Origin of the sequence: Burkholderia sp. 22313, from assembly GCF_052045245.1 — a bacterium.
Taxonomy (GTDB): Bacteria; Pseudomonadota; Gammaproteobacteria; order Burkholderiales; family Burkholderiaceae; genus Burkholderia.
The window spans coordinates 1-57,671 of the sequence record NZ_JBQEON010000022.1; the positions used below are offsets into that span (position 1 = coordinate 1).

At 66.3% G+C, this 57,671-nt stretch carries 44 protein-coding genes (1 of these 44 running past the window's edge); 17 read left to right on the forward strand and 27 right to left on the reverse strand.

Annotated features, from left to right (window positions below):
• Nucleotides 1-1,073: porin (locus ACTJKF_RS18800; protein ID WP_440623607.1), on the reverse strand; the 1,073-nt coding region annotated here is incomplete at its 3' end.
• 609 nt (nt 1,074-1,682) lie between these two features.
• Here ACTJKF_RS18800 and pqqA point away from each other — a divergent pair.
• Nucleotides 1,683-1,754, forward strand: a complete 72-nt coding sequence (pqqA, locus tag ACTJKF_RS18805; protein ID WP_080599499.1) for a pyrroloquinoline quinone precursor peptide PqqA — start codon at nt 1,683-1,685, stop codon at nt 1,752-1,754.
• A 77-nt stretch (nt 1,755-1,831) separates the two neighbouring features.
• Here the strand turns inward: pqqA and ACTJKF_RS18810 are convergent, their stop codons facing one another.
• Nucleotides 1,832-2,803 (reverse strand): LysR substrate-binding domain-containing protein, encoded by a 972-nt coding sequence (locus ACTJKF_RS18810; protein ID WP_440625058.1) that lies wholly within the window; start codon nt 2,801-2,803, stop codon nt 1,832-1,834.
• A 135-nt stretch (nt 2,804-2,938) separates the two neighbouring features.
• On the opposite strand from ACTJKF_RS18810, the gene ACTJKF_RS18815 reads away from it, so the two are divergent.
• A complete protein-coding gene (locus tag ACTJKF_RS18815) occupies nt 2,939-5,239 on the forward strand; it encodes an NADP-dependent malic enzyme (protein ID WP_440625060.1) in 2,301 nt (766 codons plus the stop codon).
• A 336-nt stretch (nt 5,240-5,575) separates the two neighbouring features.
• On the opposite strand, the gene ACTJKF_RS18820 is transcribed toward ACTJKF_RS18815, so the two are convergent.
• Complete coding sequence (locus ACTJKF_RS18820; RefSeq protein ID WP_440625061.1) at nt 5,576-5,881, reverse strand: hypothetical protein; 306 nt, start codon at nt 5,879-5,881, stop codon at nt 5,576-5,578.
• Nucleotides 5,882-6,332: 451 nt separating this feature from the next.
• Between ACTJKF_RS18820 and ACTJKF_RS18825 the strand changes: the two genes are divergently transcribed.
• From ACTJKF_RS18825 to ACTJKF_RS18835, 3 genes are all read left to right on the forward strand, one after another.
• Nucleotides 6,333-8,459: a hypothetical protein gene (locus tag ACTJKF_RS18825; RefSeq protein WP_440625063.1), complete on the forward strand. Its 2,127-nt coding sequence runs from the start codon at nt 6,333-6,335 to the stop codon at nt 8,457-8,459.
• A gap of 151 nt (nt 8,460-8,610) precedes the next feature.
• A complete protein-coding gene (locus tag ACTJKF_RS18830) occupies nt 8,611-10,392 on the forward strand; it encodes a c-type cytochrome (protein WP_440625065.1) in 1,782 nt (593 codons plus the stop codon).
• A gap of 85 nt (nt 10,393-10,477) precedes the next feature.
• Entirely contained in the window at nt 10,478-11,020 is a 543-nt protein-coding gene (locus ACTJKF_RS18835) for an SCO family protein (protein ID WP_440625222.1), read from the forward strand.
• 139 nt (nt 11,021-11,159) lie between these two features.
• On the opposite strand, the gene ACTJKF_RS18840 is transcribed toward ACTJKF_RS18835, so the two are convergent.
• Complete coding sequence (locus ACTJKF_RS18840) at nt 11,160-12,287, reverse strand: aminotransferase class V-fold PLP-dependent enzyme (RefSeq protein WP_440625066.1); 1,128 nt, start codon at nt 12,285-12,287, stop codon at nt 11,160-11,162.
• A 496-nt stretch (nt 12,288-12,783) separates the two neighbouring features.
• On the opposite strand from ACTJKF_RS18840, the gene ACTJKF_RS18845 reads away from it, so the two are divergent.
• Nucleotides 12,784-13,728, forward strand: coding sequence for a GlxA family transcriptional regulator (locus tag ACTJKF_RS18845; RefSeq protein WP_440625224.1), 945 nt, complete (start codon nt 12,784-12,786; stop codon nt 13,726-13,728).
• Between the two features lie 278 nt (nt 13,729-14,006).
• Nucleotides 14,007-14,390, forward strand: coding sequence for a YbjQ family protein (locus ACTJKF_RS18850; protein WP_440625067.1), 384 nt, complete (start codon nt 14,007-14,009; stop codon nt 14,388-14,390).
• Nucleotides 14,391-14,652: 262 nt separating this feature from the next.
• Here ACTJKF_RS18850 and ACTJKF_RS18855 read toward each other — a convergent pair whose 3' ends face one another.
• The 3 genes from ACTJKF_RS18855 to betC all read right to left on the reverse strand — a co-directional run bounded on the left by ACTJKF_RS18855 (nt 14,653) and on the right by betC (nt 18,597).
• The gene (locus ACTJKF_RS18855; RefSeq protein ID WP_440625068.1) at nt 14,653-15,792 is read right to left on the reverse strand and encodes a porin; all 1,140 of its coding nucleotides are present in this window, start codon (nt 15,790-15,792) and stop codon (nt 14,653-14,655) included.
• Between the two features lie 253 nt (nt 15,793-16,045).
• Complete coding sequence (choX, locus tag ACTJKF_RS18860; RefSeq protein WP_440625070.1) at nt 16,046-17,017, reverse strand: choline ABC transporter substrate-binding protein; 972 nt, start codon at nt 17,015-17,017, stop codon at nt 16,046-16,048.
• A 44-nt stretch (nt 17,018-17,061) separates the two neighbouring features.
• Nucleotides 17,062-18,597: a choline-sulfatase gene (gene betC, locus ACTJKF_RS18865; protein ID WP_440625072.1), complete on the reverse strand. Its 1,536-nt coding sequence runs from the start codon at nt 18,595-18,597 to the stop codon at nt 17,062-17,064.
• A 203-nt stretch (nt 18,598-18,800) separates the two neighbouring features.
• Here betC and ACTJKF_RS18870 point away from each other — a divergent pair, with 203 nt between their 5' ends.
• Nucleotides 18,801-19,727: a choline sulfate utilization transcriptional regulator gene (locus ACTJKF_RS18870; RefSeq protein WP_440625074.1), complete on the forward strand. Its 927-nt coding sequence runs from the start codon at nt 18,801-18,803 to the stop codon at nt 19,725-19,727.
• Between the two features lie 320 nt (nt 19,728-20,047).
• A complete protein-coding gene (gene purU, locus ACTJKF_RS18875; RefSeq protein WP_440625076.1) occupies nt 20,048-20,935 on the forward strand; it encodes a formyltetrahydrofolate deformylase in 888 nt (295 codons plus the stop codon).
• Between the two features lie 163 nt (nt 20,936-21,098).
• Here the strand turns inward: purU and ACTJKF_RS18880 are convergent, their stop codons facing one another.
• The 11 genes from ACTJKF_RS18880 to ACTJKF_RS18930 form a co-directional block, all read right to left on the reverse strand.
• A complete protein-coding gene (locus ACTJKF_RS18880) occupies nt 21,099-22,754 on the reverse strand; it encodes an APC family permease (RefSeq protein WP_440625078.1) in 1,656 nt (551 codons plus the stop codon).
• A 230-nt stretch (nt 22,755-22,984) separates the two neighbouring features.
• Nucleotides 22,985-23,848: a glycine betaine ABC transporter substrate-binding protein gene (locus tag ACTJKF_RS18885; RefSeq protein WP_440625079.1), complete on the reverse strand. Its 864-nt coding sequence runs from the start codon at nt 23,846-23,848 to the stop codon at nt 22,985-22,987.
• 135 nt (nt 23,849-23,983) lie between these two features.
• Complete coding sequence (locus tag ACTJKF_RS18890) at nt 23,984-25,132, reverse strand: FAD-binding oxidoreductase (RefSeq protein ID WP_440625082.1); 1,149 nt, start codon at nt 25,130-25,132, stop codon at nt 23,984-23,986.
• A gap of 29 nt (nt 25,133-25,161) precedes the next feature.
• A complete protein-coding gene (locus ACTJKF_RS18895) occupies nt 25,162-26,403 on the reverse strand; it encodes an aromatic ring-hydroxylating oxygenase subunit alpha (protein ID WP_440625084.1) in 1,242 nt (413 codons plus the stop codon).
• 41 nt (nt 26,404-26,444) lie between these two features.
• The gene (locus tag ACTJKF_RS18900; protein ID WP_440625086.1) at nt 26,445-27,230 is read right to left on the reverse strand and encodes an electron transfer flavoprotein subunit beta/FixA family protein; all 786 of its coding nucleotides are present in this window, start codon (nt 27,228-27,230) and stop codon (nt 26,445-26,447) included.
• Nucleotides 27,227-28,396, reverse strand: a complete 1,170-nt coding sequence (locus ACTJKF_RS18905; RefSeq protein ID WP_440625088.1) for an electron transfer flavoprotein subunit alpha/FixB family protein — start codon at nt 28,394-28,396, stop codon at nt 27,227-27,229. Before ACTJKF_RS18905 ends, ACTJKF_RS18900 begins: the two co-directional genes overlap by 4 nt.
• 4 nt (nt 28,397-28,400) lie before the next feature.
• Nucleotides 28,401-30,326 carry a (Fe-S)-binding protein gene (locus tag ACTJKF_RS18910; protein WP_440625090.1) on the reverse strand — a complete coding sequence of 642 codons (1,926 nt, stop codon included), beginning with the start codon at nt 30,324-30,326 and terminating at the stop codon, nt 28,401-28,403.
• 2 nt (nt 30,327-30,328) lie between these two features.
• Nucleotides 30,329-32,392 carry an oxidoreductase gene (locus ACTJKF_RS18915; RefSeq protein WP_440625091.1) on the reverse strand — a complete coding sequence of 688 codons (2,064 nt, stop codon included), beginning with the start codon at nt 32,390-32,392 and terminating at the stop codon, nt 30,329-30,331.
• Between the two features lie 74 nt (nt 32,393-32,466).
• Nucleotides 32,467-33,000, reverse strand: coding sequence for a DUF5943 domain-containing protein (locus ACTJKF_RS18920; RefSeq protein ID WP_006488993.1), 534 nt, complete (start codon nt 32,998-33,000; stop codon nt 32,467-32,469).
• Nucleotides 33,001-33,138: 138 nt separating this feature from the next.
• Nucleotides 33,139-34,110 carry a dipeptidase gene (locus ACTJKF_RS18925; protein WP_226278061.1) on the reverse strand — a complete coding sequence of 324 codons (972 nt, stop codon included), beginning with the start codon at nt 34,108-34,110 and terminating at the stop codon, nt 33,139-33,141.
• A 43-nt stretch (nt 34,111-34,153) separates the two neighbouring features.
• Complete coding sequence (locus tag ACTJKF_RS18930) at nt 34,154-35,428, reverse strand: serine hydroxymethyltransferase (protein ID WP_440625093.1); 1,275 nt, start codon at nt 35,426-35,428, stop codon at nt 34,154-34,156.
• Nucleotides 35,429-35,784: 356 nt separating this feature from the next.
• On the opposite strand from ACTJKF_RS18930, the gene ACTJKF_RS18935 reads away from it, so the two are divergent.
• Entirely contained in the window at nt 35,785-36,900 is a 1,116-nt protein-coding gene (locus tag ACTJKF_RS18935) for a GlxA family transcriptional regulator (protein WP_440625096.1), read from the forward strand.
• A gap of 43 nt (nt 36,901-36,943) precedes the next feature.
• Here the strand turns inward: ACTJKF_RS18935 and ACTJKF_RS18940 are convergent, their stop codons facing one another.
• Nucleotides 36,944-38,356: a discoidin domain-containing protein gene (locus ACTJKF_RS18940; RefSeq protein WP_440625098.1), complete on the reverse strand. Its 1,413-nt coding sequence runs from the start codon at nt 38,354-38,356 to the stop codon at nt 36,944-36,946.
• Nucleotides 38,357-38,653: 297 nt separating this feature from the next.
• Between ACTJKF_RS18940 and ACTJKF_RS18945 the strand changes: the two genes are divergently transcribed.
• A complete protein-coding gene (locus ACTJKF_RS18945; protein ID WP_440625099.1) occupies nt 38,654-40,075 on the forward strand; it encodes a PLP-dependent aminotransferase family protein in 1,422 nt (473 codons plus the stop codon).
• Between the two features lie 8 nt (nt 40,076-40,083).
• Entirely contained in the window at nt 40,084-40,908 is an 825-nt protein-coding gene (locus tag ACTJKF_RS18950) for an ATP-dependent serine protease (RefSeq protein WP_440625101.1), read from the forward strand.
• A 126-nt stretch (nt 40,909-41,034) separates the two neighbouring features.
• On the opposite strand, the gene fdhA is transcribed toward ACTJKF_RS18950, so the two are convergent.
• The 8 genes from fdhA to ACTJKF_RS18990 all read right to left on the reverse strand — a co-directional run bounded on the left by fdhA (nt 41,035) and on the right by ACTJKF_RS18990 (nt 50,943).
• On the reverse strand, nt 41,035-42,231 hold the full coding sequence (gene fdhA, locus ACTJKF_RS18955) for a formaldehyde dehydrogenase, glutathione-independent (RefSeq protein WP_098551258.1): 1,197 nt from the start codon (nt 42,229-42,231) through the stop codon (nt 41,035-41,037).
• Nucleotides 42,232-42,536: 305 nt separating this feature from the next.
• Nucleotides 42,537-43,727, reverse strand: a complete 1,191-nt coding sequence (locus tag ACTJKF_RS18960; protein ID WP_440625102.1) for an HlyD family secretion protein — start codon at nt 43,725-43,727, stop codon at nt 42,537-42,539.
• Nucleotides 43,727-45,547 (reverse strand): efflux transporter outer membrane subunit, encoded by a 1,821-nt coding sequence (locus tag ACTJKF_RS18965; RefSeq protein ID WP_440625226.1) that lies wholly within the window; start codon nt 45,545-45,547, stop codon nt 43,727-43,729. Before ACTJKF_RS18965 ends, ACTJKF_RS18960 begins: the two co-directional genes overlap by 1 nt.
• Before the next feature lie 8 nt (nt 45,548-45,555).
• The gene (locus tag ACTJKF_RS18970) at nt 45,556-46,506 is read right to left on the reverse strand and encodes a glycosyltransferase family 2 protein (protein WP_440625104.1); all 951 of its coding nucleotides are present in this window, start codon (nt 46,504-46,506) and stop codon (nt 45,556-45,558) included.
• A 10-nt stretch (nt 46,507-46,516) separates the two neighbouring features.
• Nucleotides 46,517-48,106 (reverse strand): DHA2 family efflux MFS transporter permease subunit, encoded by a 1,590-nt coding sequence (locus ACTJKF_RS18975; protein WP_440625106.1) that lies wholly within the window; start codon nt 48,104-48,106, stop codon nt 46,517-46,519.
• On the reverse strand, nt 48,103-49,386 hold the full coding sequence (locus ACTJKF_RS18980; protein WP_440625107.1) for a glycosyltransferase: 1,284 nt from the start codon (nt 49,384-49,386) through the stop codon (nt 48,103-48,105). Before ACTJKF_RS18980 ends, ACTJKF_RS18975 begins: the two co-directional genes overlap by 4 nt.
• 17 nt (nt 49,387-49,403) lie before the next feature.
• The gene (locus ACTJKF_RS18985) at nt 49,404-49,973 is read right to left on the reverse strand and encodes a methyltransferase family protein (protein ID WP_440625109.1); all 570 of its coding nucleotides are present in this window, start codon (nt 49,971-49,973) and stop codon (nt 49,404-49,406) included.
• Between the two features lie 67 nt (nt 49,974-50,040).
• Nucleotides 50,041-50,943 (reverse strand): alpha/beta fold hydrolase, encoded by a 903-nt coding sequence (locus tag ACTJKF_RS18990; protein ID WP_440625111.1) that lies wholly within the window; start codon nt 50,941-50,943, stop codon nt 50,041-50,043.
• Between the two features lie 719 nt (nt 50,944-51,662).
• Between ACTJKF_RS18990 and betI the strand changes: the two genes are divergently transcribed.
• From betI to ACTJKF_RS19015, 5 genes are all read left to right on the forward strand, one after another.
• Nucleotides 51,663-52,247 carry a transcriptional regulator BetI gene (gene betI / locus ACTJKF_RS18995; protein ID WP_440625113.1) on the forward strand — a complete coding sequence of 195 codons (585 nt, stop codon included), beginning with the start codon at nt 51,663-51,665 and terminating at the stop codon, nt 52,245-52,247.
• A 32-nt stretch (nt 52,248-52,279) separates the two neighbouring features.
• A complete protein-coding gene (gene betB, locus ACTJKF_RS19000; protein ID WP_440625115.1) occupies nt 52,280-53,749 on the forward strand; it encodes a betaine-aldehyde dehydrogenase in 1,470 nt (489 codons plus the stop codon).
• A gap of 22 nt (nt 53,750-53,771) precedes the next feature.
• On the forward strand, nt 53,772-55,472 hold the full coding sequence (gene betA / locus ACTJKF_RS19005) for a choline dehydrogenase (protein WP_440625116.1): 1,701 nt from the start codon (nt 53,772-53,774) through the stop codon (nt 55,470-55,472).
• Nucleotides 55,473-56,197: 725 nt separating this feature from the next.
• Nucleotides 56,198-57,142 carry an ABC transporter ATP-binding protein gene (locus ACTJKF_RS19010; protein ID WP_440625118.1) on the forward strand — a complete coding sequence of 315 codons (945 nt, stop codon included), beginning with the start codon at nt 56,198-56,200 and terminating at the stop codon, nt 57,140-57,142.
• Nucleotides 57,143-57,147: 5 nt separating this feature from the next.
• Nucleotides 57,148-57,671, forward strand: partial view of an ABC transporter permease gene (locus ACTJKF_RS19015; RefSeq protein ID WP_440625120.1) — the 5' portion only. Its footprint extends 247 nt past the window's final position; the window shows 524 of its 771 coding nt (coding positions 1-524); it begins with the start codon at nt 57,148-57,150; the stop codon falls past the right edge of the window.

Below are 57,671 nucleotides of genomic sequence, written 5' to 3' on the forward strand. Positions count from 1 at the left end.
CCCGTCTGCGACTCGCCCGTCATCGGGCTCGTGCCCGACGTCGCATCGCGCGGCGACGCGAGCAGCGAGAAGTTCGAATTTCCGCCGTTGCGCACATACGCGACCGTGCCGTACAGGAACGTGCGCTTCGACAGGTTGTACGTGGTACCGAGCACGTACATCATCGCGTGGCCCGACGGATCGTGCGATGCATCGCCGCCGCCGTCGCCGACCTTCACGTAGTACCCGCCGCCCGTCACCGCCCACTGCGGCGTGGCCGTATACGTCGCGCCGAGCCAGTAGTGATCGGCACGATCGGCGACACCGGCCGGGCTGTCCGGCGCCTGGTAGTGCGTATACGCGCCCTGGATCTTGAACTTCGACACCTTCACGTTCGCGCCGACGAAATACTCGCGCGACGCGGTGAAGATGTTGCTGAACTTGCCGTTGTTGTCGCGCAGTTCGTCGTACATGCCGCGCACGTCGAACAGCGGCGAGTGGTACGACAGCATGATCCCGTCCGAGCGGCCGAAGTCGTCGGCCGCGCCGTAGTTGAAGCCGCGCGATTGATTGCCGAACGCATATTGCGCCTGCACGTCGAAGCCGCCGATCACCGGGCTGTGATATTCGATGTTGTTGCTGGTCTGCTGCCAGTTGCGGCCGCGCACGAGCGATGCGGATGAAAACGCCTGCTGGACGAACGGATCGAATTCCCACACGCCGTCGCTGTCGATGAACAGGTTGCGGCCGGCCTGCAGCTGGCCCCACGTGTCGCTCTTCAGGCCGACATACGCGCGGCGCGACCACATGCGTCCGCCGCCCGTCGTGCCGTTCATCACCTGGAACGCGGTTTCCAGGTTGAAGACGGTCGACATCCCGCCGCCGAGATCCTCGACGCCTTTCAGGCCGAACATGCTGGTGCCCCAGTCGCCGCCCTCCGCGCTCCAGCGCGTCGAGCTGCCGTTCGGCGTCGCGATGTGGTTCAGGTATTCGACGCCGCCGTCGACACGGCCGTACAGCGTCACGCTGGTCTGTGCGAGCGCGGCGGCCGGTGCGGCGGCCACGATCAGCCATGCGAAATGTTTGAGTCGCAACGTCCCGCCTCCCTTGAATCTCGTTCGCCGGATATCGCCTGCAGGCGCAGTCTCGACCATCCGCGAGCGGTCAATGATCAGCCGGGGCCTGCCACGCCAAGCGCGAGGCATTCCCCGAAGTCCCCATGCCCTTCTCACGCTCTCGAAATGAAAGTACTTCTGGTTGGCCCGGTTATCCGTCACACCAAAGCGCGATTCGAATAACCCCCCTGACACTATTCACATCGAATGCCGACACACGAGAAACAGTACGGATGACATGCACGCATTGATATCAGCGACGACAGGATTCGCTTCCACACGCTCTCGGCATCATCCATGCGGGTGCAACCTTTTTCCGACCCTGAATGCCGAATATAGTAAGGAGAGGTAAAACGTTCAACAACAGCAATCCGGAAACGCTTCCATTCCGTTTTTTCAGGTTGACGATGAAACGGACTGATGTAACATTTTCCAGGCAGGCTCTCCGCGGTTGCTCCCTGCCACTCGCCGCGAACATTCAATGATGTCGCGACCACGCAACCGATGACGTATTGCTCGTCGTTCCACGAGCGCGCGGTTTGAACAAGTGCTTGCCCCTCTCTTCAACCTTGCAAAGGAACTCGTCTCATGTGGACCAAACCCGCCTACACCGATTTGCGCCTCGGTTTCGAAATCACGATGTACGTTTCGAATCGTTGATTCGAAACGGGGGGATCAAGCAAAAAGCCTCGGCATGCCGAGGCTTTTTGCTTGATGAGGCAGCGGCTCGCGAAGCCTCATCGCGGCACCTCGACGTAGGTTTCCCGGCAGATCTCGCGCAGTGCCTGGACGAGCAAGTCGCGGGTCGGCGCATGCGATTCGGCGGAGCGCGTAAACAGCGCGATCGGCGGCAGCGTCCAGACCAGCGAGTAAGGCACGATCGCCACCCCGGCGATGCGCACCATTTCTTCCGCGATATCGGCCGGCACGATCGATACCGCGTCGTCGCTCGATGCAATCATTTCGCCGATCAGCTTCGACGAGTAGCTTTCGACGATCGGCACGGGCGGCGGGATCCCCGCCGACAGGAACAGGTCGGTCACCTGCTCGCGCATCGGCGTATGCGGCGCGCCGAGAATCCAGTCCAGCGCGTGCAGCTTCTCCCAGTCGAGCTTCGTGCGAGCCAGCTTCGCGGCGAGGCGCCGGCTCGCGATCATCCGCGGCTGCTGCTGGTACAGCACCTCGAACGAGACCTGGCCGAGCTCGACGGTCGACGACGCGCGCCCGATCACGAGATCGACGCTGTGATCCTTGAGCTGCAACAGCAGCTGGTCGCTGGTGCCTTCGTGAATTGTCACGGTCAGGCGACGCTCCATCCGCGATTGCAGACGCTTGAGTGCCCCCGACAGCATCTGGCCCGAAATAAACGGAATCACGCCGATATGCAGGTGCGCCGCATGGCCGGCGGCGACCGCCTCCATCTCGCGAGCGAGATGGTCGAGATCCTTCAGCATCGCCTTGGCCCGCTCGAGCACGACCGACCCGAGCGCGGTCGGCCGCATCCCGCGCGACGAGCGCTCGAACAGCGGCGTGCCGAACATGCTTTCCAGCTCGGACAGCGCGTTCGTCACCGCGGGCTGGCTGCTGGCCATGTGCTCGGCGACGCGCGTCAGCGACCCGTGCTGCTGGATCTGCAGCAACAGCATCAGGTGCCGCATCTTCAGGCGCGCGCCCAGGCGCCTGACCACGTCGTTCGCGTCGAATGTCATTGCCGGACCACGTACCATCATGAAAAAGTGATGGACCGATATTAAAACAGAATCAACTCCTTATGGCCGTTCCCTAGAATCACCTCCTTGGATCGCGTCGGGACTGGCCTGGCGCGCACGCCCGGACCCAACCCCATGAAACAGACAGAGATCCAGCAGCAGGCCGCGTTCGACTATCACGAGTTTCCGACCCCGGGGAAAATCTCGGTCGTCGCCAGCAAGCCGCTCGTGACGCAGCGCGATCTCGCGCTCGCCTACACGCCGGGCGTCGCGAGCGTGTGCGAGTCGATCGCCGCCGAGCCGCTGAACGCGCATCGCTTCACGAGCCGCGGGAATCTGGTGGGCGTGATCACCAACGGCACCGCCGTGCTGGGTCTGGGCAACATCGGCGCGCTTGCGTCGAAGCCGGTCATGGAAGGCAAGGCCGTGCTGTTCAAGAAGTTCGCGGGGATCGACGTGTTCGACATCGAGATCAACGAGACCGATCCGGACAAGCTCGTCGACATCATCGCCGGCCTCGAACCCACCTTCGGCGGGATCAACCTCGAGGACATCAAGGCGCCGGAATGCTTCACCGTCGAGCGCAAGCTGCGCGAACGCATGAAGATTCCCGTCTTCCACGACGATCAGCACGGCACCGCCATCACCGTCGCCGCCGCGTTCATCAACGGCTTGAAGGTGGTCGGGAAGTCGATCAAGGAAGTGAAGGTCGTGACGTCGGGCGCCGGCGCGGCGGCACTCGCGTGCCTCGACTTGCTCGTCGACCTCGGGCTGCCGATCGAGAACGTCTGGGCGACCGATATCGAAGGCGTCGTTTATCGCGGCCGCACCACGCTGATGGATCCGGCCAAGGAACGCTTCGCGCAGGAAACCGATGCGCGCAAGCTCGCCGACGTGATCGGCGGCGCCGACGTGTTCCTCGGCCTGTCGGTCGGCAGCATCCTGAGCGCCGACATGCTGAAGACGATGGGCCCGCGTCCGCTGATTCTCGCGCTGGCCAACCCCACGCCGGAAATCTTCCCGGAACTGGCCCATGCGACGCGCGACGACGTCGTGATCGCGACGGGCCGCTCGGATTTCCCGAACCAGGTCAACAACGTCCTGTGCTTCCCGTACATTTTCCGCGGCGCACTGGATGTGGGCGCAACGACCATCACCCGCGAAATGGAAATTGCCGCGGTTCACGCGATTGCCGGCCTCGCGCAGGAAGAGCAGAACGATATCGTCGCGGCAGCGTATGGTGGCGACGAAGTGTCGTTCGGTCCGCAATACCTGATTCCGAAGCCGTTCGATCCGCGGCTGATCGTGCGTATCGCACCGGCCGTGGCCAAGGCGGCGATCGAAGGCGGCGTGGCGACCCGCCCGCTCGCGGATCTCGACGCGTATGTCGAGCAGCTGCAGCAGTTCGTCTACCACTCCGGCGCGTTCATGAAGCCGCTGTTCGCGACCGCGCGCCAGCTCGTGCGCGACGGCGGCAAGGCGCGCATCGTGTTCACCGAAGGCGAAGACGAGCGCGTGCTGCGCGCGGTGCAGGTGATCGTCGACGAGAAGCTCGCGCGCCCGATCCTGGTTGGCCGTCCGGAAGTGCTGCTGGCGCGCATCGAGCGCTTCGGCCTGCGCCTTCGTCTCGGCCAGGACGTCGAGGTGACCAATCCGGAATACGACGAGCGCTTCCCGCAGTACTGGACGACGTATTGGGAACTGCGCTGCCGCGACGGCATCTCGAAGGAAATGGCACGCGTCGAAATGCGACGTCGCCTGACGCTGATCGGCGCGATGATGGTGCGGCTCGGCGATGCGGACGGGATGATCTGCGGCACCGTCGGCGAGTATCACAATCACCTGCGTTTCGTCGACGAAGTGATCGGCAGGAAGCCCGGTGCGTCGACCTACGCGGCGATGAACATCCTGCTGCTCAATCAGCGGACCGTCGCGCTGGTGGATACGCACGTCAACGACAATCCGGATGCCGGGCAGATCGCGGAATTCACGATCGCGGCCGCGCGCCACATGGAATGGCTGAATCTGACGCCGAAGGCCGCGTTGCTGTCGCGATCGAACTTCGGGTCGGGCAGCGCGGCGTCGGGCGTGAAGATGCGCGAGGCGCTGGAGATCATTCGCGCGCAGGCGCCGGATATCGAGGCCGATGGCGAGATGCATGGCGACTGTGCGCTCGACGAGGCGCTGCGCTCGCGCCTGCTGCCGATGTCGCCGCTCAAGGGCGCGGCGAACCTGCTCGTATGCCCGAACGTCGATGCGGGGAATATCGCCTATAACCTGCTCAAGACCGAAGCCGGCAGCAACGTGGCGGTCGGGCCATTCCTGTTGGGCGTCAACGGGCCGGTGAACATTCTCACGTCCAGCGCGACCGTGCGGCGGATCGTGAACATGACGGCGCTGACGGTGATCGAGGCGAACCGGAACGTCGCGGGTTAAGTGCGGTTGTCGTCATCGTTCGATGCGGGTCGGCTGCGGCCGCCCCCGTCGATCGACCCGCGGTGGCCCGCTGAAAGGCGATCTACGCGAGTGCCGGCCTTGGCATCGTCGGCAGCCGGCTGACACCGACAACGCGCCGAACCTTGCCGGACATTTGCAGAGCGGGAATCGACGAAAGAAGATCGAAAGAAAAACGCGCGCGTCGTGGTCCGTGAATCAACGCGAGACGCCGCGTCTTCTTGCCTCTCGCGTCTCGCCGGCTGTTTCGGCGCTGCCGCTACCAAAAGGATCCAGCGTTGCATTCCACACCCTGCGTTGCGCGCTTGAAATCCTTCGTCATCCTTTTGAAATACGCATGTTCATCGATTCCTTCGAACCTGCTTTCAGCGCGCTGACGAATAGCGATGCGGACGGTAAGCCGGCGCCTCCGGCAAAGGCGAACGCGGCATCCGGCAGACACGGCGCGATCACGCATTCAACGTGAAGCGACGCGAACCGACGTTGCATTTCAGTATCATTTTCATCGCAGCCACGCTGTCTCGCGCCACGCATCGATAGCCAATCAACACGCCGCGTCGCGCGCCTGCCCGCGTCGCTCGATGCTCGCGACCGGCACCGTAGCGGCAACACGTCGGCAGCCATGTGCGTCGCCTCGTCATCGCAGCGCGTGGCGGTTGTATCGACACACTTCACGTCACTTCACCACGCCGCGCATCCACTCCGCGCAGTCTCACCGCTGTTACGTTTTCCATCGATTTCGCGGCACGACATAACCCGGTTGCGGCCGCCTCCCCGACACGGCCAATACGCAACCGCCATGGCACGTTGCTCGCTTCATTCAACACACTGCCAGCGGCGGGTTCGACGCGCATTCAGGCAGACGGATCGCCCGGCGTTTCCACACGACAGCGCCGGGCGCGTCTAGCCGATCCATCTCGATGCGGTGCCCGAGGCTGTCATTGCACCTGTAGTCCGAACGTCAGGATCGCGTCAGCTGCGACGCGCCGCACGCGTCGCAGACGTGCGCTTCAGGACACGGTGCTTACTCGGCATGTTGAAAATCACCAGCCGTTCACCCCGACGGGAGAGCACCATGTTGGTCAAGTCATTGCGGTTTTTCAAGGCGTGCCTGATCCTGCTTTCGCTATGTTTCGCGATCCTCCCCGGACGGGCAAACGCGGTCTCCAATCAGTTGCTGCTGCTACTGCCGGACAACATCACCCTGCCCGATCCACGCGTATCGGCGTGGCTCGACGCGGCATCCGAGGAAGGGCTGCAGATCACGATCATGCAGGACAGCCAGTTCGAGCAGGCGGGCACCACGCTCCAGCAGTATCAAGGCCTGATTCTTCCCGATCAGGTCCATACCAGCGCGGACGACGCACTCGTGACGGCGATCCAGAACTACGCGCTCAACGGCGGGCAGGTGATGCTGGTCTACGATTTCGGCGCCCTCACGTCGACCGGCTTCTATCCCGTGCCTCAGTCGCGATTCAGTTCGATGGCCGGCGTCAGCTATGTCCTGTACGACTCGCTCCGCGGCAACATGATCGGACTCGGCCCCGTGACCGGCATGGGCAGCACGCTGCGCGCGCTGCAGATTCCCCCCGGCAAGTCGATGACGTGGACGACCAGCGGCAGCACGTCACCCGCCACCGTGAACTCGGCGGCCGTGTCTGTATCCGCCTCGCCCAGCCAGGTTCTGTACCTGCCGGCGAGCCCCTCGAACCCCGGCGGCTTGTCCAACTATAACCACAGCGCGTACTTCAACTACAAGACGGAGAACGGGCTGGCGTCGAACATCAGCCTGGATCTCGGTCACCTGGCCAAGGGTGCGATGGTGAAGGCCGGGAAGTATACGGCCACATCGACCAACCACTCCGCGAAGAACCCGAAGGGCGCAACCACGCATGCGACGACCGCGATGACCGCGGCAGCCACGACGACCGATACGCTCGAAGGCATTTCGGGCTACGTGTACGGCTTCCTCACGTATCCGAGCTACGTCACGCAGGGCACGTACAGCGGCACGACGCTGCTGACCTCGCCCAACTTCGGCCTCGTCGCAGGTTACAACCCTTACGGCAGCGGCGGCGTGCTGTTCGTGAACATGCCGCTCAGCTACCTCGAAGGGCAAACCGACGGCATGCCGTTGCACGGCTTCCTGCACTACTTCACGACGAACATCCTGTCGATGCCGCATCTGTCGCTCGAACCGAGGGCACAAGCGGGCATGGTGCTCAACTGGCACTTCTGCGCGGAAGAGATGATCCAGCCGGCGCAGTACCTGAAGTCGATCGGCGTCTGGGACAACGGGCCGTTTTCCATCGTCGTGACGGCCGGCCCGGACGATGCCGCGATCGGTGACGGACTCGGCATCGACCTCAGCAACAACACGCAAGCGCAGCAAATGATGCGTTACCTGATGAGCAAGGGAGACAACATCGGCAGCCACGGCGGCTGGGACCACGACTACTGGGGCGCCAACGCCAGCGAGACCAACCAGAGCACGTTCCAGCAATACCTGTCGCTGAATCACCAGTCCGTGCAGTCGGTGACCGGCAAACCCGATGTCGAATGGGCCGCCCCCGAGGGCAATACGCCGACCTGGGCCGTCAACTGGCTCGAGAGCAACGGTTATTCGGGCTACTACTTCACCGGTCATACCGGCATGGCGCAAACGCGGGCCTATCGCAACGGTGCGCTGCTGAACCCGGGCATCTGGGCGTTCCCCGTGATGCCGTTCGGGAAGTACGCGACGTTCGAGGAGTTCCAGGAGTTCGGCGTGTCGACCACGGACGTCACGAACTGGTATGAAGCGCTGATGGACTTCGTCGTGGCCAACCGGACGACCCGGCTCATCTACATGCACCCGCTGGGCGCGTCGTGGTATCCGGGCGTGCTGTCGACCATCTTCAACTATGCCAACGGGTTGATTTCGTCGGGCCAGTACAAGTGGTACACGATGGATCAGCTGACGCAGTTCGACCGGAAGCGATTGCTCGTCACCTGGAGCGCGACGGACACGGGGAGCAGCTGGACGTTCTCCGCATCCCAGCCGACGAGCCTGCAGGACGTGACCTGGCTGCTGCCCAAGAACGCGTACCAGACGCCGGTCGTGACGGGCGGATCGGCCACCGTCGTGACGACCGATCCGACCAACTGGCTGGTCATCGCGGGCGCCGGAACGAGCCTGACGTTCACCAGCGCGAAGATGTAGCACGACAATCACGACACAACGCACGCGCGGAGGCACGCCGATCGGCACCGCCGCGCCGTGCGGATCACGTATTCGGGGAGAGGCAAGATGAAACGGCGCACGTTGCAACACGCGACATGCGTTGCTGCCGGCCGGGTTCAGGCGCACGTCGATGCGACGTAACGAGGATGCGCTCCAACGGGGCTCGGCAACGCACGGTGGCGATTCATCGCCACCGGCACGGGCGCGTGCGTGCCCGGGCAGCGCAACGCATGCGTCCGCAGCCGGTGCGCCGGCCGTCCTGACCTGCGGACTCGGGCGCCTCGCGTGGCTGCTGTGGCTCACGGTCGCGCTCACGGTCGTCGCGACGGCGCGCGCTGCCGCAGCGCCCGCCGCCGACCCCGGCGAAGCCATCTATCGCGATGGCATCCTCACGTCCGGCGCCCCGCTCCAGGCGTTGCGCGAAGGCGGACAGCGCATGGAAGGCGCGGCGACCGCCTGCGTCAATTGCCATCGGCCCAGCGGGCTCGGCTCGAGGTCGGGCCGCACGATCATCCCGCCGATCGCCGCCACGTATCTGTTCCAGAACAGCACGATCAGCGACAAGCATTCCGGCATGCCCTACGTCGAAAGCATGCGAAGCAATCGAGCCGCGTATTCCGATACAACCCTCGCGCGTGCCATCCGAAGCGGAATCGACGCGCAAGGCCGGCATCTCAGCTACCTGATGCCGCACTTCGTGATGTCCGACGACGACATGGCCGCCTTGATCCGCTATCTGAAGCGTCTCGATCCGCACCCCGCGCCCGGCGTCACCGACACCACCCTGCATTTCGCGACCATCGTCACGCCGGACGCCGATCCCGTGAAACGCCGCGCGATGCTCGACGTGCTGCGGCACTACTTCGCCGACAAGGACGCGCTTCCGGTCAACGCGACGCCGCAAGGATCGGCGCGCACGGAAGTCGCCACGACGTCGCGCCACTGGCAACTGCACGTGTGGACGTTGAGCGGCCCGCCATCGACATGGGAAGCGCAACTGGAGCGCCACGCTGCCGCCGAACCGGCGTTCGCGGTGATATCCGGAATGGGCAAGCGCGACTGGGCGCCCGTTCGGGCGTTCTGCGAGCACGACCGGATACCGTGTCTGTTTCCGAATGTCGAGGTACCGGACGTGCGCGCCGGCGACTTCTATTCGATCTACTTCTCGGGTGGCGTGCTGCTGGAAGCGGCGCTGATCGCCGAGGAAATCCTGCATGACGATCATGCCGCCGCCCCGCGCGTGATCCACGAACTGTATCGGGCGGGCGACAGCGGCGAGGCAGGCGCGCAGGCGCTCGCCACGGCGTTGCGCGCGCACGGGCTCGACGTCGCGCGCCGCGCGCTGCTGCCGGGCGAGCCAGCCGGGAATGCAGTGCGCGGCATCGCCCGCGACGACGTGCTCGTGTTGTGGCTGCGTCCCGCCGATATCGCGTCGCTCGGCCGCGACGCGCCCGCCGGGGCCGTTTACCTGTCCGGCTTGATGGGCGGCCTGGATCGCACGCCGCTGCCCGAGCACTGGCGCGCGGTCGCGCACATCGCCTATCCGTTCGATCTGCCCGATCGCGTGCGACGCCGCGTCGACTACATGCTCGACTGGGCCGCGGCGCGGCACGTCGAGATCGTCGACCAGCAGGTGCAGGCGGACACGTTCCTCGCGTGCGTGCTGCTCGAAGAGGCACTGGGACACGTCACGGGCACCTACGTGCGCGACTATCTGGTCGAGCGCATCGAAGACACGCTCGAGCAACGCGTGATCACCGGCTACTATCCGCGCCTGACGCTTGCGCCGGGGCAGCGCCTCGCATCGAAAGGCGGCTACATGGTTCACTTCGAGGATACGAGCGGCACGCGCATCGTGGCCGACGGTGCATGGACCATTCCCTGGACGCGGCTCACAGAACGAGGAGACTGAAATGCGTACGCTTCAGAAGGCTTTCACGTTGGCCCACCTGCTGATCGGGTGTGTGCTGCTCGCCGGGCCCGCCGCGCAGGCGCAGATGACGATGTCGATGCCGGGAATGTCGATGCCCGGAATGAAGATGCCGGCGATGAAGATGTCGACGGTTGCCTACACGGTGCCGGCCGTCATGCTCGTCCGCGACGACGGCAAGACCGTCGCACTGAAAGACGAGCTGGACGACGGCCGCCCGGTCGTATTGACCTTCATCTACACCACCTGCACGTCGATCTGCCCCGTCATCAGTCAGACACTGTCGCAGCTTCAACAAGCGCTCGGCGCCGATCGCGACAAGGTTCATATCGTGTCGATCTCCATCGATCCGGAAAACGACACGCCCGCACGACTGCGCGAATATGCGGCGAAGTTCAGCGCCGGACCGGAGTGGCAGCACTACACGGGCACGATGGCCGCGAGCGTCGCTGCGCAGAAGGCCTTCAACGTTTACCGGCAGGACAAGATGGACCACGCCCCGGTTGTGCTGCTGCGCGCCGCACCGGGAAAATCGTGGGTTCGCATCGACGGGTTCGCGACGGCCGACGAGCTGCTGCATACGTATCATTCTCTCGTGGCCGCCAATTGACGGCCACGTGATATCGGCTAGCGGTTGCCGTCGCCAGGCTGAATGGTTCGTGCCAACCGAGCCCCAGGCCCCTGTATCGGCATGCAGAGGCCTTGGGGGGAAATTCTCGCCATTCGCTCAAGATTCGCCAAAAAGCACGCTACAGAACCCGCTCCAGCGCGCTGGCAAACCGCGCAACCGCCGCATCGACATCATGCAGCTTGTCGAGACCGAACAAGCCAATCCGGAACGTCTTGAAATCCGCCGGCTCATCGCACTGCAGCGGAACCCCTGCCGCGATCTGCATGCCGACGTCGACGAATTTCTTGCCGGACCGGATGTCGTCGTCGTCCGTGTAACTCACCACGACGCCCGGTGCCTCGAACCCTTCGGCCGCCACGCTCCTGAACCCCTTCCCGGCCAGCAGCGCGCGAATCCGCGTGCCGAGCTCGAGCTGCTCGGCTCGCACCTTGTCGAAGCCGTACGCTTCCGTTTCCTTGATGACGTCGCGCAGCGTCGCGAGGCTGTCCGTGGGCATCGTCGCGTGGTACGCGAACCCGCCCTGCTCGTATGCCTCCATGATCTGCAGCCACTTGCGCAGATCGCACGCAAAACTGGTGCTGGTCGTCGCATCGATTCGTTCGCGGGCGAGCGGACCGAGCATCACCAGCGCGCAGCCGGGCGACGCGCTCCAGCCCTTTTGCGGCGCGCTGATCAGCACGTCGACGCCGCTCGCCGCCATGTCGACCCAGATCGTCCCGGACGCGATGCAATCGAGCACGAACATGCCGCCGACCGCATGCACGGCGTCGGCCACTGCACGCATGTAGCCATCGGGCAGCATCATCCCTGAAGCGGTTTCGACGTGCGGCGCGAAGACCAGATCCGGCTTGTGCTCGCGAATCGCCGCGACGACCTCGTCGATCGGTGCCGGCGCAAACGCGGCCTGGCGGCCCGATTCAACCGGACGCGCCTTCAACACGATCGACTCGGACGGAATGCCGCCCATGTCGAAAATCTGCGACCAGCGGAAGCTGAACCAGCCGTTGCGGATGACCAGGCATTTCTTGTTCGTCGCAAATTGGCGGGCCACGGCTTCCATGCCGAACGTCCCGCTGCCCGGGACGATCGCAACCGCCTTCGCGTTGTAGACCTTTTTCAGCGCAGCGGAAATATCGCGCATGACGCCCTGAAAGCGCCGCGACATGTGATTGATCGATCGGTCGGTGTACACCACCGAATATTCGAGGAGCCCGTCGCGGTCGACATCGGGAAGTAATCCTGGCACGTTCGCCTCCGGTAAAGGATGAACCATGGGATGGGAGCGAGCGGCATTCGCGAATCCGTACCGCCGCGCCAATGCAATTCTGGTTTTTTGCTTCGACGACAAGCGATTCTAACGAAAGGCAACTGAAGCTTGGGGATTTCGGTGTTTTGTGCAGTGCACGCACGACGTGACGCCGCGGCAGATGTTCGCCCGGCCGGCGACAACGAGCGTAGCGCGGAAAAGGCGCGCCGCCAATTCGGCGTTCACAGCCGAAGCGCCGCGACAAGCGATCCGCGCAATCGTCTTGCTCTTCTGCTTCGCGACCGGATGATCGGCCGGCACATCATCGCGGAGAAATACGGTGCATCGCGCAAAAACGCGCTGAGCGCCGCTAAAAACCGCGATAATCCCAGGTTGAACAGTCGGCTCGCGCGAGCCGGGCGCGGTGTACGCATACCCGCTCGCCGCGCCGCGCCGCGCGATGCGCGACGGCCACCCAATTCCACCCGACGCCCCGATGCCCGAGGATTTCCACTTTCTGTTGCTGCCCGGCTTTTCCGCGCTCGGCTTCATGTCCGCGGTGGAGCCGTTGCGCGTCGCGAACCGGTTCCGCACCGAGCTGTACCGCTGGCACGTGATCAGCGCGGACGGCGCGCCCGTCGCCGCGAGCAACGGCATCCCGGTCGCCGCCGAAGCCGCCTGCGCGGACGTCGCGCAGGTCGAGACGGTGTTCGTCGTCGCGGGCTTCGATCCGCTCGTGTGCTACGACCGCGCGCTCGCCGACTGGCTGCGCCGCCAGAACCGACACGGTGCGACGCTCGGCGGCATCGACACCGGCAGCTTCGTGCTCGCGGAAGCCGGGCTGTTCGACGCCTCGCAAACGCTCACGCTGCACTGGGAAGCGCTCGCCGCGTTCCGCGAACGCTACCCTGGCCTGAACGCGACGCAGGAACTGTTCGAGATCGACGACCGGCGCATCACGTGTGCGGGCGGCACCGCGTCGATCGACATGATGCTCGACCTGATCGGCCGGCGGCACGGCGCCGATCTCGCGGCCGCGATCTCCGAGCAGTTCGTCGTCAGCCGCATCCGGCAGCGTTCGGACAGCCAGCGGCTCGAGATCGCCGCGCGCTATGGCGTGCACAACCGCAAGCTGATCCAGGTGATCGACACGATGCAGCGTCACATGGAGACTCCGCTCGGCTCCGATGTACTCGCGCAAGAGGTATCGATCACGCGCCGCCAGCTCGAACGGCTGTTCAGCGCGACGCTGAACGACACGCCGACGCGCTTCTACCTGAACCTGCGCCTCGATCGAGCGCGCGAGCTGCTGCAGCAGACCGACATGAGCATCACGTCGGTGTGCGTCGCATGCGGCTTCGAATCGCCGTCGCATTTCTCGCGCACGTACCGTGCGCGTTTCGGCGTGAGTCCGCGCAGCGACAGGCGCGCGACGCGCTGAGCGTTGCCGCTTTTGCGTACAGTCCGGCGCGCTATTGCGCTTCGGCACCGTTTCCTGCCGTTCGCTTCCTCGCCTCCTTTCCCGTCGTTCTTCCGGCCCGATTCGTTTCGACCTGACATTTAGTCATCCTCAGTCATGTACCCATCGATGCCAACGCAACCGCACAGTACGGCACGACGACCGACACCGCACGCGCGGCTCATGCGCGCCCGTTCAAGCGCCGTTCCCGCTCCGGATAGAATCGTCGTTCGATCACTCCCGCACCACGGTGCACTGCCATGACCGACTTCTCCCGCTCCGCCGACGACCTCTCGCCCGAGCGCGTCACCACCGCGTTCGATCTTCCGGGCCACACGACCGTCCGTTCGCTCGGCGTCGCACAAGGCATCATCGTGCGTTCGCGCTCGATCGTCGGCTCGTTCGGCGCGGCGCTGCAAACGATCTTCGGCGGCAACATCACGCTCTATACGTCGCTGTGCGAGAAGGCGCGCCAGCAGGCGTTCGACAAGATGCTCGTCGACGCGCGCAAGCTCGGCGCGAATGCGATCGTCGCGATGCGCTACGACTCGACCGAAATCGGATCGGGCATCACGGAAGTGATCTGCTACGGCACGGCCGTGCGCGTGACGCCGGACGCCGGACGCCTGACGCCTGACGCCTGACGCGCATCACGCGTCACGCTCGAGCAACGTCATGCCGGTTAACTAAGGAAACAGCTTCATCCCCATCGGAGAGACGTCATCGGACGGAGGCTGGCGATCGGCGATACGCGCGATAGCTTCAACCGCCGAAGCCCTGCCGAAGCACGCCCGACGCACGCGAAGCCGGCGCGCGCGGCGCCGCCTCGCAAAAAAAAAAGCGCGAACCTCGGTTCGCGCCAAAGAGAGACCTCGCTGAAAACGTTGAAAAACCACCCCACCCCGCTCAGAACGAATGCCGCATCCCGATCCGCACGTCGGCCTGCGTCTGCGTCGTCGACGGCGTGAAGCTGTAGCCGATCACCGCATCGACACCCTGCGACGCGCGCAGGTAATCGCCGGAGATGTACACGTCGGTGCGCTTCGACAGCAGGTAGTGCAGGCCGGCCGTGCCCTGGTTCCAGTGATGGCCTTCGAAGCGCGTGTGCTGGTAGCCCGCGATCAGGCTCAGCGCCGGCGTGAACTGGTACATGCCGCCGCCTTCATACACCTGCATGTGCGACGACTGGCCGAAACCCTTGATCGTCGTGTACGAGAAGTTCGCGTCGAGCGACAGCTTGCCGATCGTGTAGCTCGTGCCGATGCCGAACGTGCCCTGGCTGTCGACGTCCATCGCGGTGTTCGCGAACAGGTCGGTGCGCGCGCCGGTCGCCGGATCGACGGTCACGGTCTGCTGGCCCAGGAACGTATGCGTACCGATCATCGCGTACGGATCGAACCCGTAGATGCCGTTCGGGTTGTTCAGGCGCGTGTACGCGGCGCCGATCGCGAAGTCGCCCTTCGTGAAGCTCGCGCCCGCGCTCCATGCGCTGTTGCGATGGAAGTTGCCGGCGACGTTGCCGAACGAGTACATCGCACCGAACTTGAAGCCGTTCAGGTCGTTCGACAGGAATTTGACCGAGTTCGGCAGGCGGTCGCCGTTGAAGCGGTCGAAGTCGCCCTGGTGGATCGCATAGCCGCTGCCCCATGCGGAGATGTTGTAGATCGACACGAGCTCGTTGGTGATGTCGAGCTGGTTGCCGAACGACAACGTGCCCCAGTCATTCTGAAGACCGACATAAGCCTGCCGCCCGAACTCCGATCCGCCGAAACCGAGTTGCCCGTTGCCGAGGTGGAAACCGCTCTCGAGCGTGAACACGGCCTTCAGGCCGCCGCCGAGATCTTCCGTGCCCTTCAGGCCGAAACGGTTCCCGTAAGCGATGCCGTCATCGAACTTGACCACGTGCGAACCGCCCGTGTTGTTCACGTACGTGATGCCCGCGTCGAGAATCCCGTACAGCGTCACGCTGCTCTGTGCATGCCCGATGGCGGGAATACAGGCCGCGCATGCAAGCGCGGCAGCTACGGCAACTTTCTTTTGCTTCATTGTCGACCACCCCTTGAACCGTTCGATGGAAAGAATCGTCACCTGCGCGCGCCGCAATACGCCGGCTGATTCGAATTCGGTACGTCCGCTGGCTCCGGCATTTCGTTTTCCGCAATAACGCAGCCATTGGCGAAAAATACAAACCCATATTTCGGGTCACCCGTCTGAAGGCGACACCAAATGGTCTCGATGCGACTGCTCGGGAAAACACGGAGACGGGCGGCCGGGTAAAAACCGGCCGCCCGGAGGCCGGTCAGCGGCCGTCGAGCGCCGCGCGCACGGCCGGCAGGGCCGGCGTGCCGGACGCGGTGGTCACGCCGTCCAGCCAGCCCTCGACCAGCGCCGGGTCGGCCTTCAGCACGTGCTGCGCGGCGAGCGCGGGCGAGGTCTTGTTGTCGAGCATGTCGGCGATCATCCGGTTCTCGACGTCGACGGAGAACGTCATCTGCTTGAACAGCCGCGCGAGATTCGCGCACTGGCCGGCAAAGCCCGTGCGCGTGACCGTGTTGACCGTCGCACCGCCGTAGTTCGGCCCGAAATACGCGTCGCCGCCCGACAGGTAGGTCAGGTGGAACTTGGTGTTCATCAGATGCGGCTCCCACGCGAGAAACACGATCCAGCGCTTGTCGCGCACCGCGCGCTCGACCTGCGTGAGCATCCCCGTCTCGCTCGATTCGACGAGCGACCAGTTCGCCTGGCCCAGCGCATGGTCGGACAGCATCCGCTTGATGTTCTGGTTCGCGGGCGCGCCGGGCTCGATCCCGTAGATCTTGTCGCCGAAGCGGTCCGCGTAGCGTGCGAGATCCGCGAACGTGTGCACGCCGGCCGCCGCGACGTAGTCGGGCACGGCGAGCGTGAACTTCGCGCCGCTCAGGTTCGCGTGCAGCACGTCGATCGATTTCTCGTCGACGAACGGCTTCACGAGCGGCGCCTGCGCGGGCATCCAGTTGCCGAGGAACACGTCGACCTGCCCTTTCTTCAAGCCCTGGTACGTGATCGGCACCGACAGGTTCGCCACGTCCTGCCGATAGCCGAGCGCCTTGAGCACCACACCCGCCATCGCGTTCGTCGCGTCGATGTCGGTCCAGCCGGGCGCCGCCATCTTCACGTCGCGACACGTCTGCGGATCGGCGGCGTGCGCGGGCGGCTGCGCCGCCAACACGCACGCGACTGCCGCGAGCACCGTGCCGAGTGTCTTGATTGCTGTCCTTGATTGCCGTTTCATGATCGCTTCCTCCGTCGTTCGTCAATGTCCGCGATGCGGATCGTTCAGCGCCCGACGCGCGGAAAGCGCGCCATCGCTTCGAGCGTGTCGAGTTCGATGTGATTGCGCATGTAGCGCTGGCTCGCATCGGTGAACGGCTGCCAGTCCCACGCCTGGATGCGGCCCTGCGTCGTCGCCGCGTAGTGGAAACGGCGCCGCCGCTGGCTTGCGCGCACCTGCGCGTCGAGTTCCGGCAGGTTCCACCGCTGCGCGGCCTCCGCGCGGAACGCGGCGAGCACGTCGGCGGCCTCAGGCAGGCCGGCCAGGTTGGTGCGCTCGCGCGGATCGTCGGCAAGGTTGTAGAGCTGGTCCGGATCGGCCGGGCAATGCACGTACTTCCAGTCGCCGCGGCGGATCATCACGACCGGCGCAACCGCGCCTTCCGCGAGATATTCGCCGAGCGCGACGTCGTGCGCGGGCGCGCCTTGCAGATGCGGCACGAGGCTCGCGCCATCGACCGCGTCGGGCCAGCCACCGGCCGGCGCCGCGCCGGCGAGATCGACGAGCGTCGGCAGCAGGTCGACGTGCGATACGGGTCCGCGCACGCGCGCGGCGCCGAAGCGGCCCGGCGCGTGGACGATCAGCGGCACGCGGCAGCCGCCTTCGAAGAACGTCATCTTGTACCAGAGCCCGCGCTCGCCGAGCATGTCGCCGTGGTCCGACGTGACGATCACGATCGTATCGTCGGCGAATCCGCACTGCTCGAGCGCGGCCAGCACGCTGCCGAACTGGGTGTCGACGTAGGACGTCGCGCCGTAGTACGCGCGGCGGGCGGCGCGGATCTGCGCGTCGGTCGGCGGCGTGCGGTCGTTTTCGCAAACGAAGCGCAACCGCTGCGAATGCGGATCGCTGTTGGCCGCGTCGAGCCGCACGGCCGGCATGTCGATCTCGTCGTCGCGGTACAGATCCCAGTATTCGCGCGTGATCGCGTACGGATCGTGCGGATGCGTGAGCGACACGACCATGCAGAACGGCCGCTCGTCGTGCCCGGCCGCCCGCTCGCGCGCGACGTCGTACAGCTTCTGCTTCGCCGCGAACGTGACCTCGTCGTCGAAGTCGAGCTGGTTCGTGCGCACGCACGGGCCGGCCTCGAGCACCGAGCTCATGTTGTGATACCAGCTCGGCCGCTCGGCCGGACGATCCCAGTCGGGCACCCAGCCGAAGTCGGCCGGATAGATGTCGGTCGTGAGCCGCTCCTCGAAACCGTGCAACTGGTCGGGACCGCAGAAGTGCATCTTGCCGGACAGCATCGTCCGGTAACCGCCCGCGCGCAGGTAATGCGCGAAAGTCAGCGTTTGCGCCGGCAATTCGGCCGCGTTATCGTAGGCACCGATACCCGACGGCAGCTTGCCGGTCAGCAGCGAGAAGCGCGACGGCGCACACAGCGGGCTCGCGCAATACGCGGCGTCGAACACCACGCCTTGTGCGGCGAGACGGTCGAGCGTCGGCGTGCGGGCGACACGGTTGCCGTACGCCGGCAACGCGAACGGCGTCAGCTGGTCGGCCATCAGGATCAGGATGTTGGGAGTCGGGTTCGTCATCGCGGTCGTGGGGAAATCGGTGTTCGAACGGAACGGCGCGCAGCTTGAGCAGCGACGCGGCCGGCATGACGGACGCAGCCTGAAGAAACTGCCGCGCACACCTTCCGCGACTGGCAGAATCGCGGAAGGCCTGGCGCGGCGCGGGCGCGCCGTCCGAAGCACTATCCCCCGCCCGAATTCGCGCGGGAAGGCGTCCGGCCCTTATGGGGCCATTAGAGAGACTTATGTCGAAATCCGAAGCGTTACCGTCGATGCAGGCGCTGCGCGCGTTCGAATCGGCCGCCCGTCTCCAGAGCTTCACGGCCGCCGCGCGCGAGCTCGGCTCGACGCAGCCGGCCGTGAGCCAGCAGGTGTTCCAGCTCGAGGCGGAACTCGGCGTGCCGCTGTTCGAGCGCAGCCCGCGCGGCGTCACGCTGACGAGCGACGGCCAGTGCCTGTACGAAGCCGTGCGGGTGAGCCTCGACACGCTGCGCGGCGCCACCGCGACGCTGCGCGCGCGCCGCGAGCACGGTGCGCTCACGATCGTCACGGATTTCGGCTTCGCGACCTACTGGCTGATGCCGCGCCTCGCGGGCCTGAAGCGCGTGATGCCGGACGTCGACGTGCGGGTCGTCACGTCGCAGGATTACGACGCGCAGCGCGACCATGCCGACATCGCGATCCTGTTCGGCGACGGCCACTGGCCGTCATGCACGGCGGCACGGCTCTTTCCCGAATCGGTCACGCCCGTCTGCTCGCCCGCGTTCCGCGCGCTGCATCCGCACGTCGCGCGGCCCGACCACCTGCATGCGCTGCCGCTGCTGCACGTGCAGCCGACGCGCCCCGAGCGCTGGCTGTCGTGGGCCGGGTGGTTCGACGCGCACGGCCTCGACGCGCCGGCCGCCGCGCGCGGCGTGACCTTCAACAGCTACGCGCTGGTGATCCATGCGGCGCTGCTCGGCGAGGGCGTCGCGCTCGGCTGGTCGCCGCTCGTCGACGAACTCGTCGCGTCGGGGCAGCTCGTGAAGCTCGTCGATGCGCCCGTCGTCACGTCGCGCGGCTACTTCCTGGTCCGGCCGCCGCAGCGGCCCGAGCCGGACGCGACCCACGTGTTCCGGCGCTGGCTGCTCGACGCGTGCGCATCGGCGTGAGCGGCGGGCTGGCCGGCCACCGGAGTCCCGCGTGATGTCCGCCGGATCGGCCGCATGACACCCACACGGCATCCGCCCGACATCCGTCGGACCGCCCACTGATCGCCCTCCCGATACCCGCAGGGTAGCCGCCAGACCAGCCGTCCGGCCTCCCCCCGCCCACCCCGGCGGCGCTGGCGCGCCGATACCAGCCACACGGCGGGTTGGTTCTATCCGCGTCCAAATCGTCCTGATTTACTTGAGTCTCCCGCTACCCGCGTAGCCTGGCGCCCCGGTGCGCCGCCGCGCGGGTTCGCGCCCCATGACATCCGAGGAATTTCATGACCGCCGACTCACGCCCCGATCAATTCGTCCTGACGCTGTCGTGCCCAAGCGCGGCCGGCCAGGTCGCCGCCGTCGTCGGCTTTCTCGAGCGCCATCGCTGCTATGTCGATGCGCTGAACGTGTTCGACGACGATCTCAGCAACCACTTCTTCGTGCGCTGCGTGTTTCATCCGACGGATGAGACGCTGCAGATCGACGCGCTGCGCCAGGAATTCGCGCCGATCGCGGCCGAGCTCGGCGGCAGCGGCGCGGGCGACACGCAATGGGCGATCCACGACGTGAGCGCGCGCCCGAAGGTGCTGATCATGGTGTCGAAGCTCGAGCACTGCCTCGCGGACTTGCTGTTCCGCTGGCGGATGGGCGAGCTGAAGATGGACATCGTCGGCATCGTGTCGAACCATCCGGACTTCGAACCACTCGCCGCGCAGCACGGGCTGCCGTTCCGCCATTTCCCGATCACGGCCGACACCAAGGCGCAGCAGGAAGCGCAGTGGCTCGACTTCTTCGAGTCGAGCGGCGCCGAACTCGTGATCCTCGCGCGCTACATGCAGGTGCTGTCGCAGGAAACCAGCGCGAAGCTCGCGCACCGCGCGATCAACATCCATCACTCGTTCCTGCCCGGCTTCAAGGGCGCGAAGCCGTATCACCAGGCACATGCGCGCGGCGTGAAGCTGATCGGCGCGACCGCGCACTTCGTGACCGACGATCTCGACGAAGGTCCGATCATCGAGCAGGTGGTCGAACGCGTCGATCATGCGCTGCGTCCCGAGCAACTGCTCGCGGTCGGCCGCGACGTCGAAAGTCTCACGCTGGCGCGTGCGGTGAAGGCGTTCATCGAGCGGCGTGTGTTCTTGAATGGGGATCGGACGGTGGTGTTTCCGTAAGCGCGTTCTCGGCGTTCTCGGCGTTCGCCGCGTACGTTCGGCGAGCGGCCAACAAAAAACCGACCGGCATCAGCCGGTCGGTTTTTTTTGGAGCATCGCCTGCGACGCTTCGCGCGACGGCCCCGGGTGCGGTGCCGGGTTCGCCGCGCGCGGCGTCAGCGGCTTATTTAACCCACGCGAAGTAGTACGACAGCCAGATCGTCAGCCCCGCCCCGATCAACGCCGCATACGGCATCAGGTTCAGCCACGTCGCGCGCTTCGGCACTTCGAGCTCCATGTCGCGCTGCATCTGTTCGGGGAAACGGCCGCGATCCTGCCAGTAGTGGCGGAACACGAACACCGGCACGATCAGCAGCATCGCGATCAGCCCGTTGCGCAGCGTGCCTTCGCCTTGCAGGTTCGCGCCCGCGCCGACATAGACGAGGTTCGCATAGCCGCAGATCGAGCCACCGACGAGCAGCCAGGTCGGGCAGCGGAACGGCCGATCCCAGTTGCCGCGATCCATCCGGTGGATCCAGCCCGACTGAAGGTTCAGGAATACGAACAGCATGTAGCAGACGTTCGAGATCGACAGCACCGTCATGTAGTCCGACATCATCAGCAACACGAGGTTGAAGCCGAGATCGGTCCACATCGCGCGCGTGGGCGAGCCGTGCTCGTTCACGTGCGACAGGTACTTCGGCAGCCAGCCGTCGACCGATGCCTGGTACAGCGTGCGTGACGAGCCCATCATCGACGTCATCACGATCAGCAGGATCGACAGCATCAGCATCACGACGACCGCATTCGCGACCCACGCGCCGCCGCCGACGATCTTCGCCATCGCGGCCGCGACGCCGGTGCCGTCGCCGATCGACGGATCGAGCATCGCCTGCGTGCCGAGCGCGCCCTGGAACGCCATCGGCACGAGCGTCATCACGACGAGACACAGCGCGCCCGACCAGAAGATCGCCTTCGCGGTGTCGCGCCGCGGATCGCGGAATTCACGCGTGTAGCAGACGGCCGTTTCGAAGCCGTACGACGCCCAGCCGGCCATGAACATCGCCCCGAGCGCCATCGTCACGCCCTGCCCGTTCCACGAGCCGAACGTCGCGGCCGTGAGATTGCCGTGCGCGTCGTGACCGAGCGGCAGCAGCGGGAGCAGGTTCGACATCGGCACGTCGCCGGTGACGAACGGCACGATGCCGACGATCAGGAGCGGCGTCAGCGATGCGATGCCGAGAATGCGCTGGGTACGCGCCGCCTTCGATGCGCCGCTATGCTGAAGCTTGAACGTGATGAGAAGCAGAATCGTCGCGATGATGAACGTCGCGTTGATTCGCAGAGACAGACCCGGCTTGATGAAACCGAGATCCGCAATCCTGAGCTGCCATTGCAGCACCGCCGCATTGGCGGGAAAGAGACTCGTGAGCGCATAGCTTGCCGCAAGGCCGCAGCCGAGCGCGAGCATCGGCGACCACGCGAGCCAGTTGCACCACACGGAAACCGGGGCAATCAGCTTGCTGTAACGAACCCAGCCGATCGCGCCATACACCGACGCGCCGCCCGATTTATGGGGAAATAGCCCGGATATTTCCGCATAAGTCGCGCTTTGAACCAGCCCCATCGTGATCGCGGCGATCCAGATCGCCCACGCGGGCTGGCCGATCGTCGCGCATACGCCGCCGATCGTGAACAGCACGCCAGCCGGCACGCCGCTCGTTACCCAAAATGCATCCTTCCAGGTCAGGCCACGATGCAGCGTGTGGCCCGTCGAATCATGTGAGATGGTTGTTCCAACATCACTGGTGCGATTCGCACGCAGTCCTGCCTGACTCATCCAATTCCTCCTCTCGTTCAGAGTTGGCGCTTCAGCGCTTACCTTACTCTGGTCCGATGCAAAGCAGATGACTCCGCACAAGGGCCGTAGTGTAACAAGTTACGGGCTTTTTTGCAGAATCAGTAAAAGAAAACCGGGATATGGCTGCATGAATTCGCGATTATTTCGGATTCCTGCATGCCATTCCCGGCGTATTTTTATGCTGATCCGCGCGACGAATCGCCGCGGACTTACTGCGCGCCTTCAGTCCACGAATTCACGCGGTCCGCATGTGCGGCAATCCATGCATCGGCGGCCGCTTCCGGCTTCGCGCCGTTCTGGATCGCGAGCATCACGCTGTCGATCTCGCCCGGCTTCCACTGGAATTTCTTCAGGAACGCGACGACCGGCTTGGCCTTCGTTTCGAGCTGCGGGTTCACGACGTTGTCGACGTGCTCCGCGCCGCCGAACACCTTCTTCGGATCCTCGAGGAAGCGCAGCTTCCACTTCGCGAACATCCAGTGCGGCGCCCAGCCGGTTACGATCACCGGCTTGTTCGAACCGACGGAGCGCGACAGCTCGGCCGTCATCGCACCGCCCGAACTCGGCATGAGGGTGTAGTTCAGGCCGTAGCTCTTGATCGCTTCGTCGGTCTTGCGCATCACGCCCGCGCCCGCATCGATGCCGACGATGCGGCCACCGAAGTCACTCTTCTCCGCGTTCAGATCGTCAATGCTCTTCGCCTTCACGTAATCGGGAACGATCAGGCCGATCTTCGCATCGGGGAAGTTCGCGCCAAGATCGACAACCTTGGTCTTGTATTCGCCCCAGTACGAACCGTGCGTGACGGGCAGCCAGGCCGACAGCGTCGCGTCGAGATCGCCGCGCGCCACGCCCTGCCACATGATCCCGGCCGCGACCGGCACGAGCTGGACCTGATAGCCGAGCTTCTTCTCGATGACGCGGGCCGCGACGTTCGACGTCGCGACGCTGTCGTCCCAGCCTTCGACGTAACCGATCTTCAGCGTCGGCTTCGTATCGGCGAGCGCCGACGCGCTCAGTGCCACCATCGCCGACAGTGCGCCGGTCCACAACAGTTTTCCCAACAGCTTCATGGTCGATCTCCTTGATATGCGCACACCGCGCGTTGCCTCTCCAGGTTCCTCAACCACAAATCCGCGGTATCGTTTTTTTCCGACGGATGCTTGTCCGGACGCGACGCGCCCGGACCGCCAATGGCTGGTTCCGTGTTACTTGTCGATCACGAGATCCGACAGCGGCTTGCTGCAGCACAGCAGCACCATCCCCTGATCGATCTCGCGCTGGCGGATGCCGCCGTTGTGCTTCATCTCGACCTGCCCCGACACGAGCTTCACCTTGCAGGTGCCGCACATGCCCTGCGTGCACGACGCCGGCAGCCGCACGCCGGACTGGCGCGCCGCGTCCAGCACATGCTGCCCGGAGCCGCACGCAATCTCGCGGTTGCTCTTCGCGAAGCTGACCGTGTACTGCTTCGTCGCGACGTCGCCGTCGTTGGCCGCCGGCACGCGCTCGTCGAGCACGTCGTCGCTCGCGGTCTGCGCGAGCGTTTCGAACGAGAAGCTTTCCTCGTGATACTGCTTGCGGTCGAAACCGGCTTCGTCGAGCAGGTCGCGCACGGCCTTCATGTACGGCGCGGGGCCGCACGTGAAGATCTCGCGCTCCATGAAGTCCGGCGCGATCAGCTTCAGCAGCGGCAGCGTCAGGAAGCCCGTGACGCCCGGCCAGTTGGTGCGGGCGCCGACGCGCTCGACGACGAACGACGTGCGGAAGTTGGTATGGTTCGACGCGATCAGGTCGAGCTCGCGCGCGAAGATGATGTCGTCCGGCGTGCGCGCGCTGTGCACGAACAGGATGTCGCGATCCTCGGCGAGATCATGGTGCGCGCGGCTCATCGACATCAGCGGCGTGACGCCGGAGCCGGCCGACAGGAACAGGTACTTGCGCGCCGGATGCCGCGCGCACGTGAATTCGCCGGCCGGGCCGAGCACGCGCACCGACGCGCCCGGCTGCAGGTTGTCGTGCAGCCAGTTCGACACCTTGCCGCCCGGCACGCGCTTGACCGTGATCGAGATCGTGTGCGGCCGCGCCGGCGACGACGAGATCGTGTAGCACCGGTTGATCGTCTCGCCTTCGATGTCGAGCTCGAGCGTGATGAACTGCCCGGGTTCGAACGAGAACGCACGGCCTTGCGGCGAACGGAAGAAGAAGCTCTTCACGTCGTGGGTTTCCTGCCGAACGTGGCAGCACACCAGCGTTTCCTCGACGTCGCTCGTCCAGCGCTCGGGCAGCGCGTTCCAGAACGACGGGTGCGTTACCCGGCTGTCCGCCGGCTCGAAATTGGCCGCATCTCGCATCATGTCTTGCTCCGCTTTTCTGCTGCTAAGTACTACGCGCCGGTTTTTTCGGCGAGCCGGCCGATGTACCAGGCCGAGAATTTTTCAACGAGGCCTTCCGTGAACGGCGAATACGGACCCGGCTCATACGCGCTGCTGGTCGCGCCGCGCTGCGAGAATTCGACGAGCGCGCGATCCTGGTCGTTGGTCGCGTTCCACACGGCCGTCAGGTTCTTCACGTCGTAGTCGATGCCTTCCTTCGCGTCCTTGTGCACGAGCCACTTGGTGCGCACGAGCGTCTTGCCGGCCGACAGCGGAATCACCGAGAACGTCACGATGTGATCGCTCATGAAGTGGTGCCACGAGTTCGGCTGCGTCCAGAACGACAGGCCGCCGAGGTCGGCCTGGTCGAACTTGCCGAGCAGCTTCTTCGACGCGACCTTCGCGTCGAGCGTCTGCGATTCGCCGTGGCGATCGAGCGGCAGGCGCTGCGTGCGAAAACCCGTCACGTCGTCCAGCTTTTCGATTTCGGCGGACGGCAGGCCCATCTCGGCCCACTCCTTGCCGCGGCGCACGCAGGTTTCCGCGAACGCGTCCATGCCTTCGGCATTCGCGTCGGAACGCTGGTAGCCGAAGCCGTATTCGTACAGCGAGATCGTCAGCTCCGGATGGTTCGCGACGCAGTGATAGCACTCGCGGTTGTTCTCCATCGTGAGCTTCCAGTTGCCTTCCTCGATGATGTCGATCTGCGCGGCGATCTTCGTGTTCGGCAGATCGTGCGGCAGCAGGTACGGCTCCATCTCGGCGCGCAGCTGCGCGAAGTCGGCGGGCGGCTCCTCGGCGAGGCAGACGAAGATCAGGCCCGCGAGGTTCTGCACGTGCACCGACTTCAGGCTGTGCTTGCAACGGTCGAACTTCTCGCCCATGTGCTCGGCGAACATCAGCTGGCCCGTCAGGTTGTAGGTCCAGCTGTGGTACGGGCACACGATGTTGCCGACCGAGCCTTTGTCCTCGTTGCACAGGCGCGCGCCGCGGTGGCGACACACGTTGTGGAACGCGCGAATTTCCATGTCGTCGTCACGCACGATCAGGATCGAGTCGCTGCCCAGTTCCACCGTCACGTAGTCGCCCGGCTCGGGAATGTCCGGTTCGACCGCGACCTGGATCCAGTGCTGGCGGAAAATCGCCTCCATGTCGAGGCCGAAAATTTCCTCGCTCGTGTAGAACGGTGCCTCGAGGCTGTAGCCTTCCTTGCGTCGCTCGATCAGTGCGCGAATGTCTGCCGATACGTTCATGTTTTCTCCGGATTCCTTGCGGTTGCCGACAGGCATCAAAATCAGTAGTCGATGAGCTGATGCTCGCGCAAATACGCGAGGATCACTTGTGCTTTTTCGACTGAACTCCCTTCATTTACGACGTTGCCGCCGCGGCTTTCGGTCGTCGTCGCGGACAGCATCCGGGCGTGCCCGGAGCGCTTCTCGGCGGCGACCAGCTTTACGGGTTTACGCTCGATCGGACCGACCTTCCACGCGAGCGCGTCGGCATCCGCGCCGGTCGCCGTGAGCGCCGGACGGATCGCGCCGGCCCGCAGCCGCGCATACGCGTAAAGCGGCGTCACATTCGCGAGCGGATGGACCGCGACGACGGCCGGCAGCGCCGCGTCGACACGCCGCCGCAGCCCTTTCGGCAAGAATTGCCGCACCGCCGCACGGCCGCCGTCGACCGTCACGTCGACGGCCGAGCCGACGAGCGGATAGCCGAGCGTCGCGGCGACGCGATACGGCAGCATGCCGGTGTCGTATGCGCCCTCGGCGCGGGTGCCGGTCAGCACGAGGTCGTAGCCTTCGACCCGCGCGGCGAGCGCATGCACGGCATCGTCGCCGTCGCGGCAGGCCAGCACCTCGACCTGCCGTGCGCCGAGCGCGAGGTATTCGGCAAGCGCTTCATTCGCGGGATCGCCTGCATGGATCACGTCGAGCTGCGCGCGATGCTTCTCCGCGAGCTGGCGGCCGGTTTCGAGCGCGGCCGCGTCGTTGCGGCTGTAGCGCGCGGTGCCGCTGACCGGGTGCCGGCCGACGGACACGAGCACCGCGATGCGTTGCAACTGGCGGGGGGCGTTCATGCTGCGACTCCTTCCGATTCACGGGCGCCGACCGCGGCCGGCGATTGTCCGCGCGCGGCACGCGCGGCCTGCACCTGTTCGATCAGCGCGGCGATCGTCGCCTGCGCATCGCCCACCACGGTCAGGTTCGCGCGCTTCGCGATCGGCGCGCTGCCGTCGAGGTTCACCGCAATCACGTGGCGGCAGTCCTTGATCCCCTGCAGGTGCTGCACCGCGCCCGAGATGCCGAACGCGATGTACACGCTGGCCTCGACCGTCTTGCCGGTCGCGCCCACCTGCTTGTCGCGCGTGAAGTGGCCGTTGTCGACCGCGACACGGCTCGCGCCGATCGCCGCGCCGAATGTGCCGGCGAGCCGCTCGAACGCGCCGATGTCGGACACGCCGTTGCCGGCCGACACGATGAAGTCGGCTTCCTCCAGCGCGACCTGCGCGGCGTCGATTTCCTCGAGGCCGAGATCGCGGTACGGCTGCGCCGCACCGGCAGCGGGGAGGATGAAGTCGGCGGCCAGACGCTCGCCCGCGCCGACGAACGGCAGTTTCGCTTCGACCGCGTTCTGCGCGAGCAGGATCACGTCGGGTAGTCCACGCGTCGCGAACGCACGGCCGGCCTGCGCATACGCGCCCACGTGCTTCGCGTCGATCTCGACCACGTGGGTCGCGACGCTCGCGCCGGCGGCTGCCGCGTAACGCCGGCCGAGATCGCCGTCGCCGGTCGCGTTGTCGGGCACGAACACGTGCTTCGGCGCGAGCGCCGCCGCGCAGGCCTGCATTGCCTGCAATTCGCTTTCAGGCGCGAACGCGCGACGGTCGAAGCCGGCCAGCTCGATCAGCTTGTCGACGCCGAGTTCCGCGGCGTCATCCTTCAGTTCGCCGAACACCAGCAGCGCGACTTCCGTCTGCGCGTCGGCGAGCACCGCGGCGGCGGCGATCGCCTGCCGCGCATGGTCGTCGAGCGCGCCGCGCTCGGTGTGCGCCACCACCAGCATCACGTGCTTCGGGTCCTGCACCGCACGGCGCGGCTTCGCGGCCGCGGCGCCATGACCGTGCGCGGACCACTGCGCGGCGCTCGCGTCGGCGCTGCCTTCCTCGCCGAGCGTGATGCGCTTCAGGCCCGCGGCCGTGATGATGAACGGCCGGCGCGGATCGATTCGTTTGATCGGGTTCATCGATTCACTCCAGCGAAGCGGCAACGAGTTCGGCCACGTCGAGCACGTCGGGGCGCGGGCCCACGACGCCTTCGAGCATCGCCGTGCAGTTCGGGCATCCGACCGCGACCACGTCGGCACCGATCGCGCGCGCGTCGGCGATGCGGATGTCGGGGATCCGCTGCTTGCCCGGGATATCGGTCAGCGGCGCACCGCCGCCACCGCCGCAGCAGCGGCCACGCATGCCGTTGCGCTCCATCTCGACGACCTGGATGCCGATCGTCTTCAGCAGCTTGCGCGGCGATTCCGTCTCGCCGTTGTAGCGGCCGAGGTAGCACGGGTCGTGATACGTGGTGCGCTTCTCGCGCAGCGACTCGACGGCCTTCGGCGCGATCTTGCCGCTGTCGGCCAGCTCCGCGAGGTAGGTCGTGTGATGCTTGACCGTCACGCGCAGCCCGAGCGCGCGGTATTCGTTGCGCAGGCTGTGCATCACGTGCGGGTCGGCCGTCACGATCTGCTTGTACGACAGCGAGCCGAGCGTGCCGATCAGGCGCTTCGCCATCTGCTGGAACGTCGCTTCGTCGCCGAGGCGGCGTGCGACGTCGCCCGTGTCGGTCTCGTTCCCGCCGAGCACCGCGTAGTCGACGCCGGCCTTGTTCAGCACCTTGACGAACGCGCGCAGCGTGCGCTGGTAGCGCATGTCGAACGCGCCTTCCCCCGCGACGATCAGCACGTCGACCGGCTTGCCCGGCTGCGCGACGGGCGCGCTCAGGTCGACCGACCAGTCGTAGCGCGCGGCCGTGTCATAGCCGCCCATCGTGCCGGTCTCGCGCAGGTTCGCGAGCACTTCCTGGCCCTTGCCCGGCACCGTGCCATGCACCAGCGTGCGGTTGCGGCGCATGTCGACGATCGCGTCGACGTGCTCGATCAGCATCGGACACTCCTGCACGCAAGCGCGACAGGTCGTGCACGACCACAGGGTCTGTTCCTCGATCAGGCCGGACACGATCGGGCCGTTCGGCTCGCCGCGATGCTGGCCGACCGCGAGGCCCGGCGTCGGGCTGCCGGCGTACGCGGCATCGGTGCCGCCCGCCATCCCGACGACGAGATCCTGGATCAGTTTCTTCGGGTTCAGCGGCTGGCCCGACGCGAACGCGGGGCACGCGGCTTCGCACTTGCCGCACTGCACGCATGCGTCGAAGCTGAGCAGCTGGTTCCAGCGGAATTCGACCGGCTTCGCAACGCCGTACTCCTCGTGCGCGATGTCCGGCAGCTTCAGCGCGGTCGGCGGCGTGGCCGTGCCGTTACCCGTGAACGAGTCGCGGGTCGCCGCGAAGCGCTCCTGGCGCGGATGGAACGCGAGGTGCAGCAGGCCGGCGATCGCATGCTTCATCGGGCCGCCCTTCGCGGCGCCGACGGTCATCGTGAACGCGCCGGCGCCGATCAGCAGCGCGCAGAGCACCGCGAACGCCCCCGACATCGCGCCGGCCGGCACGACCATGAACAGCACGAGGCCGAGCGCGAACGAGCCGAGCAGCCAGGGCAGCGCATTCCACGGGCCGCGCGACAGGCGGGCCGGCACGTCCTTGGCCGCGCGGCGGCGCCAGACGAACACCACGCCGACGAGCATCGCGAGCGCGGCGAGGAAAATCAGCTTGTCGAGCCACGGCGAGTAGATCGCGAGGCCGTAGTTGACGAACACCAGCGCGAGCGCGGCGATCGCGCCGCCGGCGGTCGCGACGTGGGTCTTCGCGATGTACGGATCGCGGGCCACCACATGGTGCAGGTCGACGAAGTAGCGCTTCGGAATCGCGAACAGGTTCGCGACGCCGAACGAGCCGGGCGCCGTCGCGCGCCCCAGACGCCAGTATGACGAGCGCTTCGCGACCGCGAACGCGAGCCCCGCCACCGACAGCCACAGCAGTGCGGTAATCAGGAAAGCCGGATTCATGTTCAGAAATCCTTGACGAGACGCAGCGAGTCGTAGATCGCACCGTGGACGTTGTGCATCGAGATGCAGTCGCCGACACGGAACAGCAGGAAGCGGCCGTTGCCCAGTTCTTCCGACAGGCACGGTTGCGGCTCGGCCGCGAACAGCGTGTGCGGATCGATCTGGCCGCGGTTCACCGACTCCGGCTTGAGCTTCCAGTACAGCGCGTCGTTCGGCGACGAGCCGTTCTCGATCACCACCTGGTCGACCGCGCGCTCTTCCAGTTCTTCCGTGTATTCGTTGCGCAGCACGGCGATGATCTTGCCGTCTTCCTCGTACACGCGATCGAGCATCGTGTTCGGCGTCGGGATCACGCCGAGCGCATACAGGCGGCGATAGAAGATCGGGAACGTCGTGCCGCCGCAATCGTCGGCGACCTTCACGTCGGGCGTCACCACCTCGACCTTCGAGCCGCGACTCGCCATGAAGTCGGCCACGCCGGCACCCGCATGCGTGCTCACGCCGTCGAACAGCAGCACGTTCTGCTTCGGCTCGACCTTGCCGGTCAGGATGTCCCACGCGCTGACGGCGAGGCCTTCGGCCACGCCCCACGCCGGCACCTGCCACGTGAAGCTCGACCCGCCGGTGGCGAGCACGACGATGTCCGGCTTCTCGGCCATGATCATCTTCTCGTCGGCGGCGACGCCCAGGCGGCGATCGACGCCCAGGCGCTTCGTTTCCATGTCGAACCAGCGGATGATCCCCGACATCTGTTCGCGTTGCGGCGCCTTCGCGGCGATCATCACCTGGCCGCCAACTTCAGCGTTCTTCTCGAACAGCACGACGTCGTGGCCGCGCAGCTTCGCGACGCGCGCGGCCTCGAGCCCCGCGGGGCCCGCGCCGACCACCACGACCTTGCGCTTCGGGCCGCGCGACTTCTCGATGATGTGCGGCATCGTCGCTTCGCGCGACGTCGCGGCGTTCTGGATGCACAGCACATCGAGGCCGTTGTACTGGCGGTCGATGCAGTAGTTCGCGCCGACGCATTGCTTGATTTCGTCCTCGCGGCCGTCGCGGATCTTGATCACCATGTGCGGATCGGCGATCTGCGCGCGCGTCATGCCGACCAGGTCGATCATGCCGTTCGCGAGCAGGCGCTCGGCCTGGCCGGCGTCGCGAATGCTCTGCGCGTGCATCACGGGGATCTTCACCACCGACTTGATGCCGGCCGCGAGGTGCACGAACGGCTCCGGCGGCAGCGCCATCGGCGGCATGCAGTTGGCGATCGTGTTGTGCGTGTCGCCGCCCGAGCCGACCACGCTCAGGTAGTCGATCAGGCCCGTCTCCGACATCGCCTGCGCGATTTCCTTCAGCGCTTCGTGATCGAGGCCGTCCTCGTGGAATTCGTCGCCGCACATCCGCAGGCCGACGCAGAAGTCCTTGCCGACCGCTTCGCGCACGGCCGTCAGCACTTCGATGCCGAAGCGCAGACGGTTCTCGAGGCTGCCGCCCCATTCGTCGGTGCGATGGTTCGAACGCTTGCTCCAGAACTGGTCGATCAGGTGCTGGTGCGCGGCGGAGATTTCGATGCCGTCCATGCCGGCCGCCTTCACGCGCTTCGCGGCGGCCGCGAAGTCGCCGATGATGCGGCGGATTTCCTCGATCTCGATGATCTTCGCGTTGCCGCGGTGCACCGGTTCGCGCACGCCCGACGGCGACATCAGGTGCGGCCAGTGCTCGCCGTGGAACGACGAGCGGCGGCCCATGTGCGTCGCCTGGATCATGATCTTCGCGCCGTGCTTGTGCATCGTGTCGGCGAGGCGCGTGAGCGGGTCGATGATCTTGTCGTTCGACAGGTTCACCGACTTCCACCAGCCCTGCGGACTGTCGATCGACACGGGGCTCGAGCCGCCGCAGATCGCGAGGCCGACGCCACCCTTCGCCTTCTCTTCGTAATAGCGGATGTAGCGGTCGCCCGGCAGGCCGCCCGGCTCGGCATACACCTCCGCATGCGCGGTGCTGACGATCCGGTTGCGCAGCGTCAGCTGGTTCAGCTGCATGGGTTTGAACAGGTGGGGATAACGCATCGCAGGCGACCTCTGGCGTTCGAATGTCTCGTGTTGCGGGTGTTGTTGTGTGGCTGTGTCGTTACATCAACGCGTCAGTGCGCGATCGGCGACACTTCGAAGACGCAGTGGTCGTGGTGCTCGGCCGCACACTGCACTTCCTTCGATTGCGCGCGCGGCGCGCCCTTGCCTTCCGGCGTCGTGTCGTTGACCCAGTCCATCGCGCCGGCGAACCAGCCCGCGAACATGTAGCAGAGCTTGCCTTCCTTGCCCGGCTGCTGGAGCACGAACGACGAGTGGCGCAGCTCGATCTTCGCGCGGGCGCTGGCCGGATCGGCCTCGATGATCGAGAACAGGCCCCAGCCGCGTTGCGACAGGCGCTTCAGGTAGTGCTCGAACACGGCCATGCCGGTGAGCCCGTGCAGCTTCGCTTCCTTGTCGCACCAGTGGTAGGCGGACTTGTAGCCGGCCTTGTAGAGGATCTCGGCATACGCTTCGACGCCGAGCGCTTCCTCGACGGCGACGTGGTTGTTCGTGAAGAAGTGGCGCGGCACGTACAGCATCGGCAGCGCGTCGGTGGTCCAGACGCCGGTATCGGGATCGACGTTGATCGGCAGTTGCGGTTGCATCGTGGTGACTCCGTGAGGAAATTGGCCGCGCGACTCGGGCGCAGGCGCGACATCGTCCGCGTGCCCGCGCGGCAAGCGCTGGCACGTCCCGATTGTTCTCGTGTTGAATCGCGGGTGGCGGTTCGGTTCGGCGGGCGCTTATGCGCCCCACACGTCCTTGAACACGCGCACCCAGTTATCGCCCATGATCTTGCGGATACGCGACTCTTTCCAGCCGTGGCGTTCCATCGCCGCGGTCAGGTTCGGGAAATCGCCGATCGTGCGGATGCCTTCCGGGTTGATCACCTTGCCGAAGTTCGTCAGCTGGCGATAGCGGCCCTTGTCATGCGTGAGCATGTCGAAGAATTCCTTCGCGAAATCCTGCGTGAAGTCCGTGCCGATGCCGACTGCGTCTTCGCCGATCAGGTTCACGACGTAGTCGATCGCCTCGATGTAGTCGTCGATGTTCGCTTCGATCCCGCGCTTCAGGAACGGCGCGAACATCGTCACGCCGACGAAGCCGCCGGCGTCGGCGATTTCCTTCAGCTGCGCGTCGCTCTTGTTGCGCGGATGTTCCTTCAGGCCCGACGGCAGGCAGTGCGAGTAGCACACCGGTTTCTTCGAGAACGCGATCGCTTCCGACGACGTGTTGCCGCCCACATGCGACAGGTCGACCATGATGCCGACGCGGTTCATCTCGGTGATCACTTCGCGGCCGAAGTCCGACAGGCCGCCGTCGCGCTCGTAGCAGCCGGTGCCGACCAGGTTCTGCGTGTTGTAGCAAAGCTGCACGACGCGCACGCCCATGTCGGCGAACGCCTCGATGTAGCCGAGGTTGTCCTCGAACGCGTGCGCGTTCTGGAATCCGAGGATGATCCCCGTCTTGCCTTCCTTCTTCGCGCGGAAGATGTCGTCGGTCGTGCGCACCAGCGTCAGCAGCTCGCCGTTGTCGCGGATCTTCTTCTTCATCACGCCGATGTTGTCGACGGTCTTGGTGAAGTTCTCCCACACCGATACCGTGCAGTTCGCGGCGGTGATGCCGCCACGGCGCATGTCTTCGAACACCGGTTTCTCGAACTTCGAGATGTTCAGTCCGTCGATGATGATGCTGTCCTGATGCAACGTGCTCATATCTGCCTCTCGCTCCAGTCTCTGCTTTTTGTGGGGTCGTCGATCAGTAAATCGGGAAGCGCTCGCAAAGCGCGAAAATCTCGCGGCGCACGCGCTGTTCGGTCGCGTGGTCGCCTTCCGGGTTCGCGCGCAGCGCGTCGAACACGTCGAGAATCAGGCGGCCGATCTCGCGGAACTCCGCGACGCCGAAGCCGCGCGTCGTACCGGCCGGCGTGCCGAGGCGGATGCCCGACGTGACGGTCGGCTTCTCGGTGTCGAACGGAATGCCGTTCTTGTTGCAGGTGATGCCCGCGCGTTCCAGCGCCTGCTCGACCGGCGCGCCCTTCAGGCCCTTCGGGCGCAGGTCGACCAGCAGCAGGTGGTTGTCGGTGCCGCCGGTGACGAGGTCCACGCCGCCCGCCTTCAGCACCTCGCCGAGCGCCTGCGCGTTCGCGAGCACGTTGTCGATGTAGGTCTTGAAGTCCGCGTGCAGCACTTCGCCGAACGCGACGGCCTTGCCGGCGATCACGTGCATCAGCGGGCCGCCTTGCAGGCCGGGGAACACGGCCGAGTTGATCTTCTTCGCGATCTCTTCGTCGTTGGTCAGCACGAAGCCGCCGCGCGGGCCGCGCAGCGTCTTGTGGGTGGTCGACGTGACGACGTGCGCATGCTCGACCGGGTTCGCATGGCGGCCCGCGGCGATCACGCCCGCGATGTGCGCCATGTCGACCATCAGCTTCGCGCCGACGCTGTCGGCGATCGCGCGAAAGCGTGCGAAGTCCAGCGCGCGCGGGTAAGCCGAGAAGCCGGCGATGATCAGGTTCGGCTTGTGCTGGTTGGCGAGTTCTTCAACCTGGTCGTAGTCGATCCGCATCGTGTCGCGGTTCACGCCGTACTGCACCGCGTTGAACCACTTGCCCGACAGCGCCGGCTTTGCGCCGTGCGTCAGGTGGCCGCCGGCGTCCAGCGACATGCCGAGCACCGTGTCGCCCGGCTTGGCCAGCGCGAGCATCACCGAGCCGTTCGCCTGCGCGCCCGAGTGCGGCTGCACGTTCGCGTAGCCGGCGTTGAAGATCCGCTTCACGCGCTCGATCGCCAGCGCCTCGACCTCGTCCGCGAATTCGCAGCCGCCGTAATAGCGCTTGCCCGGATAACCTTCCGCATACTTGTTGGTCAGCACCGAGCCTTGTGCCTCGAGCACCGCGCGCGACACGATGTTTTCCGACGCGATCAGCTCGACCTGCGACTGCTGGCGCTCGAGCTCCTTCAGGATGGCGCTGCGCACGGGCGCGTCGCGCTCGGCGAGGGGCTGCGAGAAGAAAGGCTGGGTGTTCGACATAGTGCGTCCGTGACGAAGAATAAAGGGCTGATACCGAAGCTCGAGGCCCGCCGTACCTGGGTTTCCAGCGCATCCAGTGCAAGGCTGCCGACGGCTCTATTCTTGTCGTTCGGATTTTCGGCGGATTGATGAATTTAGACGCGTTCTTTGCCTTTTCCGCCATGCGCGTCCGTTTTGTACAAGTGACCGGTCGTGCTTTTTCGGATGACCAAGCAAACCGGCGTTCGCGGTTCACCTATGGACAGGCACTTCGCCGGTGCCTGGGCTGCGTGTCGCGGGTGCAGCACGGCCCGCTTACGGTGCAGTGCAGCATCGGCCTTACGCCCATACGACGCATGGAGCTAGGGTTTAGCCGTATGGCACGCTTGTTGCGCTCGCTCACACAATACGGCAGCCCGACCGTGCCTCCGGGCGAAAAGCTATTAGAGATTCAAGGAACGCTCCCCATGTCGCCCGACCGCACAGCGTCGCTGTCCCACTTCGCGTTCATGCCTTTGCCGAACTTCACGATGATCGCGTTCACCAATGCGATCGAAGTGCTTCGGATGGCGAACTACCTGAGCGGACAGCCGCTCTACCGCTGGTCGGTGATCAGCCCGGACGGCGGCCCGGTCACGGCGAGCAACGGACTCACGGTCGACACGGGCCCGGCCGAATGCGTCGGGCAGCCGGATATCGTGTTCGTGTGCGGCGGCGTCGAGGTACAGCGCGCGACCACGCCGGCCCATCTGTCGACGCTGCGCCGCTTCGCGCGCATGGGGCTCCCGCTCGGCAGCCTGTGCACGGGCACCTATGCACTCGCGAAATCGGGGCTGCTCGCGGGCTACGCGTGCGCGATCCACTGGGAGAACATGTCGGCGCTGAAGGAAGAGTTTCCGGACACGCGCTTCCTGAAGGAACTGTTCGTGGTCGATCGCGACCGCATCACCTGCACGGGCGGCGTCGCGCCGCTCGACATGATGCTGAACCTGATCGCCGCGCGCGTGGGCACCGCGCGCGTCACGCAGATCGCCGAGCAGTTCATCGTCGAACACGTGCGCGACACGAGCGCGCAACAACGGATGCCGCTCGTCGCGCGTCTTGGCTCGGCGAACAAGTCGCTGTTCGAAGTGATCTCGCTGATGGAGAACAACATCGAGGAGCCGCTGTCGCGCGAAGAGCTCGCGCGGCTGGCGAACATGTCGCAGCGCCAGTTGCAGCGGCTGTTCCGCGAGCATCTCGGGATGACGCCCACACACTATTACCTGACGCTGCGGCTGCGCCGCGCGCGCGAACTGCTGCTGCAGACCGACATGTCGATCATGCACATCACGATGGCGTGCGGGTTCCAGTCGGCGTGCCACTTCAGCAAGAGCTATCGCGATGCGTTCGGCGTGGCGCCGACGCGTGAACGTCGCAAGCAGGTCGCCCCGCTCGCGCCGGGTGCCACCGGCGCCGGGCCGGCGTTTCCGGCGCATTTGATTCATGCGTGAAGCGGTAAAAAAAGCGGCCTTCAAGGCCGCTTTTCACTTGCGCTTACGATCCCCACACCTGCATTTCGTCGAGCGAGTATCCCCACGGCGTCGCGCGCTTCGTGCCGAGCATGCGCACGTAGCGACCCTGGGCGTTCAGGTTCGGCAGCGTGACGTGACCGTACGACACGCCGTTGTTCGTCGAATACACGGTGGTCCAGTTCGCGTTGTCGCTCGACGTCTGGATCTGGTAGACGAGCGCACCCGCGTCCCAGTAGAGATCGACGCTGCTGATCTTCTTCACCGCACCGAGATCGACGGAGATCCATTCCGTACCGACGCCCGCGCCTTCGGGCGAATCCCAGCGCGTGCTCGTCGTGTTGCCGTCGAATGCCTTGTCCGCCGTGAGCGTCGCGTTGTAGCTTGCCGATGCGCTGGCCGGACGCCCTTGCGACAGCAGCGTCGGCTGCGCAACCGCCGGGCCGCCGTAGTAGCTCGAGCCGAGCTTCGCCTTGGTCGCATCCGCGTTCACGCCGAACTGCGACAGGCTCCAGCGCTGGCCGGTCGTCACGTCACCCACGTAGAGCTGGTAGCCGCCCGCCGTCGTCGACGAGAAGAACACGTAGTTCGTGCCGCTCACCGGTGCCGGGTCCGAGTTGTTGCTCACGCAGTCGTTGATCGGCAGCGCGTTCGGCGTCGATGCCGGATCCGCGGTCTTCGCATAGATCTGGTCGGCACCGCCCGTGTCCTTCCAGCGCGCGTAGAACACCATGCCGTCGCCGCGCACGATCGGATAGTAGGTCTGCAACCCGGCCGGATGATCGAACGTGGCGGTCACGCCGGTCGCGATCGTGCGCTTCATCAGCCCCATGTTCGCGCCGGTGCCCGTCGCGTAATACACGGCGCTCGCGTCCGGCGCGAGGAACGGCATCGAGTATTCGGCACCGGCCGGTGCGTTGGTCAGGCTCACCACCGACGTGAACACCGGGCCTGCGCTCGTGTACGACAACGTGCCCTGCTTCACGTCGCCGTTCTGCTTGAACACGAGCGTCTTGCCGTCGGCGCTGAACTTCGGATCCTCGTTGCGCGTCGCGCCGGTGCTGTTCGTCAGGTTGACGGGCGGCGTGCCGGCGCCGAGCTGCAGCATGAACACGTTCCATGCGCCGTTGCTGATACCCATGAACGCGAGCCACTTGCCGTCGGGGCTGAACACGCCGTTCATCGGATCGGTGATGCCCCAGGTGCTCTTGCTCAATTGCGTGAGCGTGCGGGCGGAAAAGTCGTACAGGAACAGCTGGCTCGTGCCGTCGCCGTACTTGACGTAGCTGTGATAGACGAGCTTGCCGGTCAGTGCGGCGGGAAACGACGCATTGGACTGAGTCGGGGGATTGCTGACGCAGGCCGCTTCGGCGGCGCCGCTGAACAGGTTGAGGGCGAGGCCGGCCACGAGGCCCAAGGCGAGGAACTTCGATTTCACGCGGGTTGCTTCCGGGTAAGGTGAGGATGCTCGAGGGCGCCGTGGACAAGGTCCCGCACACGATGCACGGGAGTCACGGATCCGGTTTCGGACAGCGTGAACGCCGTATCGATCAGGCATCGGGAACAAGGCTTGCGAAGAATGCCGGTTCACATGTCTGAAGAAAAGGATCAGAGCGAGCGGAAAATTTGCGGATCAGGAAAGTGCGGATCGGCAATTTGGGGGGCGGGATTGAACGCGGCGGAGGCCGTGCTACTCTTTTTTTCAGCGACGGCCTCGGTCGGCCGGAGGGCAGGCATGAAGCGATACGCGGTGCTCGCACAAACGATTGCCGATGCGATCCGGCGTGGCGACCTCGGCGCCGGTGCGCGCATCCCGACGGTGCGCGCGGCATGCAACGCCTACCGTGTAAGTCCTTCCACCGTGTTTCGCGCGTACTACACGCTCGAAAGCGAGGGCCTGATCACCGCGCGCGCCCGTTCCGGGTATTTCGTTTCGAATCATCAGGACAAGCGCCCACGCGCCGCCCCGGATGTGCCGCGCCAGCCGGACGCACCGCAGACCGGCGACGATGACGCGCTGTTCCGGTTACTCGATTCGCTCAAGCGCGACGACATCGTGCCGCTTGGCTCCGCGTTTGCCAGCTATTCGCTGTTTCCGATGAGCAGCCTGTGGCGGTACGCGGCGGCGGCGGCCCGCAACATGGACCACGCGAAACTGCTGGGTGGATTGCCGCCCGGCCACGAAGCGCTGCGCCGCCAGATTGCGCTGCGCTACCTGAACGCGGGCGCGTCGCTGCCGATGGACGAGATCGTCATCACGACGGGCGCGGCCGAAGCACTGACGCTGTGCCTGCAGGCGCTCACGCGCCCGGGCGACATCATCGCGATCGAACGCCCGGCCTACCACGCGGTGTTGCAGTCCGTGCAGCGGCTGCATCTGCAGACCGTCGAAATTCCGGTCGATCCGCGCACCGGCCTCGATCTCGATGCGCTCGCCGACGCGCTCGGCACCCACCCGGTGCGTGCGTGCTGGTTCATGACCTCGTTCCACAACCCGACCGGCGCGACGCTGCCCGACGACCGTAAGCGCGCGCTGATCGAGCTGCTCGCGTCGCACCAGGTACCGCTGATCGAGGACGACGTATTCGGCGAACTGCATTTCGGTCCGACGCCGACGCGCCCCGCGAAGCTGTACGACGACAGCGGGCTCGTCCTGCATTGCGGTTCGTTCTCGAAGTGCCTCGCACCCGGTTTCCGGATCGGCTGGGTGGCGGCCGGCCGCTATGTGAAGCAGATCAGGGCGGTGAAGAACGCGAGCGCGCCGGCCGCCGACGTGCCCGCGCAGCTCGCCGTATCGAGCTTCCTGCGCAACGGCGCATACGACCGCTTCCTGCGCCGGCTCCGGCGCAACCTGGCCGCGCACCAGGCACAGATGCTGGCGGCCGTGCGCGCGTACTTCCCGCCCGACACGCAGGTGTACGCGCCGCGCGGCGGGTATTTCCTGTGGATCGAATTGCCGCCGCACGTGGATGCGATGCAGTTGTTCGGCGACGCGATGGAGAACGGCGTGAGCCTCGCGCCCGGACCGATCTTTTCCGTGACGGGCGACTTTCGCCGTTATGTCCGGCTGAACTATGGCCGGCCGTGGACCCCTGCCGTCGAGGACGCGATGCAGACCATCGGGATGCTCGTGGGACGGCAACGACAGACGAGGTAGCAACGACCATGCAAGTCCTGCCCAACCGGAAAGTCCGCGCGCGCGACACGCTACGCGGCGCACTGAACCTGCGTGTCGCGCCGCACGATGCCGTTAGCCACCGCTGCCGGCAATGCGGCTTCATGGCGTTCCGCTCCCGCGAGCAGTGCCCCGTCTGCGGGCTCGGGAACTGGCCGTTCGCGCCGCTGGCCGACAGAAGCCACGATGCGCAACCCGCGACTGCCACGCCTGCCGCGCCTGCCGCGCATGCCGCGCAGCCCGTGCCGACGTGGTCGTCGCGGGTCGCGGCCGCGGTGCGCGGCGCCGCACTGCGGCGGCCGCGCGCATCGAGCGCGCCGCTGCTGAGCATCCTGACCCTCGTGCTGATGGTCGGCGGTTACGTCACGTTCGACCGGATGTGCCGGTCCGATCCCGTCTGTCGCGGACCCGGCGCGCCGAACGCGGCAACGATCGACGCCGACGCGCACGCCACCGACGCGCCGACGTTGCCGATCATGCCCGCGCCTGTCCATGCGTTTCATCCGGACGACGGCGCCCGGGTAGCCACCGACGACACGGCGCTCGCGGCCACGGCCACGCCCTCGCGCGATGCCGATACGAGCCGGCGTGCAACCGCACACGTCACCGGACGCGCGACGACGACGCTGGCACGGCACGCGCCGCCGGTTCGCGGGCCGAACAGCGCGCGCGGCGGCATTCGCGTCGCCGACTGGAAAGGCGGCGTCCCGGCCCGACGCGCGCATCCGGTGCGCCGCGTGAGCGTACACCTGCGTCACGGGCGCCGGGCCGTGGCGACCGAGGCCGACATGGCAATGCTCTACCGCGGGCATTGAACCCGCGGCGCGACGATTGGATTCTCTGAATCAGCCCTCATAAAGGGGCGCCGGCGGCGCACCGCCCAAGCAAAAACGGGCGGTACCGTCTCCGGTACCGCCCGCTTCCTGGCCGTCGTGCGTGCGTCAGGCTGCCAGCAAACCGTGCGGATCGATCACGAATTTGCGCGGCGCGCCGCCGTCGAACTTCTTGTAGCCTTCCGGCGCCTGGTCGAGCGAGATCACTTCGACGTTGACGATCTTCGCGATCGGCAGACGGTCGAACAGGATTGCCTGCATCAGGTTGCGGTTGTACTTCAGCACCGGCGTCTGGCCCGTGAAGAACGAATGCGACTTCGCCCAGCCGAGGCCGAAGCGGATGCTCAGGCTGCCGTGCTGCGCGGCCTTGTCCTTCGCGCCCGGATCGTCCGTCACGTACAGGCCCGGGATGCCGATCGCGCCGGCCGGACGCGTGATTTCCATCAGCGAGTTCAGCACCGTCGCGGGCGCTTCCTCGGAATGGCCCGACGAACCGTGGCCGTGCGCCTCGAAGCCGACGCAGTCGACCGCGCAGTCGATCTCCGGCACGCCGAGGATCTGTTCGATCTGCTCGCCGAGCGACGCGTCCTTCGACAGGTCGACCGTCTCGAAGCCCATTGCGCGCGCGTGTGCGAGACGTTCGGCGTTCATGTCGCCGACGATCGTCACCGCCGCGCCGAGCAGGCGCGCCGATGCGGCCGCCGCCATCCCGACCGGGCCCGCGCCCGCGATATAGACCGTCGAGCCCGGCTTCACGCCCGCGCTCACCGCGCCGTGATAACCGGTCGGCAGAATGTCGGACAGGCAGGTCAGGTCGCGAATCTTCGCCATCGCCTGGTCGCGGTCCGGGAATTTCAGCAGGTTGAAGTCGGCGTACGGCACGAGCACGTACTCGGCCTGGCCGCCGATCCAGCCGCCCATGTCGACGTAACCGTAGGCGCCGCCGGCACGCGACGGGTTCACGTTCAGGCACACGCCCGTATGCGTGTCCTTGCACATCGCGCAGCGGCCGCACGCGACGTTGAACGGCACCGACACGAGATCGCCGAGCTTCAGCGTCTCGACGTCGCGGCCCACTTCGACCACTTCGCCCGTGATCTCGTGACCGAGCACGAGACCGACCGGCGCGGTCGTGCGGCCGCGCACCATGTGCTGGTCGGAACCGCAGATGTTCGTGCTGACCACTTTCAGGATTACGCCGTGGCCGATCGCGCGGCCGGTCGGATCGACCATCTTCGGATAATCGATCTTCTGGACTTCGACCTGGCCCGGCCCAAGATAGACGACACCTCGATTGCTGCTCATCGTATTGTCTCCATGTCTCGTTGGATGGCGCCGCTGCGCGCCGGCGGATGCGGCGCGCACACGGCGTGCTGTTCGAGAGTAGTCCCGGAGGCAGGGGCGCCGATGTCTCAAACGCGACATGCGTTTGATCGGTGCCGACATCGATGGCGGAAACGCGAAAATCGGGGCGGGGAAGCGGCGGGAAGCTGATGGGCGGCAACGCGCGGCGCGCGGCCGCGGGGTCCGGCCCAGCGATGCGAGCGGCCGGACCGCTGGGCGGGTACGCCGGCCCGTTGCGCCGGCACGTCGCACCGGTCGGGCGCGTACTACCGGCCCTGATTCTCGCGGATGATCGCGGCAACGGCCGCTTGCGCGTCGCTCGCGACGCCATCGTGCATGCGCGTGCTGACGGCCGGCGTCGGCGGCTCGCTATCGAGTGCATGGCCGTCGCGGTTGCGCGTGTCGACCGTCGCGCGCATCGACAACCCGACGCGCAGCGGATGCGCGGCCAGGTCGCGGGGCTCGATCGCGATCACCACCGGCACGCGCTGCACGACCTTGATCCAGTTGCCGGCCGCGTTCTGCGACGGCAGCATCGAGAACGCGCTGCCGGTGCCGGCGGAGAAGCCCTGCACGCGACCGCGATAGACGACGCGCGACCCGTACAGGTCCGACACCACGTCGACCGGCTGGCCGACACGCATGTGGCGAATCTGCCCTTCCTTGAAATTCGCTTCGATCCACAGCCGGTTCAGCTGCACGATCGACATCAGCGGCACGCCGGGTCCGACCTGCTGGCCCACCTGCACCGAACGCTGGCCGATCGTGCCGTCGACCGGCGCGACGATCGTCGTGCGCTTCAGGTTCCGGTACGCGAGCTTGAACTGCGCGGCCGCCTGCACGACGGCCGGACTCTCGTCGACCGGCAGCTTGCTGCCGAGCGCGCGGGCGGCTTCGAGCTGCGCCTGCGCGGCTGCGAGATTCGCCTGCGCGCCGGCGAGCGCCGCGCGGGCACGCGCCAGCTCCTCCGGCGCGACGATCTCGACCGACGCACCCGAGCGCGCGGCGAGCGCGCGCTGCGCGAGCGACAAGTCGGCCTGGCGCGCGTTCACGGCTGCCACGTACATCGCGTTCGAGATCTTCGCGTTCGCGACCTGCCGCACCGCCTGCACGAGCTGCGCCTTCGCCTGCGCGAATGCGACCGACGCTTCGGTATCGTCGAGCCGCACGAGCGTCTGCCCGGCGCGCACGGCCTGCGTATCGGCGACCAGCACATCGGTCACGGCGCCGGGAATCTGCGCGGCGACCTGCACGATGCTGCCCGCGACATACGCGTCGTCGGTGTCCTCGTAGTAGCGGTCGCGCAACAGCCAGAACGCGATCCAGACGAGCGCGGCCAGCAGCACGGCCGCGCAGAACAGCGTGAAGCGCTTGCGGCGCGTCGCGCGGCGCGCGTCGAGTGCCGGGTCGCTCAGGGCGGCCGGCTGCGCCGCGGTATGAAGGTTGTCGTGGTGCATCAGTCGCTTTGCGTAACGATCAGGCGGTCATGCTGGAACAGGGGGATTGCGGGCGAGCGCGTGTCATCGGCGACGACGGGGCTCGCGCTGCGCGAGCCGGTGCCGGTGCTTGCGCTTGCAGCCACGGCTAGCGCACCACGGGGCATCACGACCGCGCCCGGCGGACCGATTCGCGCGGCACGCGGCGCGGCGCCATCACCCGACGATGCCGCGCGACGCGCCTCCGTGCCGGCATTCGTCGCGTTGCGGGCAACAGCGCTCGCCGATGCGCCGCGCGTCGTTCGTGTGCCTGCCGCAGCGCGTGCGGCAGGCGCCGACGCCGAAGCGGAGGCCATCGTTGCGTTCGCATCGAATCCGCCGCCAAGCGCACCGACCAGCGCGACGCGCAACGTCCGCTGCCGGCCGAGCAACCCGATCAGTTGCGTGCGTTCGTCGATCAGCGTGAGATCGGCGACATCGACGTCCTTCTGCATCAGCACGCCACGCCGATGACGGTCGGCCGCGATCTGCACGATCTTCTGCGCGGCCGTAACGGCGTCCTGATGCTGCACGACGAGCGTCTGCGCGGTCTGCAGCGACGTGACGATCCGCGCGACCTGCCCGAGCGCGTCGTCGACGGTCTTGTTGTACAGCCCGATCGCGACGTCGGCCTGCGCGACGTCCGTGCCGAGCTTCGCCTTCAGCCGGCCGCGATCGAAAATCGGCAGCGAGATCGCCGGGCCGATGGAGCCGGCCAGCGCGTCGCGCGAGAACAGCGACGCGGGCGTCAGCGCGAACACGCCGCCGAGCGCGACGAGGTTCACGTCCGGATAGAACTGCGCGCGCGTCGAATCGGCATTCGCGAACGCGGCTTCGACGCGCAATCGCGCGGCCACGATGTCGGGCCGGCGGCCGAGCAAGTCGGCAGGCAAGCGCGCGGGCAACGCGCCACCGGGGAACGGCCCGACACGCGGCCGCTGCAACGCGAGACCACGCTCGGGCCCGCGGCCGGACAGCACGCCGAGCTGCAATTGCGCGAGCTTGATCTGCTCGTCGTTCAGCGCGATCTGTTCGAGCAGCCGGCTGCGCTTGATCGACGCGTCGCTCGCGTCGTACGCATTGTCGAGACCGCGCGCGGTGCGCTCGCGCAGCACGGCCGTCACGCGCTGGCTGATCTTCAGCTTCTGCTGCAGCAGGTCGCGCGCCGCGTACGCCTGATCGAGCTGGCAATACACGGTGACGATCGCGACCGCGAGCGTGAGCCGCACCTGCTCGGCCTCGACGCCCGCCGCGTCGCGCAGCGACATCAGGCCCCTCGTCGCCGCGCGGTTCCTGCCCCACAGATCGAGCTGGTAGTTCAGCCCGACGAACACCGATGACGGCGACACGACGGGATCGCCGAAGATTTCCACCGGCACGCGATAGCCGCCGGCCGTCACGTCCGCGATGTCGCCCGGCTTCGGCATCCGCGCGCGGCTGACCGTCGCGCCGGCCGTGCCCGTCAATCCCGTCAGCGAATCGAATTGTTGAAGCTGCGACTGCGCGATCCGCAGCCGCGCCTGCGCGACCTGCAGATCCGGATTGTTCCGCGCTGCCTCCGCGACCAGTGCGTCGAGTTGCGGATCCTGCAGTTGCCTGACCCAGTCGGGTGCGGGCCACGCGCCATCCGCGCCGGCGCCGGTGGTATGCGCCAGCGCGTCGCCGGCCGGCGTGCGCAGCGACAGCGATGGCAGGAACCCCGACGGCACGCAGCCGCCCAGCACCAGCAACGCGGCCGCCGCGACGATCGTCCAGCCCACGTGCCCGCGCCGCGCCGATTGCCCCGGTCGCGCCGCTTTCATGATGCGTTTCATCGGTGCCCTCCCCCCTGCCGGACGCGCTGCGCGCGTGCGGCCAGACGCGGCCGCGTGCGCTCGAGCGGACCGAGCCGGCCGAACAGGCCGTCCGCGATGCCGAACAGGATGCCGGCGAGCTTGTCGCGCTTGTCTCGCTCGACGAGCGCGATCTGCACGACCTGCCACACGGTCAACAGGTTCGGCACGATCGCCACCGGAAAGCGCAACCCGTACTGCATCCCGAGCTGCACCGCGTTGCGCGCGCTGTAGTAGCGCCGTTGCCACGCGTGATTCATCGACGTCATTTCGAAAGGTCCGAACGCGTGACGCTGTTTCGCACCGATCCGGTGCGGCAGCACCAGCGACGGCACGACGTAGAGCGGCACGTTGCGCGCGAGCGCGCGAAAGCTGTACTCGGTGTCGACGTGATCGATGAACAGCGTCTCGTCGAAGCGGCCGAGCACGTCGAACGCGGCGCGCGACACGACGCAGCCCGACGAGATCAGGAACGCGCAGCGCTGCGGCGGCGCGTCGGGCGCGACGCGCAGCCGGCGCAATGCGATCCCGTCGGTCGCGAGTTCGGGCAGGAAGCTTTGTGCGTTCTCGTCGAAGATGCGCGGGCCCGCGAGGAACGCACGCCCGGCGCGCCCCGCACACACGTCGCGCATCGTCGCGAAATAGCCGGCCGGCACCGACGAATCCTGGTCGAACAGCGCAACCGCATCGACGCCGTCGCGAAACAGCGCCGCGAGCCCCGCGTTGTATGCGCCCGCGATCCCGCCGCGATTGCCGTGGTGCAGCAGCGCGATGCCGTCGCGCGCGCACAGCTCGCGTGCGCGCGCATCGGGCTGCGGCGTGTTGTCGACGACGAGCAGCGCGTCGCACGCGTGCCGCCACGCGCCGAGCGCCGCGAGCTGCGCGTCGGTCGGGTGATACAGGATCACGAGTGCGCCGAGTGTCGTCATGCCGCTCTCCTCAGTGTCCGAACGAAGCCGCCGCGCCGCGCTTCGGCCGCGTCAGCCACATCATCGCGGCGAGCACGAGGCAGGTCATGCTCGCCATCCAGAACATGTCGCCCGTCGCCATCATGTACGCCTGCTGCATCACGACCTGGTGCAGCGTCGACAGCTCGCGCACGCCGTCCACGCCCATCGCGTTCAGCGTGTGCACGAAGCGCTGCGTGTTCGCCGACGCGTGCGTGACCGATTGCGACACGACGTCGTAGTGATAGGTCGCGCGGTTGTCCCACAGCGTCACGCTCATCGCGGTGCCGAATGCGGCGGACAGCGTGCGCAGGAAATTCGACAGGCTCGACGCGGCCGCGAGCCGGTCGTCCGGAATGCGCGACAGCGTCGCGGCCGTCAGCGGAATGAAGAAGCACGGCAGCCCGATCCCCTGGATCAGCCCGGGCGCGGCGATCTGCGCAAACGTCATCTTCAGCGTGAAATGCGCATCCCACGCGAGCACGGCCGCGAACACGAGAAAGCCGAACGTCGCGAGCACGCGCGCATCGAAGCGATGCGCATGCAGGCCGACGAGGATCGAGAACACGAGCGCGAGCACGCCGAGCGAGGCGGTCGCGAGCCCCGCATGGAATGCGTTGTAGCCCATCACCGCCTGCATCCACAGCGGAAACACGACCCCCACCACCGAGAAGCTCATCATCCCGAGCGAGATGATCAGCACGCAGAACGAGAACGTGCGGTCGCGAAACAGGCTCAGGTCGACCACCGGATGCGCTTCGCCCGCCTCCCAGATCAGCAGCGACACGATCGCGAGCCCCGCGACCACCGCGAGCGTGACGATCAGCGGCGAATCGAACCAGCCCTTGTCGTGACCGAGATCGAGCATCGCCTGCAGCGAGCCGACGCCGATCACGAGCAGCACGATGCCCGGCACGTCGATCGGGCCGGCCGCGCCGCGCTGCGCAACGGGGCGCAGCATCGCGGTGCACACCGCGAACGAGAACAGCCCGATCGGCAAATTGATCAGAAAGATCCACGGCCACGAGAAGCTGTCGACGATCCAGCCGCCGACCACCGGCCCGAAGATCGGCGCGAGCAGCACCGTCATCGCCCACAGCGCGAGCGCGACGGTGCGCTTGTCCGGCGGGAACGTGCGCAGCAGGATCGTCTGCGACAGCGGCACCATCGGCCCTGAGCACAGCCCCTGCAGCGCGCGGCACACCACCAGCACGTGCAGGTCGCGCGCGAGCCCGCACAGCAGCGACGTCAGCGTGAACAGCAGCACCGCGCCGACGAACAGCCGCAGCTCGCCGACGCGCCGTGCGAGCCAGCCGGTCAGCGGCACCGCGATCGCGGCCGCGACCGAATACGAGCTGATCACCCAGGTGCCCTGGCTGTTCGACACGCCGAGACTGCCGGAGATCGCCGGCACCGCCACGTTCGTCACGGTCGAGTCGAGCACTTCGATGAAGGTCGCGAGCGACAGCGCGAACGTCAGCAGCGCGAGCCGCGCGCCGCGCACCGGTGGCGCGGCGACCGGCGCGGGTTCGCCCGCATCAAACGCGGCGGGTGTGTCCTGAAGCGACGATGCCGTGCTCATGCGCCCGCCATCGCGGCGTCGGCCGGTGCGAGTGCGCGTCCGCGGTTCGGCATGAAGCGCTCGATGAAATCGGCGGCCGTCTCGCAACCGTCCGGCGCGGCGTCGATCAGCGCACGGGTGCGCGCCGCGCGCCTGGCGAATTCGGGCTCGCCGAGCACGCGCGCGAGCGCCGCACCGAGACGCGCGCCGTCGACCGGAGCGTCGACGCGCACGCCGGCGCCGCTCGTCGCGACACGCTGCGCATTGTCGAACTGGTCGTGCGCGAACGGCGTGACGACCTGCGGAATCCCGGCTTCGAACGCAAGCGCCGCGGTGCCGATCCCGCCGTGATGCACGAGCGCGCGGCAACGCGGCAGCAGCGTGCGCATCGGCACGAAACGGCGCACGAGCAGCCGGTCACCGTCAGGCGCCGCATCGTGCGGCGTCAGCAGGATCCCGCGCGCGCCGGTCGCGCGCAGCGTGTCCGCCACCGCGCGCGCATAGGCCGCGTGATCGACGCGAGTCGAACCGGCCGTGAACACGACCGGGGGCTCACCGGCCGCGAGAAACGCATCGAGTGCCACATCATCGTCGAGTGTCGCAATATCGTTGAACAACGGAAAACCGCTTTGCAGATGGTTCGACGGCCAGTCGCGCTGCGCCGGCGCGAACCAGTCCGGAAACAGGCACAACACGCCGTCGGTCGAATGCAGCCAGCGCCCAAGCACGCGCCGCACGGGCGCGAGCCCGAGTTCGCCGCGCACCGCGTTGAGCGCCGGCCCGCACACGCGGTCGAGCACCTGTCGCTCGATCAGCGTCATCAGCGCCGCCTTCACCGGCAGCGGCCAGCGCGCGGGAATCGTCAGGCGCGGATGCGTCGGCGGCATGTGCGCGGACAGCAGCGTCGACGGCGACACCTGCACCGACACGTACGGCGTGCCGTGCAGCTCCTGCATGAAGCGCGCGGAAACCGCCCACAGCGTGCCGACCAGCACCGTGTCGCGATCGGTCAGCGCGCGCAGCGCATCGTAATGCGGGCGCAGCACCGGCGCGATCACCTGCCACAGCGTGCGGAACGACGTGCGCGGATCCCACAGCGCCGGGTTCGCCATCGCGGCGTCGTACTCGGCCGCGGTGCCGACCGGCACGAACGCGAACCCGCAGCGGCGCGCGGCCGCCTCGAACGGCGGATGCGTGCAGAACACGACCTCGTGGCCACGCATCGCGAGCGCACGCGCGACGCCGAGCAGCGGATGCACGTCGCCCGCCGAGCCGATCGCGGTCACGATCACCTTCGCCATCGCGCGCCTCGCGGGAATCAGTAGAAGCCGGGGATCAGCGCCGCGACCTCGCGACGGTACTGCGTATACGCCGGCCCGAAATAGCCGGTGAGCCAGCTTTCCTCGACGCGCACCTTGTATGCGAGCGACGCGAACACGAGCGCGACGCCGAGCGCGCCGCGCCATTCGCCGCCGATCAGCGCGGCACCGGCCAGCGCGATCAGGCAGCCGGTGTAGATCGGGTGACGCACGACGCGATACGGGCCGGTGCGAACGAGTTCGTGGCCTTCCTTCAGCGTGACGGACACGCTCCAGTTCGTGCCGAGATGCAGCCGCGCCCACACCGAGAACAGCAGGCCCGCGACGAGCACCGCGAGGCCGGCTTGCGCCTGCAGGCCGAAGCGCTGCCCGTCGGGCACGAGCGCCTGCCACGACGGATCGGGCAGGATGATCAGCGCGCCGCCGACGATCAGCGGAATCGACTGCAGCGTGCGCGAGCGCGACGCCTCCTTGCGCACGGTCGTCTTCACGCCCTGCGACGTGGCAATCCAGTACGCGAGCCACGCGGCCCACGGAACGACGATCGCGATGGTCTGAACGATATTCACGGCTGGCCTGCCTCGTATGGATGAGAATTCGGTTGCGCGCGATGTGCCCGGTGCGCGACGTGCCGCGTCACGACGACATCGCCGGCATCGGCGCGGACACGCACGCATGCGCGGCGCCAAGCGCGATGCCAGCGGTAACGGGCGGCGCGTCGCAGAAGAAGTCGAGCAGCGCCGCTCGCGTGGTCTCGCGCTGCGCGCGGCCTTCGATGTCGAGGAAATGGCCGGCGTCGGGAATCGTCGCGAAGCGCGCGCGCGGCACGTGCGCGGCCAGTTGGCGAACATCGGCCGGCGTCGTGTATTCGTCGCGCTCGCCGTTCAGGAACAGCAGCTCGCAGCCGATGTTCGAGAATTCGCTCAGGTAGCGCTCCGGCTGCAGCGACAGGATCTGGTCGACGTGGAACGCGACCTGGTCCTGCTCGTCGCGCGGCAGGCGCGTCAGATAGCGGTAGTTGTACAGCTTCATGATGCGCGGCAGGTAGCGGCCGACCGTATCGTTCAGCAGCTGCGCGGCCTTCAGGTTCTCGCCGGCGGCGATGTGATCGCGGGCGCGCGTCACGTAGTCGACCATCGCGTCGTTCAGGAACGGCGAGAACGAGCAGATCGCCGCGCGCCGCACGCTCGGGCAGCCGCGCGCGAGCGCGAACAGCGACGCGACGCCGCCCCACGACACCGACACCAGGAACGCGGGCGCGAAGCGCTCGACCAGATGCTGGAGGATCGCGGCCTCGTCGTCCTTGGTCAGGATGGAGCAGCCCGGGTTGTACTGGCGCGACTGCCCCGCATACGGCAGGTCGAAGCAGATCGTGTTCAGCCGCTCGCCGAGATACTGGACGGTCTGCCCGAACGACGCGGTGGTCGCGAGCGCGCCGTTGACGAGCATCGCCGTGTCGAACGACGGATCGAACACGTTCCGTTCGACGTAGACCTTCAGACCATTCGGCAGCGGCACCATGTGTTTTTCGGTCGGCATCGTCGTTCTCCGGTGGATGCGGCGTCTCGGCGTCGCGGCATGCTGCAGGTGCGCAATGGCTGGCGCCGGCCCTGTCGCGATCGTTGGCCGCGCCCATTGCCGACGCACCGCGGCAAATACTCGCGGCGCCGATTCATTCCTTGTAGTGCGGCGCCATACTAATACGGTCGATATTACTTACTCAAGCCATTCCAACGTTCCCCTCTACTCCACCGGGAAATGCGCCCGATTCAAATTTTTTCATTCATTTTTATGGTAGGCGGAATCGCATGAAAGGCGATCGCAATCGTTTGCCAGGCCGCGACGAGACAGCGAAAGCCGATCAATTTTCCATTTAAATTCAATCTGTTAATCCGATTAAATCGCTTAATTTAAACAGTTTTCCGGAAATGACAGATGCCATCGCCGGGCATCCCGGTTTTCAGATTCCGGCGAATCTCACATAGCTCGACATTCTTTCTTCCTGTAATAAATCGAATCCGTAAACTGTCGCAACCGTTGAGTCATATCCGGGGAATTTGTTTTAAACAAACTTCAAATTATTTAACCTGCTTTCAATTTGTTTTTCCGCACCTGCACAACCGCGGCGCCACCCTTCGGGTTCGTCGCCTGACGATCTTCATATCGTCCGACCCCGATTTTTTGTTGATTGAACGATCAATAAAAAACCGCTAAGCTCTCGACTTCCAGGAACGGCCCGTCCGGGCGAAGGAGTCGCGATGCCGAAAGTCGGAATGCGGGAGATTCGTCGCGCACAGTTGATCGACGCGACGCTGCGCTCGATCGACGAGGCCGGCCTGCCCGGCACGACGCTCGCATCGGTCGCGCAGCGCGCGAACATCTCGACGGGCATCGTCAGCCACTACTTCGGCGACAAGGACGGCCTGCTCGAAGCCACGATGCGGCACGTGCTGCGCGATCTGTGGACGGCCACCACGCAACGCCGCGTCGCCGCACGCAAGGACCCGCGCTCGCGGCTGCGCGCGATCGTCGCCGCGAACTTCGACGACACGCAGGTCAGCGCGCCCGTGATGAAGACCTGGCTCGCGTTCTGGTCGCAGAGCATGCATGACGCGATGCTCAAGCGCCTGCAGCACGTCAACACGCGGCGCCTCCATTCGAACCTGTGTGCCGAATTCGCGAAGGCGCTGCCGCGCACGAAGGCACGCCAGGCCGCCAGCGGCCTCGCCGCGCTGATCGACGGCCTGTGGCTGCGCGGCGCGCTCGCCGGCGGCCCGATCGACACCCGGGCTGCATTGAAGCTCGCCCACGATTACATCGACCTGCTGCTCGCGTCCGAGTGACGCGTCACGCAGTCGCCAACCAGGAGATCCTCATGTCCGTATACGGTTTGCAGCGCCTCTACATCGGCGGCGGTTACGTCGACGCCACCAGCGGCAAGACTTTCGACACCTTCGATCCCGCCACCGGCGAACTGCTCGCGCAAGTCCAGCAGGCGAGCGCGGCCGACGTCGACCGCGCGGTCGCGTCGGCGCAGGAAGGCCAGCGCGAATGGGCGGCGATGACCGCGATGCAGCGCTCGCGCATCCTGCGCCGCGCGGTCGACCTGCTGCGCGAGCGCAACGACGAACTCGCGGCCATCGAAACGCGCGACACCGGCAAGCCGATCGGCGAGACGCTCGCGGTCGACATCGTCACCGGCGCGGACGTGATCGAGTACTACGCGGGCCTCGCGACCGCGATCGAAGGGCTGCAGGTGCCGCTGCGCGCCGAGTCGTTCGTCTATACGCGCCGCGAGCCGCTCGGCGTGTGCGCGGGCATCGGCGCGTGGAACTACCCGATCCAGATCGCGTGCTGGAAGACCGCGCCCGCGCTCGCGGCCGGCAACGCGATGGTGTTCAAGCCGAGCGAAGTCACGCCGCTCACCGCGCTGAAGCTCGCGGAAATCTATACGGAAGCCGGCGTGCCGGCCGGCGTGTTCAACGTCGTGCAGGGCGACGGCTCGGTCGGCGCGCTGCTCACCGGCCATCCGGACATCGCGAAGGTGTCGTTCACGGGCGGCGTCGAGACCGGCAAGAAGGTGATGTCGCTCGCCGGCGCATCGTCGCTGAAGGAAGTGACGATGGAACTCGGCGGCAAGTCGCCGCTGATCGTGTTCGACGATGCGGATCTCGACCGCGCGGCCGACATCGCGGTGACCGCCAACTTCTTCAGCTCGGGCCAGGTCTGCACGAACGGCACGCGCGTGTTCGTGCACCGCTCGGTCAAGGACGCGTTCACGCAGAAGGTGCTCGAACGCGTGAAGCGCATCCGCGTCGGCAAGCCGACCGATGCCGACACCAACTTCGGCCCGCTCGTGTCGGCCGCGCAGCTCGACAAGGTGCTCGGCTTCATCGAGAGCGGCAAGGCCGAAGGCGCGAAGCTGCTCGCGGGCGGCACGCGCCTGACGGAAGGCCATTTCGGCGCCGGCCAGTACGTCGCGCCGACCGTGTTCGGCGACTGCCGCGACGACATGAAGATCGTTCGCGAGGAGATTTTCGGGCCGGTGATGAGCATCCTCGAATTCGCATCGGAGGACGAAGTGATTGCCCGCGCTAACGACACGCACTACGGCCTTGCGGCCGGCGTCGTGACCGAGAACCTGTCGCGCGCGCACCGCACGATCCATCGCCTCGAAGCCGGCATCTGCTGGATCAACACGTGGGGCGAATCGCCGGCCGAGATGCCGGTTGGCGGATACAAGCAATCCGGTGTCGGACGCGAGAACGGCATCACGACGCTCGAACACTACACTCGGATCAAGTCGGTACAGGTCGAGCTCGGCCGCTACAACCCGGTGTTTTGAGAACGATAGGAGATACCCCGTCATGACGACACGCGAATACGACTACATCATCTGCGGCGCCGGTTCCGCGGGCAACGTGCTCGCGACGCGCCTGACGGAAGATCCGAATGTCACGGTGCTGCTGCTCGAAGCGGGCGGCCCCGACTACCGCTTCGACTTCCGTACGCAGATGCCGGCGGCGCTCGCCTATCCGCTGCAGGGCCGCCGCTACAACTGGGCCTACGAGACCGACCCCGAGCCGCACATGGACAACCGCCGGATGGAATGCGGCCGCGGCAAAGGGCTCGGCGGCTCGTCGCTGATCAACGGGATGTGCTATATCCGCGGCAACGCGCTCGACTACGACAACTGGTCGACGCATAAAGGGCTCGAGAACTGGACGTATCTCGACTGCCTGCCGTACTTCAAGAAGGCCGAGACGCGCGACGTCGGCCCGAACGACTACCACGGCGGCGACGGCCCCGTGTCGGTCACGACCAGCAAGCCGGGCGTGAACCCGTTGTTCGAGGCGATGGTCGATGCGGGCGTGCAGGCCGGCTATCCGCGCACCGACGACCTGAACGGCTATCAGCAGGAAGGCTTCGGCCCGATGGACCGCACCGTCACGCCGAAGGGCCGCCGCGCGAGCACCGCGCGCGGCTACCTCGACCAGGCGAAGGTGCGGTCGAACCTCGAGATCGTCACGCATGCGCTCGCCGATCGCATCCTGTTCGACGGCAAGCGCGCATCGGGCGTCACGTACCTGCGCGGCAGCGAGCGCGCGACCGCGCATGCGCGCCGCGAAGTGCTCGTGTGCAGCGGCGCGATCGCCTCGCCGCAACTGCTGCAGCGCTCGGGCGTCGGCCCCGGCGCGTGGTTGAAGGAGCTCGACATTCCCGTCGTGCTCGATCTGCCCGGCGTCGGCCAGAACCTGCAGGATCACCTGGAGATGTACATCCAGTACGAATGCAAGGAGCCTGTGTCGCTGTACCCCGCGCTCAAGTGGTGGAACCAGCCGAAGATCGGTCTCGAATGGATGCTGAACGGCACCGGCCTCGGCGCGAGCAACCACTTCGAGGCGGGCGGCTTCATCCGCACGCGCGACGACGATCCGTGGCCGAACATCCAGTATCACTTCCTGCCCGTTGCGATCAACTACAACGGCTCGAACGCGATCGAGATGCACGGCTTCCAGGCGCACGTCGGCTCGATGCGCTCGCCGAGCCGCGGCCGCGTGAAGCTGCGCTCGCGCGATCCGAACGACCATCCGAGCATCCTGTTCAACTACATGGCCGAAGCGCTCGACTGGCGCGAGTTCCGCGATGCGATCCGCGCGACGCGCGAGATCATGCGGCAGCCCGCGCTCGACCGCTATCGCGGTCGCGAGCTGAACCCGGGCGCCGACTGCAAGTCCGACAAGGAACTCGACGCGTTCGTGCGGGCCCGCGCGGAAACCGCGTTCCATCCGTCGTGCTCGTGCAAGATGGGTTACGACGACATGGCCGTGGTCGATGAAGAAGGCCGCGTGCACGGTCTGGACGGGCTGCGCGTGGTCGATGCGTCGATCATGCCGATCATCACGACCGGCAACCTGAACGCGCCGACGATCATGATCGCGGAGAAGATCGCCGACAAAATCCGTGGCCGCCAGCCGCTCGCGCGTGTCGATGTGCCTTACTTCGTCGCGAATGGGGCAATGGCACGCAATATCGCGAAGGCGGTGCGGCAGCCGGAGACGGTGTAACCGCACACGCGCCCTCCTCCGGGCACGGCAGCGACATGCACGGCTCGCGGCGTTTTCGCCGCGAGCCGTTTTTCATCGGAATTTGCTCCGAGAAGCCGTGCCCTTAATGGCGGCCCCGATCGGACGATACCCGCAAGTAAAGGGATGCAGCGTTCCAGACGTGCCGAACCGCGCGATCCTGGCGCGCGCACGGTGTTCGACAGTTTTTCAAACAGCCTTCGATTTCTTTGCCCAGACAAATACCTGGGCGCTAAACGCCCGTTTGAATAATGGCAGCCAACCCGCGCGAAGCCCGGCGGGCAAACCTTCGGCGGCCCGCATGCGTGCCGAGGCGCGGCCTTGCACGTCGATGATCGAGAGCGTGCCGTGGCTGCCGGGCAGCACAGTCGGCCGGCCGTCGGTCCCGCTGCCGCGCGCCAAGCGCGACCGCCCCCGCCCGGCAGAAAAATCCCCGCATTGTTCGCTCGTCTCAAATAGAGCATCGCTTTATTGAATAACGCGCGCGAATTCCACGCAAATCCGGCGCCGCCATCGCATGCCGTTTCCATCGAAATGCATTTCCATCTTGCGATTGCTAATATGGCGGCCTGCGATCCCGCACCACTACGCCGTTCGACATGACGCCCGTTCGCCATGCCGCACCCGGCACCGACCGCCTCCCGGCGGCGGGCGCCGGGCACGCGCGGCGCGCAGCGTCGGACCGACCGGCCATGCCATCCGTGAGCATGCAACCGATCCTTTCCGTCTCCGACCTCTCCAAGACTTACGCGTCCGGCTTCCAGGCACTGAAGCACGTGACCCTCGACATCCGCCCGGGCGAGATCTTCGCGCTGCTCGGGCCGAACGGCGCGGGCAAGACCACGCTGATCGGCTCGATCTGCGGCATCGTCACGCCGACCGACGGCCGCGTGACGGTCGGCGGCCACGACATCCGCGATCAATACCGCGCCGCCCGCGAAATGATCGGCCTCGTGCCGCAGGAACTGACGACCGACGCGTTCGAAACCGTCTGGGCGACGGTGTCGTTCAGCCGCGGCCTGTTCGGCAAGGCACCCGATCCCGCCTATATCGAGAAAACGTTGAAGGCGCTGTCGCTGTGGGACAAGCGCGACAACAAGCTGATGACGCTGTCGGGCGGCATGAAGCGCCGCGTGATGATCGCGAAGGCGCTGTCGCACGAGCCGCGCATCCTGTTCCTCGACGAGCCGACGGCCGGCGTCGACGTCGAGTTGCGCCGCGACATGTGGAAGCTGGTCGATTCGCTGCGCGAAAGCGGCGTGACGATCCTGCTGACCACGCACTACATCGAGGAAGCCGAGGAAATGGCCGACCGGATCGGCATCATCCTCGGCGGCGAGCTCGTGCTCGTCGAAGAGAAGCGCGAGCTGATGCGCAAGCTCGGCAAGAAGCAGCTGACCGTCCAGCTCGAGCATCCGCTCGCGGCCGTGCCGGCCGAACTCGCCGCGTTCGGGCTCGAACGCGCGGACGACGGCAGCGCACTCGTCTACACCTACGATTCGCAGCGCGACGACGCGAGCATCGCGAAGCTGATCAACGCGCTCGGCACGACCGGCATCGGTTTTCGCGACCTGCATACGACGCAGAGCTCGCTCGAGGATATTTTCGTCAGCCTGATCGACAACCGCCGCAACGGCACACAAGGGGCGTAACGCACATGGCGAACTGGAATTTCCACGGCATCCGCGCGATCTACCGTGCCGAAATGGCCCGCACGCGCCGCACGCTGATGCAGAGCATCATCGCGCCGGTGATCTCGACGTCGCTGTATTTCGTCGTGTTCGGCTCGGCGATCGGCTCGCGCATCAGCGACGTGAACGGAATCGGCTACGGGTCGTTCATCGTGCCGGGCCTCGTGATGCTGTCGCTGCTGTCGCAAAGCATCTCGAACGCGTCGTTCGGCATCTATTTCCCGCGCTTCACGGGCACGATCTACGAGATCTTGTCCGCGCCGGTGTCGTACTGGGAGATCGTGATCGCGTATGTGGGCGCGGCCGCGTCGAAGTCGCTGCTGCTCGGCTTGATCATCCTCGCCACCGCCGGCCTGTTCGTGCCGCTGCACATCCTGCATCCGTTCTGGATGGTGCTGTTCCTCGTGCTGACGTCGATCACCTTCAGCCTGTTCGGCTTCGTGATCGGCATCTGGGCCGACAGCTTCGAGAAACTGCAGCTCGTGCCGCT

Excerpts from the sequence above, each read along its gene's own strand:
- ACTJKF_RS18810 (WP_440625058.1), bottom strand. The coding sequence starts at position 2,803 with ATGACATTCGACGCGAACGACGTGGTCAGGCGCCTGGGCGCGCGCCTG.
- ACTJKF_RS18815 (WP_440625060.1), top strand. The coding sequence starts at position 2,939 with ATGAAACAGACAGAGATCCAGCAGCAGGCCGCGTTCGACTATCACGAG.
- ACTJKF_RS18820 (WP_440625061.1), bottom strand. The coding sequence starts at position 5,881 with ATGGCTGCCGACGTGTTGCCGCTACGGTGCCGGTCGCGAGCATCGAGC.
- ACTJKF_RS18825 (WP_440625063.1), top strand. The coding sequence starts at position 6,333 with ATGTTGGTCAAGTCATTGCGGTTTTTCAAGGCGTGCCTGATCCTGCTT.
- ACTJKF_RS18830 (WP_440625065.1), top strand. The coding sequence starts at position 8,611 with ATGCGACGTAACGAGGATGCGCTCCAACGGGGCTCGGCAACGCACGGT.
- ACTJKF_RS18835 (WP_440625222.1), top strand. The coding sequence starts at position 10,478 with ATGACGATGTCGATGCCGGGAATGTCGATGCCCGGAATGAAGATGCCG.
- ACTJKF_RS18845 (WP_440625224.1), top strand. The coding sequence starts at position 12,784 with ATGCCCGAGGATTTCCACTTTCTGTTGCTGCCCGGCTTTTCCGCGCTC.
- ACTJKF_RS18850 (WP_440625067.1), top strand. The coding sequence starts at position 14,007 with ATGACCGACTTCTCCCGCTCCGCCGACGACCTCTCGCCCGAGCGCGTC.
- ACTJKF_RS18855 (WP_440625068.1), bottom strand. The coding sequence starts at position 15,792 with ATGAAGCAAAAGAAAGTTGCCGTAGCTGCCGCGCTTGCATGCGCGGCC.
- choX (WP_440625070.1), bottom strand. The coding sequence starts at position 17,017 with ATGAAACGGCAATCAAGGACAGCAATCAAGACACTCGGCACGGTGCTC.
- betC (WP_440625072.1), bottom strand. The coding sequence starts at position 18,597 with ATGACGAACCCGACTCCCAACATCCTGATCCTGATGGCCGACCAGCTG.
- ACTJKF_RS18870 (WP_440625074.1), top strand. The coding sequence starts at position 18,801 with ATGGGGCCATTAGAGAGACTTATGTCGAAATCCGAAGCGTTACCGTCG.
- purU (WP_440625076.1), top strand. The coding sequence starts at position 20,048 with ATGACCGCCGACTCACGCCCCGATCAATTCGTCCTGACGCTGTCGTGC.
- ACTJKF_RS18880 (WP_440625078.1), bottom strand. The coding sequence starts at position 22,754 with ATGAGTCAGGCAGGACTGCGTGCGAATCGCACCAGTGATGTTGGAACA.
- ACTJKF_RS18885 (WP_440625079.1), bottom strand. The coding sequence starts at position 23,848 with ATGAAGCTGTTGGGAAAACTGTTGTGGACCGGCGCACTGTCGGCGATG.
- ACTJKF_RS18890 (WP_440625082.1), bottom strand. The coding sequence starts at position 25,132 with ATGATGCGAGATGCGGCCAATTTCGAGCCGGCGGACAGCCGGGTAACG.
- ACTJKF_RS18895 (WP_440625084.1), bottom strand. The coding sequence starts at position 26,403 with ATGAACGTATCGGCAGACATTCGCGCACTGATCGAGCGACGCAAGGAA.
- ACTJKF_RS18900 (WP_440625086.1), bottom strand. The coding sequence starts at position 27,230 with ATGAACGCCCCCCGCCAGTTGCAACGCATCGCGGTGCTCGTGTCCGTC.
- ACTJKF_RS18905 (WP_440625088.1), bottom strand. The coding sequence starts at position 28,396 with ATGAACCCGATCAAACGAATCGATCCGCGCCGGCCGTTCATCATCACG.
- ACTJKF_RS18910 (WP_440625090.1), bottom strand. The coding sequence starts at position 30,326 with ATGAATCCGGCTTTCCTGATTACCGCACTGCTGTGGCTGTCGGTGGCG.
- ACTJKF_RS18915 (WP_440625091.1), bottom strand. The coding sequence starts at position 32,392 with ATGCGTTATCCCCACCTGTTCAAACCCATGCAGCTGAACCAGCTGACG.
- ACTJKF_RS18920 (WP_006488993.1), bottom strand. The coding sequence starts at position 33,000 with ATGCAACCGCAACTGCCGATCAACGTCGATCCCGATACCGGCGTCTGG.
- ACTJKF_RS18925 (WP_226278061.1), bottom strand. The coding sequence starts at position 34,110 with ATGAGCACGTTGCATCAGGACAGCATCATCATCGACGGACTGAACATC.
- ACTJKF_RS18930 (WP_440625093.1), bottom strand. The coding sequence starts at position 35,428 with ATGTCGAACACCCAGCCTTTCTTCTCGCAGCCCCTCGCCGAGCGCGAC.
- ACTJKF_RS18935 (WP_440625096.1), top strand. The coding sequence starts at position 35,785 with ATGGCACGCTTGTTGCGCTCGCTCACACAATACGGCAGCCCGACCGTG.
- ACTJKF_RS18945 (WP_440625099.1), top strand. The coding sequence starts at position 38,654 with ATGAAGCGATACGCGGTGCTCGCACAAACGATTGCCGATGCGATCCGG.
- ACTJKF_RS18950 (WP_440625101.1), top strand. The coding sequence starts at position 40,084 with ATGCAAGTCCTGCCCAACCGGAAAGTCCGCGCGCGCGACACGCTACGC.
- fdhA (WP_098551258.1), bottom strand. The coding sequence starts at position 42,231 with ATGAGCAGCAATCGAGGTGTCGTCTATCTTGGGCCGGGCCAGGTCGAA.
- ACTJKF_RS18960 (WP_440625102.1), bottom strand. The coding sequence starts at position 43,727 with ATGCACCACGACAACCTTCATACCGCGGCGCAGCCGGCCGCCCTGAGC.
- ACTJKF_RS18965 (WP_440625226.1), bottom strand. The coding sequence starts at position 45,547 with ATGAAAGCGGCGCGACCGGGGCAATCGGCGCGGCGCGGGCACGTGGGC.
- ACTJKF_RS18970 (WP_440625104.1), bottom strand. The coding sequence starts at position 46,506 with ATGACGACACTCGGCGCACTCGTGATCCTGTATCACCCGACCGACGCG.
- ACTJKF_RS18975 (WP_440625106.1), bottom strand. The coding sequence starts at position 48,106 with ATGAGCACGGCATCGTCGCTTCAGGACACACCCGCCGCGTTTGATGCG.
- ACTJKF_RS18980 (WP_440625107.1), bottom strand. The coding sequence starts at position 49,386 with ATGGCGAAGGTGATCGTGACCGCGATCGGCTCGGCGGGCGACGTGCAT.
- ACTJKF_RS18990 (WP_440625111.1), bottom strand. The coding sequence starts at position 50,943 with ATGCCGACCGAAAAACACATGGTGCCGCTGCCGAATGGTCTGAAGGTC.
- betI (WP_440625113.1), top strand. The coding sequence starts at position 51,663 with ATGCCGAAAGTCGGAATGCGGGAGATTCGTCGCGCACAGTTGATCGAC.
- betB (WP_440625115.1), top strand. The coding sequence starts at position 52,280 with ATGTCCGTATACGGTTTGCAGCGCCTCTACATCGGCGGCGGTTACGTC.
- betA (WP_440625116.1), top strand. The coding sequence starts at position 53,772 with ATGACGACACGCGAATACGACTACATCATCTGCGGCGCCGGTTCCGCG.
- ACTJKF_RS19010 (WP_440625118.1), top strand. The coding sequence starts at position 56,198 with ATGCAACCGATCCTTTCCGTCTCCGACCTCTCCAAGACTTACGCGTCC.